The following is a 57057-nucleotide window of genomic DNA, read 5'->3' on the forward strand; positions in this document are numbered from 1 at the left end:
CCGGCTCATCGCCGAGCTGCTCGACATCTCCCGCATCGACTCCGGCCGGCTGGAGGTGCGCCGCCAGCCCGTCGACATAGGCGCCGCCGTCGGACGGCACATCCAGGCGTACGTCGCCGCCGGCCAGCCCGCCGACCGGTTCCTGCTCCGTATCGAGCAGCCCCTGCCCGCCCTCTGGGCCGACCCCGACAAGATCGACCAGGTGCTCAGCAACCTGCTCGAAAACGCCGTGCGCCACGGCGAGGGAACTGTCACCATCGACATCACGCCCTCGGCGTCCCCGCGCGAGGGGGACGACGAGCACAGCGTCACGTCGGTCACCGTGAGCGACGAGGGCCCAGGCATCCCGGAGGAGTCCATGAACCGCGTCTTCACCCGCTTCTGGCGGGGCAGCAAGCGCGGCGGCACGGGCCTCGGGCTGTACATCGTCAAGGGCATCGTCGAGGCCCACGGCGGCACCATCACGGTCGGCCGCGCCCCGGCCGGCGGCGCCGAGTTCCGATTTACCCTGCCCGTGGGCACCCCGGCGTACCTGCAGTGATGCCGGCGGGGGCCACGGGCTCCGCCGTACTCCAGCGGCAGCACCCGCGCACGCGCCGTCCGGCCCTCCGGGCGGGCGCCCGTTCGGGACAGCCGCTCCCACCCCGTTAGACTCGGCCTTTGGCACCTTCGCGTCCGCAGTCGACCACGGCCGTCAGCGTCAGCACACGCCCACGAGTCACGACGGGGACCCTCAGCCAGCCAAACCGGAAACACGGGAAGAGATGTCGGCACCCAATAAGTCGTACGACCCTGTCGAGGTCGAGGCGTTGAAACCGGAAGAGATCGAGCGTATGCGGGACGAGGCGCTCGCCGCCTTCGCCGCGGCGGACTCGCTCGACGCGCTCCAGGAGGCGAAGGTCGCCCACACCGGCGGCACCTCGCCGCTGGCGCTCGCCAACCGCGAGATCGGCGCGCTGCCCCCGCAGGCGAAGGCCGAGGCCGGCAAGCGGGTCGGCATGGCCCGCGGCGCGGTGAACAAGGCCCTCGCCGCCCGCCAGGCCGAGCTGGAGGCGGAGCGCGACGCGCGCGTGCTGGTCGAGGAGGCCGTGGACGTCACGCTGCCCCACGACCGTGTGCCCGCCGGCGCCCGGCATCCGCTGACCACCCTCTCGGAGCGCATCGAGGACATCTTCGTGGCCATGGGCTACGAGGTCGCCGAGGGCCCCGAGATCGAGGCCGAGTGGTTCAACTTCGACGCGCTGAACATCGGCCCGGACCACCCGGCGCGCGGCGAGCACGACACCTTCTTCGTGCAGGGTCCGAAGGGCGGCACCGAGTCCGGTGTCGTGCTGCGCACCCACACCTCGCCGGTGCAGGCCCGCTCCCTGCTCGACCGTGAGCTGCCGGTGTACGTGATCTGCCCCGGCCGCGTGTACCGCACCGACGAGCTGGACGCCACGCACACCCCCGTCTTCCACCAGGTCGAGCTGCTCGCCGTGGACGAGGGCCTGACCATGGCGGACCTCAAGGGCACCCTGGACCACATGGTCCAGTCGCTGTTCGGCGAGGGCATGAAGACCCGGCTGCGGCCGAACTTCTTCCCGTTCACCGAGCCGTCCGCCGAGATGGACATGCTCTGCTATGTCTGCAAGGGCGCGTCCGTCGGCAACCCCGACCGGCCCTGCCGCACCTGCTCCTCCGAGGGCTGGATCGAGCTCGGCGGCTGCGGCATGGTCAACCCGCGGGTGCTGACCGCCTGCGGCGTCGACCCCGGGAGGTACAGCGGCTTCGCCTTCGGGTTCGGCATCGAGCGGATGCTGATGTTCCGCCACAACGTCGAGGACATGCGAGACATGGTCGAGGGTGACGTCCGGTTCACCCGGCCGTTCGGGATGGAGATCTGATGCGGGTCCCGCTTTCTTGGCTGCGGGAGTACGTCGACCTGCCGGCGACGGAGACCGGGCGCGACGTCCAGGCCAAGCTCATCTCGGCAGGACTCGAGGTCGAGACCGTCGAACAGCTCGGCGCCGACCTCAAGGGCCCGCTGGTCGTCGGCCAGGTGCTGACCATCGAGGAGCTGGAGGGCTTCAAGAAGCCGATCCGCTTCTGCACCGTCGACGTCGGCACCGCCAACGGCACCGGCGAGCCCCAGGAGATCGTCTGCGGCGCCCGCAACTTCGCCGTCGGCGACAAGGTCGTCGTGGTGCTGCCCGGCGCCGTGCTGCCCGGTGACTTCGCGATCGCCGCGCGCAAGACGTACGGCAAGGTCTCGCACGGGATGATCTGCTCCGGCGACGAGCTGGGCATGGGCGACGACGGGAGCGGCGGCATCATCGTGCTGCCGCCCGAGACCGAGGTCGGCCGCGACGCCGTCGAGCTGCTGGAACTGGTCGACGAGGTCCTCGACATCGCCGTCACCCCGGACCGCGGCTACGCCCTGTCGATGCGCGGTGTCGCCCGCGAGACCGCCACCGCCTACGGCCTGCCGCTGCGCGACCCGGCGCTCATCGACGTCCCGGGCCCCAACGCGTACGGCTACCCGGTCAAGATCGCCGACCCGATGGGCTGCGACCGCTTCACCGCCCGTACGGTCAGCGGCCTCGAGCCCGAGGCGCGCTCCCCGATCTGGCTCCAGCGCCGGCTGCAGAAGGTCGGCATGCGCCCGATCTCGCTCGCCGTCGACGTCACCAACTACGTGATGATGGAGCTCGGCCAGCCGCTGCACGCCTACGACCGCAACCTGGTCCAGGGCTCCATCGGCGTGCGCCGCGCCGAGCCGGGCGAGAAGATCACCACGCTCGACGGCGTCACGCGCACGCTGGACGCCGAGGACCTGGTCATCACCGACGAACGCGGCCCCATCGGCCTCGCGGGCGTGATGGGCGGCGCGAACACCGAGATCGGTGACAGTGACGCCCCGACCACCGAGGTCGTCATCGAGGCCGCGCACTTCGACGCGGTCTCGATCGCCCGCACGGCCCGCCGCCACCGGCTGTCCTCGGAGGCGTCCCGCCGCTTCGAGCGCGGGGTCGACCCGCAGGCCGCGGCCGCCGCCGCCCAGCGCACCGTCGACCTGCTGGTGCTGCTCGCGGGCGGCACCGCCGACGCCGGTGTCACCGAGGTCATCGCGCCGTCCGCGCCGCACACGATCACCATCCCGGCGGACCACCCGGACAAGGTGGCGGGCGTGGCCTACGGCCGCGAGACCGTCGTACGGCGGCTCCAGGAGGTCGGCTGCGACGTGTACGGGCAGGACGAGCTGATTGTCACCGTCCCGTCCTGGCGGCCCGACCTCACCGACCCGAACGACCTGGCGGAGGAGGTCATCCGCCTGGAGGGCTACGAGAACCTGCCCGCCACGCTGCCCCGGCCCCCGGCCGGCCGCGGGCTGACCCGCCGGCAGCGGCTGCACCGCCGTGTCGGCCGCGCCCTCGCGGGCGAGGGTTACGTCGAGGCGCCGAACTACCCGTTCGTCGGCGAGCAGGTCTTCGACCAGCTCGGCCTGGCGGCCGACGACCCGGCCCGCCGCGTCGTGAAGCTGACGAACCCGCTCAACGACGAGGAGCCCGCGCTGCGCACGTCGCTGCTGCCGGGCCTGCTCGGTGCGCTGCGCCGCAACGACGGCCGCGGCAGCCACGACCTGGCGCTGTTCGAGACCGGTCTCGTCTTCCTGCCGGGCCAGGAGCAGCACGTCGCCGCCCAGCTCCCCGTCGACCGGCGTCCCACCGACGAGGAGATCGCGGCGCTGAACGCCGCGCTGCCCGAGCAGCCGCGTCACGTCGCCGTCGTCCTCGCGGGCTCCCGCGAGCAGGCCGGCTGGTGGGGCAGGGGCCGCCCGGCCGACTGGGCCGACGCGGTCGAGGCCGCCCGGACCGTCGCCCGCGAGGCCGGCGCCGAGCTGGTCGTGCGGAACGGGCAGTACGGGCCGTGGCACCCGGGCCGGTGCGCCGAGCTGGCGGTCGTCGTGGACGGTACGGAGCGGGTCGTGGGCCACGCGGGCGAGCTGCACCCGCGCGTTGTGAAGGCCCTCGGGCTGCCCGCGCGCACCAGCGCCATGGAGCTGAACCTGGACGTCCTGGAGCGGGCGGGCGACGACACCCCGCAGGCGCCGCGCATCTCCTCCTTCCCGGTCGCCACCCAGGACGTCGCCCTGGTGGTCGACGGGGCGGTGCCGCAGGCGGACGTCGAGGCCGCGCTGCGCGAGGGCGCCGGGGAGCTGCTGGAGTCGATCCGGCTGTTCGACGTGTACGAGAACGCGGAGCAGCTGGGTGAGGGGCGGAAGTCCCTCGCGTACGCGCTGCGCTTCCGCGCGTCCGACCGCACCCTGACGGTCGACGAGGCCTCCGCGGCCCGCGACGCGGCCGTCGCGCTGGCGGGGGAGCGGACGGGGGCGGTGCTGCGGGGGTAGTAGCTCCGCTGGTTCTCCGGGTCGGGTGCGGGGGACTGCGGGTCGGTGCGGACGGCTGAGGTCGTCCGTGGCTGGTCGCGCAGTTCCCCGCGCCCCTTTGGGGGCTGGTGTCGGGTTGGACGGCTGAGGCTGTCCGTGGCTGGTCGTGCGGTTCCCCGCGCCCCTTTGGGGGCTGGTGTCGGGTTGGACGGCTGAGGTCGTCCGTGGCTGGTCGTGCGGTTCCCCGCGCCCCTTTGGGGGCTGGTGTCGGGTTGGACGGCTGAGGCTGTCCGTGGCTGGTCGTGCGGTTCCCCGCGCCCCTTTGGGGGCTGCGGGTCGGTGCGGACGGCTGAGGTCGTCCGTGGCTGGTCGTGCGGTTCCCCGCGCCCCTTGTGTCTCAGGAGTCACTTCACTCGTTCGGGTGACAAGTTAGGGCGATTCAGGTCGATCGGGGCATCTGGTCGGCACAATCGGACCGGCCGCTCAAGGCCGTCCGTGCGCTGCAGTGCGCGCTGTCAGGGGCCTACATGGGGGGCCATCGGCATGAACCGTCTCACAGCTGGAACCAGGAAGGCCCACCGTGCCGGCCGGCGGCCGGTCCGGCTGGTGCTCGCCCTGGGGCTGCCCACGATGTGGGGCACCATGGCGCTCACGTACAAGCTCGTCTGCCCGTCGGCGGAGCAGGAGTCGCTCGGTGCGCGGCTCGTGACCGGTGCGGTCTTCTTCGCCGTCGGCACCGCTCTCATGCTGCACGTGCGGCGGGCGCTGCTCGGAGAGCTGCGGCAGGCCCGGCGGGCCGCCGGGGCCGTGCAGAACGCGCTGCTGCGGCCGCTGCCCGCGCGGATCGGCGGGCTGGCCACCGCCGCCGTGCAGTTGTCCGCTGACCGCGGCACCGCGGTCGGCGGGGACCTCTACGAGGTGATCGCCACCGACCGGGGTGTGCGGGTGGTGATGGGCGACGTGCGCGGCCACGGCCCGGCCGCCATCGGGACCGTCGCCGCCGTGCTCGGCTGCTTCCGCGAGGCCGTGCACGACGAGGCCGAGCTGGCGCGGGTGCTCAGGCGGCTCGACCGGGCCCTCGCCCGTCATCTGCGCGAGCGGTCCAGGGCCGAGTTCTCCGTCCGGGGTCCGCACCCGCTGGACGGGGCGGTCCTCGACGGCCCGGACCCGGACGACCCGGTGGCCGAGGAGTTCGTGACCGTCCTGCTGCTGGAGATCCGGCGCGACGGCGAGGTGCTCGCCCTCAACTGCGGCCACCCCTGGCCCCACCTGCTCACCGCCGACGGCGGTGTGCGCTCCCTCGACGGCGGTGAACCGCTGCCCCCGCTGGGGCCGTTCCCGCTGCCCGCCGAACTGCCGGCCACCGACTGCGGTCCCCTGCTGCCGGGCGAGGCGCTGTTCCTGCACACCGACGGCGTGGAGGACGCCCGGGACGCCCAGGGCCGGTTCTTCTCCCTGCCCGCCGTGCTCGCCGAGGCGGTGCGCACCCGGCCGCTCACCGCCCAGTCGGTGCTGCGAGCCGTCTTCACCCAGCTGCTGCGGCACACCCGGGGGCGTCCGGCCGACGACGTCACCCTGCTGGTGCTGGGGAACGACGGGTGCCGCGTCGGCCACCGGTCCGGTCCCGCCGTGGCCCGTCGCGTCACCTGACCCCGTCGCCCCGGCGCGGACGGCGTGGACGGGCCGCCGCACTGTGTACGAGGGGGAGCCGGCGACCCGTCCGGCCTCCTGCGAGGCATTTCAGTCAATCGGGCCGAAACGCGGCGCGGCAGTGCGCACACGACCCGGATGCGGGCACTCCGTTCACACCCCGTGTGAAGGAAAGAGGGTGAATGCACGGAGAGGTATTAATCTGGCTGCACCGAGTAACGGGAGGGCACCCATGCAGCCCAACACTCTGCTCGACGCCATCCTCGACGAAGCAGGGATCTCCCACGCGGGCCTCGCGGCCCATGTCAATCAGGCGGGACGGGCCCGCGGCCTGTCGCTCAGATACGAGCACACCGCCGTGGCGCGCTGGCTGAAGGGCCAGCGACCGCGCGGCCAGGTGCCCGACCTGATCTGCGAGGTGCTCGCGGCCCGGCTGCACCGTACCGTCACCCTCGACGACATCGGCCTCGGCGTGCCCGGCGAACCGGTCGCCGTGCACGGCTCCTCGCTGTCCGGCTTCGTCGAGCGCGCCACCGCCCTGTGGCGCTCCGACGAGCAGCAGCGCCCGCACATCCTCGGCGCCCCCGCCGTGACCGGGACCCCCGCGGTGATGCCCGTCTGGGAGTGGGAGAACCCGCCCGAGGACACGGACGTCTCGCGCGGCGGCCGGCACCGGGTCACGGGCGCCGACATCGAGATGCTGCGCGCCGCCCGCGCCCACTACGAGCAGCTCTACCGCAAGGCGGGCGGCATAGCGACCCGCACGCGCATCGTCGGCTTCCTCAACGCGGAGGCCGCACCCCTGCTGCGCGGCGGCTACACCGACGCCACCGGCCGCCAGCTGCACCGCGCCACCGGCGGGCTGGTCGCCGTCGCGGGCATCTGCGCGTACGACTCCGACGCCCACGGGCTCGCCCAGCGGTACTTCCACCAGGCCCTCAGGCTCGCCAAGGCCAGCGGGGACCGGGGGCTCGGGGGCTACGTGATCGCGCTGCTCGTCAACCAGTCGCTGTTCATGAAGGACTACCGGCAGGCCGTCGCCTTCGCCGAGGCCGCGCTGCGCGCCGCCGGCCGGCACATCACCCCGGCGCTCGCCTCCGACCTGTACGCGATGCAGGCGAAGGCGTACGCGCACCTGGGCGACGGCAGCAGCGCGCTGTCCTGCATCCGGCGTGCCGAGCGGGCCGCCGAACGCATCCGGCGCGGGCACGAGCCGGACGAGACCGGCTATGTCCAGCCCGGCCTGGTCAACGTACAGGTGGCGGAGGCTCTGCTGAGCCTCGGCGATCTGAAGGCCGCCGCCGCGCACGCCGCCGCCGCGGTGGACACGCCGGCGCACGACCGGGGCCGCGTGCACCGGCTCGCCATGCTCACCCAGATCGAGCTGCGCCAGGGCAACGCCGACAAGGCGGTGGTGACCGCCGTCCGGATGACCGAGCAGGCCCGCGGGATGGAGTCCCAGCGGCTGCGCGACAGACTGCGGGCGGTGCGCGAACACCTGGTCCGGAGCGGTTCCACGGGTACGGCCGAGGCCGCCGAGCTCATCGAGGGAGCACTGCGCGTACCGCTGTAGCGGGCCCCGTACCGGAACGCGTACCGGCGGTCGTCGGCACGCATCTCGCCACCCACACCGGCGCGCACCCCGGCGCTCGTAGCGGTGAGCACCGCGCCCGCCCGGCGCGGAACCTGCGCACGCCCGGTCCGCCTCCCACGCCCCGCGCGCTCCCGCCGTGCGATCACTGCGCGCCTCAAGATGGGGAACTCCTGCTGCGATATTGCCCCTTACCCGTCGGAAGGTGGCAGAACCGTGCAGTGGACGAAACTAAACGAACAAACTGTGTACGCGAATCGCTGGTTCAGCGTCAATCTCGCGGACGTCGAACTGCCGGACGGCCGGCATCTCGACCACTTCCTGATACGGCTGCGCCCCGTGGCCGTGGCGACCGTCGTCAACGAGGCCAACGAGGTGCTGCTGCTGTGGCGGCACCGTTTCATCACCGACAGCTGGGGGTGGGAGCTGGCCGCGGGCGTCGTCGAGGACGGCGAGGACATCGCCGGGGCGGCGGCCCGCGAACTGGAGGAGGAGACCGGCTGGCGGCCGGGACCCCTGCGTCACCTGATGAGCGTCGAGCCCTCCAACGGGCTCACCGACGCCCGGCACCACATCTACTGGGCCGACGAGGGAGAGTATGTCGGCCACCCCGTGGACGACTTCGAGTCCGACCGCCGGGAATGGGTTCCCCTCAAACTCGTTCCCGACATGGTCGCCCGCGGTGAGGTCCCGGCCGCCAACATGGCGGCCGCCCTGCTCCTCCTGCACCATCTCAGGCTCGGGCAGGACGCCAGGCCCTGATCAGCTGTCGGCGTCCGGTCGCATCAGCGGCCCAGAGCCTGCCAGATCGCCACGACGAGCGCGCCCACGGTCGCGAGCGCCGCCACGGTGGGCAACGGCCAGCGGGTGTGTTCCAGGGCGACGATCCGTGCGTTCAGCTCGTCGATCTCCTTGGCGTTCTGTTCGGCACGGTGACTGAGCAGCGCGAGCCCTCCCTCGACGTGGGCGTGTCCCACGTCGAGGCGTCGGCGTAAGTCCGCGAGTTCGCCCTTGACCACGGGCTGCTCAAGATCGGTGGCCACTTGCCAGCTCCTCTCTGTAGTCGGCCATCGGTTCGATGCGCACTCACAGTGAAACCGCCCGGTGGGCATGTGGGGAAGGTGTGTGGGGGATGTCTGCGTGCCCGGTGCGCACACGGTGTGTGAATGGAATGGGCCCGGCACTCGTCCGAGTGCCGGGCCCACGCGGCCGGAGCCTCACGCTCAGTGAGAACGATCAGGGGTACACGTAGAAGCCGGACCCCGTCTTGCGGCCGAGGCGGCCGGCGTCGACCATGCGCTGGAGCAGCGGCGGAGCGGCGTACAGCGGCTCCTTGTACTCGTCGAACATGCTCTGCGCGATCGAGGCCACGGTGTCCAGACCGATCAGGTCGGCCAGCTTCAGCGGTCCCATCGGGTGGGCGCAGCCCAGCTCCATGCCGTTGTCGATGTCCTCGCGGCCGGCGATGCCCGACTCGAACATCCGGATCGCGGAGAGCAGGTACGGGATCAGCAGGGCGTTGACCACGAAGCCGGACCGGTCCTGCGCGCGGATCGCGTGCTTGCCCAGGACCTTCTCGGCGAACAGCTGGGCCCGGCTGAGCGTGCCCTCGGAGGTGGTGAGCGCCGGGATCAGCTCGACCAGCCGCTGCACGGGCGCCGGGTTGAAGAAGTGGATGCCGATCACCTGGTCCGGGCGCGAGGTGGCGACGGCCAGCTTGACCAGGGGGATCGAGGAGGTGTTGGAGGCGAGGATGGCGTCCGGGCGGGTCACCACCTGGTCCAGCACCTGGAAGATCTCCGTCTTCACCTGCTCGTTCTCGACGACGGCCTCGATCACCAGGTCGCGGTCGCCGAACTCGCCGAGGTCGGTGGTGAAGCCCAGCCGGGCCTGGGCGGCGTCGCGCTCCTCCTCCGTGAGCTTGCCGCGTTCGGCCGCCCTGGACAGGGAGTTGTACAACCGGGTGCGGCCGATCTCCAGGGCCTCGCCGGTGGTCTCGGCGACCTTCACGTCCAGGCCGGACCGGGCGCACACCTCGGCGATGCCCGCTCCCATCTGGCCGCAGCCGACCACTCCGACGCGTTCGATGTCGGTCACATCGTCCCTTTCACTGGTCTACGGGCTGTCGGTCTGTCGCAGGATTCTTCCGTGGTCCGTGCCTGCGCCGAACCTGCACGTTACCCGCGGCGCGAGGTGAGTGGTTTTCGGGGTGGTGCGTGGCAGGCTGACCACCGACACGTCCCGCTACCGGGCGGGCACCAGGTGTTGCGGAGGTGTGGGGATGAGGCGGATGTCACGGCGGCTGTTCGCCGCCACGGTGCTCGGCGGGCTCGTCACGGCGGGGGACGCTTCCGCCTGGAGCGCGTCCGCGCGGAGCGGGGCGGCCGGGCCGGGGCGCAGGGCGGCCGAGGGAGAGATGCGCGGGGTGTGGGTCGCGACCGTCGCCAACCGTGACTGGCCCTCCCGTGCGGGCCTGTCCGCGGACGCACAGCGCGCGGAGCTCCTGGAGATCCTCGACCTGGCCGCGGAGCGCCGGCTCAACTCGGTGATGTTCCAGGTCCGCCCCGCGGCCGACGCGCTGTGGCCGTCGCCGTACGAGCCCTGGTCGCAGTACCTCACCGGCACCCAGGGCAAGGACCCGGGCTGGGACCCGCTGGGCACGGCGGTCACGGAGGCGCACCGGCGGGGGCTCCAGCTGCACGCCTGGTTCAACCCGTACCGGGTGGCCGGGCACACCGACCCGGAGCGGCTGGCGGCCACGCACCCCGTCCGGAGGAACCCGGACTGGGCCGTCGCGTACGGCGGGAAGCTGTACTACGACCCGGGCCTCCCCGAGGTGCGCGCCTTCGTGCAGAAGGCGATGCTCGACGCGGTGCGCCGCTACCCCGTCGACGCCGTGCACTTCGACGACTACTTCTACCCGTACCCCGTCTCCGGCCAGACCTTCGACGACGACGCGGCGTACCGGGCGCACGGCGGGGCCTTCGCGGACCGGGCTGCCTGGCGGCGCGACAACATCGACAGGCTGGTGCGCGAGATGGCGGACCAGATCAAGCGGGTCCGGCCGGGCACCCAGTTCGGGATCAGCCCCTTCGGGGTGTGGCGCAACGCAGCGACCGACCCGGAGGGCTCGGACACGCGCGCGGGCGTGCAGACCTACGACGACCTGTACGCGGACACCCGTAAGTGGGTCCGGGAGAACTGGATCGACTACGTCTGCCCGCAGCTCTACTGGAACATCGGTTTCGGGGCGGCCGACTACGCGAAGCTGCTGCCCTGGTGGTCGGAGGTGGCCGGGGGCAGCGGGACCCGGCTGTACGTGGGCGAGGCGCTGTACAAGGCGGGCGACCCGGCTCAGCCGGAGGCCTGGCAGGACCCGGCGGAGCTCTCCCGGCACCTCACCCTGGCCGACGGCCATCCGCAGGTGCGCGGACACGTGTTCTTCGCGGCCAAGGAGGTCGCGCAGGACCGGATCGGCGCGATGGCGCGGGTGGCCGCCGACCACTACCGGGAGCCGGCGAACCCGCCCGGGTGAGGTGCCGGGGACCCGGCCGGGTGTTACATGGTCGGCTCCTGGCGGGGCTGGACGACCGTGTCGGGACCCGGCGACATGAGGGTCTCGTGGCCGTCCTCGAAGCGGACCCGGTACGGCGGGGTGCCGTCCGGCCCCAGGACCTCGACGACCTCCGCGGTCCTGTCGTTCTGCCCGACGATCCTGCCGTGCACGAGCAGGATGTCACCTACGGTTGCGTGCATCGGGAAGGCCTCCTCGTAACGAACGGGGGTGGCGGTCCGTGGCTGCCAGTCTAGGGCGGACGGCTCCACCGGGAACCCTTGGTGGTCAGCTCCGCGCTCGTTGCGTGACCGCGATGCAGACCAGTACGGCGGCGGCTGTCAGCGGTGCCGCCAGGGTGAGCCGTTCGCCGAGGAGCAGCACCGACCACACCAGTGTGAGCAGGGGCTGCGCGAGCTGCAACTGGCTGGCCCGCGGAATGCCGATCACGGCCATGCCCCGGTACCAGACGACCAGCCCGAGGAACTGGGAGCCCAGGGCGACCCACAGCAGCCCGGTCACGCTGTGCGCGGTCAGCGCGACCGGCTCGTGCGCCAGCGCCAGCAGCGCGCCCGGCAGCGTGAGCGGCAGGCACAGCACCAGCGCCCAGCCGATCACCTGCCAGCCGGGCATGACCCGGGCCAGCCGGCCGCCCTCCGTGTAGCCCGCCGCGCACACCACCAGGGCCCCGAACAGGTACAGGTCCGCCGTCGAGAGGGCACCGCCGCTCTGCCCCACGGTGAACGCCAGCACGGCGCCCGCGCCCACCAGGGCCGCCGCCCAGAAGGTCCGCGAGGGGCGCGAGCCGATGCGCAGCGCCGAGAAGACCGCGGTGGTCAGCGGGAGCAGGCCCACGACGACGGCGGCGTGCGCGGTGGTCGACGTCTGCAGGGCGAGGGTGGTGAGCAGCGGGAACCCGAGGACCACGCCGACACCGACGACGGCGAGACCGGCCCAGTGGCGGCGGTCCGGGAGGGGCACCCTCAGGAACAGCAGGCAGCCGCCCGCGACGACGGCCGCGAGGACGCTGCGCGTCGCCGTCAGCGACCAGGGTCCGAAGCCTTCCAGGCCCCACGCGGTGGCGGGAAAGGTGAGGGAGAAGGCGAGGACGCCCAGGGCGGCCTGGAGGGTGCCGAGGCCCGGCCGCTCGCCGCCGGTGGCGACTGTTATCGAGGGTGAGGCGGTAGCGCTACTCTGTGCTGTCATGCATGAGCGTAGCAGTGTCGGGGAACTGGCCGATCGGCTGCGGAGCGAACTGGACCGCTACTCACCCGGTGAGAAGCTGCCGTCGAGCCGGGCCCTCGTCGAACGGTTCCGGGTGAGCCCGGTGACCGTGTCGCGCGCGCTGGCGCGGCTGGCCGCCGACGGGCTGGTGGTCACCCGTCCCGGCGCCGGCGCGTTCCGCGCACGGCCGCGCACCACCGTCGCGGCCGCCGGGGACACCTCCTGGCAGGAGGTGGCGCTCAGCGCGGACGGCGCCGCCGACCTCGTACCCCGCTCGGTGGACGCCTCCGGCGTGGTGGTCTCGCTGGCGGCTCCGCCGCCCGGTGTGATCGAGCTCAGCGGCGGCTATCTGCACTCCTCGCTCCAGCCCGAGCAGGCGATGGCGGCGGCGCTGTCGCGGGCCGGGCGCCGGCCCGGCGCCTGGGGGCGCCCGCCCATGGAGGGGCTGCCGGACCTGCGCGAGTGGTTCGCCCGGGAGATCGGCGGCGCCGTCACCGCCGCCGAGGTGCTCGTCACGGCCGGCGGCCAGTCCGCGCTCACCACCGCGCTGCGGGCCCTCGCCCCGCCCGGCGCCCCGGTGCTCGTCGAGTCGCCCACCTACCCGGGCATGCTCGCGATCGCCCGGGCCGCGGGGCTGCGGCCCGTTCCGGTGCCCGTCGACGCGGACGGGGTACGGCCCGCCCTGCTCGCCGACGCGTTCCGGGCGACCGGCGCGCGGGTCTTCGTCTGCCAGCCCCTCTTCCAGAACCCGACGGGCGCGGTGCTCGCGGCCGGGCGGCGGGGCGAGGTGCTGCGCATCGCGCGGGAGGCGGGGGCCTTCGTGGTCGAGGACGACTTCGTACGGCGGCTGGTGCACGAGGACGCCGGGCCGCTGCCGCGCCCGCTGGCGGCCGAGGACCCCGACGGGGTGGTCGTCCACGTGTGCTCGCTCACCAAGGCGACCTCGCCCAGCTTCCGGGTCGGGGCGCTCGCGGCCCGGGGGCCGGTGCTGGAGCGGCTGCGGGCCATCCAGGTCGTCGACACCTTCTTCGTGCCGCGCCCGCTCCAGGAGGCGGCGCTCGAACTCGTGGGATCGCCGGCGTGGGCGCGCCATCTCCGGACGGTCGCGCGGGAGTTGCGGCTGCGCAGGGACGCGATGGCGTCCGCGCTGCGGCGCGAGCTCCCCGCGTACGCCCTGCCGCACATCCCGTCCGGCGGGTACCACCTGTGGCTCCGGCTGCCCGACGGCACGGCCGAGCAGCCGGTCGTGGCGGGCGCCCTGCGCGCCGGAGTGGCGGTCATGGCCGGCCGCCCCTACTTCGCCGCCGAACCGCCGGCCGCCCACATCCGGCTGAGCTACGCGGCGGTCGCGGGAGCGGGGGAGATCGCGGAGGGGGTGCGGCGGCTGCGCACGGCGGCCCGCGAAGCGGTGTGACGCGGCCCCGCGGGCCGGGTGCTCAGGACCCGTCCAGCCGTGTGTAGTCCGTCGTCAGCAGCAGGTCCTTGGCCGGGCCGCCCACGCGCCAGACCGTGCGCCAGCGGTCCGCGTCGTACACCGTGAACTCGCCCCGGTAGAGGTCGGCCGAGCACGGGTGGTCCGTGATCCAGTGGCCGGACGTGAGGTCGAGGTCGTGGAAGGGGCGGCCGTCGGCGAACCGTACGTCGGCGGTGCCCGGGGCCTCGCCCGGCAGGAAGCGCAGCGTCCGCTCGGCGGGCCGCGCGACGCCCCGCCAGACGAAGGTGCCGGACTCCCGGTGCAGCAGCCCGCCACCGTCCAGCGCCTCGAACGCGGTCGTCCCCGAGAAATCGCCCTCGTCGCCCGACGACAGGTCCCGCACCGACCGCCGCACGCGCCAGCTCCCGGCGAGATGCGCCAGCACGTCCTCGACCGGCCAGAACTCACCCATCAGCTCTCTCCCCGTCCCTTCCGTCGTCGCACGACCCATTGACGCCCTTCGGCCCCCTCCCTATCTTGCCGTTCGAAGTGCTGACAGATGTTCGATATATCGAATAATTCACCGAACCGCGGAGTATCCATGTCACGCACCCGCACCCGGTCCCGCACCTCCCGGAGACTGGGGTCCCGCACCACCCGGAGACTGGGGGTCGCCGCGTCCGCCCTGCTGATGGCGTCGGCCGTCGTGCCGGGCCCGGCCCACGCCGAGGACGCCGCCGAGGACGTCACCGACTACGCGATCACCGTCGACCCGAAGGCCGGGGGAGCGAAGATCGACGACACGATGTACGGCGTCTTCTACGAGGACATCAACCGGGCCGCCGACGGCGGTCTGTACGCCGAACTCGTGCAGAACCGCTCCTTCGAGTACTCCACCGCCGACCACGCCTCCTACACCCCGCTCACCTCCTGGTCCGTCACCGGCTCCGCGCAGACCCTGGACGACGAGGGCCGCCTGCACGAGCGCAACCGCACCTACCTGGCCCTCGGCGCCGGCTCGTCCGTCACCAACTCCGGCTACAACACCGGAATCAGCGTCGAGCGCGGCGAGAAGTACGACTTCTCGGTCTGGGCCCGTACCGACGGACGGGCGAGCCTGACCGTCTCCCTCACCGACTCCGGGGGCGCGCTCGCCACCGCCCGCAAGGTCACGGCGCGCGGCGGCTGGGCGAAGTACGAGGCGACGTTCACCGCGAGCCGCACCAGCACCACCGGCCGCCTCACCGTCGCCACCGACCGCGCGGCCGCCCTCGACATGGTCTCCCTCTTCCCGCGCGACACCTTCAAGGGCCGCGAGAACGGGCTGCGCAAGGACCTCGCCGAGAAGATCGCCGCACTGAAGCCCGGCTTCCTCCGCTTCCCCGGCGGCTGCCTGGTCAACACCGGCTCCATGGAGGACTACAGCGAGGAGTCGAACTGGCAGCGCAAGCGCAGCTACCAGTGGAAGGACACCATCGGCCCGGTCGAGCAGCGCGCCACCAACGCCAACTTCTGGGGCTACAACCAGAGCTACGGCCTCGGCTACTACGAGTACTTCCAGTTCGCCGAGGACATCGGCGCCATGCCGCTGCCCGTCGTCCCCGCCCTCGTCACCGGCTGCGGCCAGAACCGGGCCACCGACGACGAGGAACTGCTGCGACGGCACATCCAGGACACCCTCGACCTGATCGAGTTCGCCAACGGCCCGGTGAGCAGCGAGTGGGGCCGCGAGCGCGCGCGGATGGGCCACCCGAAGCCCTTCCGCCTCACCCACCTCGCGGTCGGCAACGAGGAAAACCTCCCCGCCGAGTTCTTCGCCCGCTTCGAGAGGTTCCGCGCCGCGATCGAGACCGAGTACCCGGAGATCACCGTCATCTCCAACTCCGGGCCGGACGACGCCGGTACGACCTTCGACACGGCCTGGCGGCTCAACCGCGAGGCCGGTGTCGACATGGTCGACGAGCACTACTACAACAGCCCGCAGTGGTTCCTGCAGAACAACGACCGCTACGACTCCTACGACCGCGAAGGCCCCCAGGTCTTCCTCGGCGAGTACGCCTCCCAGGGCAACGCCTGGCGCAACGCCCTCGCCGAGGCCGCGTTCATGACCGGCCTGGAACGCAACGCGGACATCGTGAAGCTCGCCAGCTACGCCCCGCTGCTCGCCAACGAGGACTACGTGCAGTGGTCGCCCGACATGATCTGGTTCAACAACCACGCCTCCTGGGGTTCGGCCAACTACGAGACGCAGAAGCTCTTCATGACCAACGTCGGCGACCGCGTCGTCCCGTCGGCCGCCACCTCCACCCCCTCGGTCAGCGGTCCCGTCACGGGCGCCGTCGGCCTGTCCACGTGGGCGACCTCGGCCGCGTACGACGACGTGACCGTCACGGGCGAGAACGGCGAGACGCTGTTCAGCGAGGACTTCGGCGGTGGCGCCTCCCGGTGGACCCACACGGGCGGCGGCAGCTGGAGCGTACGGGACGGCCGTTACGTGCAGACCGACGAGGCCGCCGAGAACACCATGGTGACGGCCGGTGACACGTCCTGGCAGAACTACGACCTGAGCGTGCAGGCCACCAAGATGTCCGGCAAGGAGGGCTTCCTGATCGCCTTCGGCGTCCAGGACACCGGCAACTACTACTGGTGGAACCTCGGCGGCTGGAACAACACCTCGTCGGCGGTGGAACAGGCCGTGGACGGCGGGAAGTCGACGCTTCTCGCCAAGCCGCACTCGATCGAGACGGGCCGTGCCTACGACATCGACATCAAGGTGCGCGGCCGTCAGGTGACCCTGTACCTCGACGGCGAGGAGTGGGGCAGCTTCACCGACGACAAGCCCGCCGAGCCGTTCCGTCAGGTCGTCACCGAGGACGCGAGGACCGGGGACCTGATCGTCAAGGTCGTCAACGCCCAGCCGGCGGCGGCCCGTACGGCGATCGACCTGGGCGGTGCGAAGGTCGCGTCCAAGGCGCGGGTGACCACCCTGGCCGCCGCGCCCGACGCGGTGAACACGGAGACACAGACACCGGTGAAGCCCGAGAAGTCGGTGGTCGGCGGCGTGGCCGACCGTTTCACGTACACCTTCCCGGCGCACTCGGTCACGTTCCTGCGGATCGAGCGGAGGTAGCGCCGGTTGAGGGCGCGGCCCCGGCGGACCCCCGCCGGGTGCCGCGCCCGCGGCCGTCAGCCCAGCAACTGGGCGAGGCGCCGCCAGCCCCCGCGCGGGAGCTCCTCCCGCGGGTCGTCGGTGAGCACCTGGAGGGCCACGTGGTCGGCGCCCGCGGCGTGGAAGGCGTCGACGGAGGCGCGGATGCGGTCCTCGTCGCCCCAGGCGAACACCGCGTCGACCAGACGGTCGCTGCCGCCGTCCCGGAAGTCGTCCTCGGTGAAGCCGAGCCGCAGGAAGTTGCCGGTGTAGTTCGGCAGGTCCAGGTAGAAGGAGAGGTAGGCGCGGGCCCGGTCACGGGCGCGCTCCGGGTCGGACTCCAGGACCACCTTCAGGTCGGGCGCCAGCAACGGGCCCTCGCCCAGGATCTCGCGGGCCTGCGCGGTGTGCTCGGGCGTCACCGAGTACGGGTGCGCCCCCGCGGCCCGGTCGCGGGACAGCTCCAGCATCCTGGGGCCGAGCGCGGCCAGCACCCGGCGCTCGGCGGGCACCTTCGCGGCGTCCAGGGCGTCCAGGTAGCCGACCATGGCGGAGTACGGGCGGCGGTAGTGCTCCGTGAGCTTCGCATGGCTCACGCCGAGTCCCAGCAGGAAGCGGCCGGGGTGGGCGGCCTCCACCTCGGCGAAACGCCGCGCGGTGTCCTCGGCCCCGTAGTCCCAGATGCTCTGGATGCCGGTCGCGACGGTGAGCCGGGTCGTCGCGCCGAGAAGCGGCTCCGCGTGCTGCACGCCGGGGCTGCCGCCCACCCAGACGGCGCCGTAACCGAGCTCCTCGAGTTCCGCGGCGGCCTCCGCGATCTCGCCGCGCCGCGCCGGGTCCTCCGACCACAGGCCCAGGTTCCAGATCCCGTACCGTCCGACCGCCTCCTTCACCGGTGTGCCGTGGTGCGGGGTCGTCGTGACGTCGTCCATCGGTTCCGCCTCTCCGTCGTCGTAGGGGCCGCCGCGGCGGCCGGTCCCCCGGTACAACGAGCGGGACGGCCGGGTTCGTCCCGGCCGGACGGGTCAGGATCGCGCCAGCACGAGGGACGAGCCGCCGGCGCGGATGCCCTCGGCGGCCGCGTCGGTCAGGTCGGCGTCGGTGACGATGGTGCCGAACGCGGTGAGCGGGGCGACCCGGTAGCGGCCGAAGGTGCCGTACTTGGCGGAGCCCGCCACCAGTACGGAGTTGGCGGCCGAGGCCATGGCGGCCTGCTTGACCTCCACCTTGGACTCCGAGGGAGTGGTGGTGCTGGAACGGCTCCCGTTCCCCTTCCGCGCCGTCCTCCTGCAGAACCACGGCCCGGTGACCGCGGGCACCTCGCTGCGCGCGGCGGTCGAGGCGGCGGTCGAGGTCGAGGAGGTCTCCGCGCTGCCGCTGCTCCTCGGGGAGAACCCCGTACGGCTGCTGACGCCGGAGGAGGCCGCGGCCCCGTCGGAGAAGTACGGCTCGTACGGGACCGGGCCCACGGAGGGCGCGGATCGGCGGGGTGCCGACGGGTGACCCCTCAGCCCGGGAGCGCGGCACCGGTTCCTCCCCTCCCGGCGAACTCGGTGACGTTCCTGCGGATCGGGGAGCGGTGACCGCCCCGCCGTTCAGGAAGCGGTGACCGCCCCGCTGTTCAGGGAGCCGGTTCACCGTTCAGGGAGCCGGTTCGCCGCTCAGGAAGCCGGCTTGCTGCTCAGGAAGCCGGCTCGCTGCTCAGGTAGAGGTCCCGGCCGTCCTTCGTGATGGCGAAGGCGCCGTCGGCCCGCAGCCGGAGGACGGCGCCTCCGTCGGGGTAGCCCGTGTTGGTGGCCCACACCGGCTTGTCGTCGGCGGTGTAGACGACGAGGTTGCCGTCCTCCTGGAACACCGCCTTGTGGTTCTCGCCGAAGGTGCGGGACGCCCAGGTGGGCTGGTTGTCCTCGTCGTAGGCGACGAGGTTGCCGTCCTCCTGCATGATCAGTTTCATGTGCGCGGCCTGCACGAACTCGCCGGCCAGCAGGGTCCGCCGGGCCTGGACCGTCAGCGACTGGGGGAGTGCGGGGTCCGGGCTGGTCCGGAAGAGGTCCTTGCCGCCCCTGGCCACGGCGACGACGCCGTCGGCGCGCAGTTCGAGGACGGCTCCGCCCTGCCGGGACGAGGTGTGCGTGGCCCACACGGTCTTCCCGTCGGCGTCCCGGACGACCAGGTCGCCGTCCTCCTGGAACACCGCCTCGTGGTTCTCGCCGGACGTGCCGGCCGCCCACACCTGTCTGCCGTTCTCGTCGTGGGCGGCGAGATCGCCGCTTTCGAGCATGGTCAGTCTCACGTGCGCGGCCTCGAGGGACTGGCCCGCCTCCAGCGTGCGCGGAGCCTCGACCGTCAACGACTGCGGCAGGCGCCCGTCCGTCGCGGGTTTCTCGCCCGCGCCCGGGTCGGAGCCGCCGTGGCTCGTGGACGCCTTCGGGTCCTTGGCCTCGGCGTTCGAACCGGAACCCGCCAGAGCGATCACTGTGGCCGCCACGACGGCGACGGCGGCCACGGCGCCGACGGCGACGAGCGGCTTGCGACGGAGCCGGGCCGGTCCCGTGTCGCGCGCGGCCGCGGCGGGTGCTCCGGCCTGCGGCGAAGGCGCCGTGTACTGGGTCTGCACAGCGGTCGCCGGGGCCGGCCCCGGGGCGGCGGACGGGGCGGGCGTGGCGACGCCGATCCTCGTGGGCGCGTCCGGCGACATGGGCGCGGCCGGCTCGGAGGGGACCGGCGCGGGCGGTGCCGGTACCGGCGGAGCGGGCACGGTGGGCGGGGCGGCCACGGTGCCCGGGGCGGCCGCCATGGCGATGATCCGCTGGTAGGCCGGATGGCTCACGATGTCGGTCTCGCTCTCGCAGAGCTCCACGATGCGCTGCGGTCCGGGGCGCTGTGCCGGGTCCTTGTGCCCGCAGCGGGCGATCAGCTCGGCCATCTCGGTGTCGACCCCGGCGAGGTCCATCTCCTCGTGGACGGTGCGGTAGGAGACGGTCGCCAGGGAGCCGTGGCCGTACGGGGGACGGCCGGTGAGGCAGTAGGCCATGGTGACGCCGAGCGCGAACACGTCGGACGGCGGTCCGGCCTCGTTCCGGGTGAGGGTCTCCGGAGCCATGAACCCGGGGGTGCCGATGGCGGTGCCCACCTGCGTGATGTTCGTCATCTCGTCGCTGCGGGCGATCCCGAAGTCGATGAGCTGGGGCCCGGTGGCCGACAGGATGACGTTCTGCGGCTTGATGTCGCGGTGCAGCACCCCGTGCACGTGGACGTCGGCGAGTCCTTCGGCCAGCGCGGCCAGCACGGCACGGCCCAGGTCGACGGGGAAGGGGCCCGACGCCTCGACCGCGTCGGCCAGGGTCGGGCCGGGCACGTACTCGGTCGCCATCCAGAACGGCGGAGTGTCCACCTCGGCGTCGATGAGCGCCGCCGTGAACGCGTTGCGGACGGTGCCCAGCGTCTCCACCTCGCGGCGGAAGCGCTGCAGCGCAGCGGAGTCGTCCTGGAGGTGGGCGTTGACGACCTTGACCGCGGCGGGCCGCCCCCCGGGGGTCCGGCCGAGGTAGACGCTCCCCATGCCGCCGGATCCGAGCCGGCCGATCAGGCGGTAGCGACCCATGTTCGTCGGGTCGGAATGCTGCAGCGGGTACACCTAACACGCCCTCCAGGCAGTCGAGGCTCAGGCGTCCGTGGTGAGGGGGCTCGTGTCCAGGACTCTCTGCTCGGGATGACGGTTCCGGTGTGCCGACGTGGGTTCCTTCGGTCCGTCCCGAGAACGAACCATACCGCGCTAGCGCTCCAACGCCCGTGAGCCGTCTCCCAGTTGGGCGCGAGTGCGGACGACCGCACCGGGTGTCGTCCCGCGTGCACCGAGAGTGCGCATGGTTCCTGCGATCGTGGGGTCGTGTGCCGGTCCCGGGAGGGCGCTCGAACGGCAAGGATTGCATAAACGTGCAGCGATACGTATAGTCATGCCCTCCAGGAGGAGGATTTCATGGCGGTACGTGCAGCGGTGGCGGGAGCGAGCGGATACGCGGGCGGCGAACTGCTGCGTCTGCTGCTCACCCACCCCGAGATCGAGATCGGCGCCCTGACCGGCAACTCCAACGCGGGACAGCGCCTCGGCGCGCTCCAGCCGCACCTGCTGCCGCTGGCCGACCGGGTGCTGGAGGAGACCACGGCCGAGGTGCTCGCCGGGCACGACGTCGTCTTCCTCGCCCTCCCGCACGGGCAGTCCGCCGCCGTCGCCGAGCAGCTCGGACCGGACGTGCTCGTGGTCGACATGGGCGCCGACTTCCGGCTGAAGGACGCCGCCGACTGGGAGCGGTTCTACGGTTCCGCGCACGCCGGGACCTGGCCCTACGGCCTCCCCGAACTGCCGGGTGCCCGCGCCGCGCTGGAGGGGTCCAAGCGCATCGCGGTACCCGGTTGCTACCCCACGGCCGTCTCGCTGGCCCTCTTCCCCGCGTACGCGGCGGGCCTGGCGGAGAACGAGGCCGTGATCGTCGCCGCGTCCGGGACGTCCGGCGCGGGCAAGGCCCCCAAGCCGCACCTGCTCGGCAGCGAGGTCATGGGCTCCATGTCGCCGTACGGCGTCGGCGGCGGCCACCGGCACACGCCCGAGATCACGCAGAACCTGAGCGCCGCCGGCGGCGAGCCCGTCACCGTCTCCTTCACCCCGACCCTCGCGCCGATGCCCCGCGGCATCCTCGCCACGTGCAGCGCGAAGGCGAAGCCCGGAGTGAGCGCCGAGTCCGTGCGCGCCGCGTACGAGAAGGCCTTCGCCGACGAGCCCTTCGTGCACCTCCTCCCCGAGGGGCAGTGGCCCGCCACGGCGTCCGTCCAGGGTTCCAACGCCGTTCAGGTGCAGGTCGCCCTCGACGAGGCCGCGCACCGCATCATCGCGATCGGCGCCATCGACAACCTGACCAAGGGCACCGCGGGCGGTGCCGTCCAGAGCATGAACCTGGCCCTCGGTCTCGACGAGACCACCGGGCTTTCCACGATCGGAGTCGCACCGTGAGCGTCACGGCAGCCAAGGGATTCACGGCGGCGGGCATCGCCGCCGGGATCAAGGAGAACGGCAACCCCGACCTGGCCCTCGTGGTCAACAACGGGCCGCGCCGCGCGGCCGCGGGCGTCTTCACCTCCAACCGCGTCAAGGCCGCGCCCGTCCTCTGGTCCGAGCAGGTCCTGAAGAGCGGCCAGGTGTCCGCCGTCGTCCTCAACTCCGGCGGCGCCAACGCCTGTACGGGTCCGAAGGGCTTCCAGGACACGCACGCCACCGCCGAGAAGGTGGCGGAGGTGCTGGGGCGGGGCGCCGTCGAGGTCGCCGTGTGCTCCACCGGCCTCATCGGCGTGCTGCTGCCGATGGACAAGCTGCTGCCCGGCGTCGAGACGGCCGCCGACCAGCTCTCCGAGCACGGCGGCGAGAAGGCCGCCATCGCGATCAAGACCACCGACACCGTGCACAAGACGGCCGTCGTCAGCGGGAAGGACGGGTGGACCGTCGGGGGCATGGCCAAGGGCGCGGGCATGCTCGCCCCCGGCCTCGCCACCATGCTCGTCGTCCTCACCACGGACGCCGACCTCGACGGCGACGTACTGGACAAGGCGCTGCGCGCCGCGACGAACGTCACCTTCGACCGCGTCGACTCCGACGGCTGCATGTCCACCAACGACACCGTGCTGCTGCTCGCCTCGGGGTCTTCCGGCATCACCCCGGAGTACGACGAGTTCGCCGAGGCCGTCCGCGCCGTCTGCGACGACCTCGGGCAGCAGCTCATCCGGGACGCCGAGGGCGCCAGCAAGGACATCAAGGTCGAGGTGGTGAACGCCGCGAGCGAGGCCGACGCCGTCGAGGTCGGCCGCTCCATCGCCCGCAACAACCTCCTCAAGTGCGCCATCCACGGCGAGGACCCCAACTGGGGCCGCGTGCTCTCCGCGATCGGCACCACGTCCGCCGCCTTCGAGCCGGACCGGCTGAACGTCGCCATCAACGGAGTCTGGGTCTGCAAGAACGGCTCGGTGGGGGAGGACCGGGAGCTGGTGGACATGCGCTACCGCGAGGTCCACATCGTGGCGGACCTCGCGGCAGGCAATGAGTCAGCGACGATCTGGACCAACGACCTGACGGCCGACTACGTCCACGAGAACAGCGCGTACTCCTCTTGACGTGCCCGCTTGGTTGTCGCGGGTCCTCGTCGTCGCCGACGAGGGTTCCTGTTTCGCGGGCGACCGCTTGCCCCGGACAAGTCCGGGATGAGTCCTACGTCGCCTCCGCAGGCCAACACCGCCCGCCCGGCGGCTGATCCGAATTCTTCCCCGAAAGTCGGCTATGACGGTCAATCACTCAGAAGAGCGAACGCCCTCCACCCGCAAACACACCGCCCTCCCCAAGGCCCGCATCCTCATCGAAGCCCTGCCCTGGCTCACCCGCCACCACGGCAGGACCGTCGTCATCAAGTTCGGCGGCAACGCCATGGTGAACGAGGAGCTGAAGGCCGCGTTCGCGCAGGACGTCGTCTTCCTGCGGCACGCGGGCCTCAAGCCCGTCGTCGTGCACGGCGGCGGCCCCCAGATCAGCGCCGCCCTCGACAGACACGGCATCGTCAGCGAGTTCAAGGCGGGCCTCAGAGTCACCTCCGAGGACGCCATGGACGTCGTACGGATGGTCCTCGCCGGGCAGGTGCAGCGCGAGCTGGTCGGGCTGCTCAACCAGCACGGCCCGCTCGCCGTCGGCCTGACCGGCGAGGACGCGCACACCATCACCGCCACCAAGCACACGCCCGAGATCGACGGCGAGCCCGTCGACATCGGGCGGGTCGGCGAGATCACCGCGATCGACACGGGCGCGATCGAGGCCCTGCTCGCCGACGGCCGCATCCCGGTCGTCTCCTCCATCGCCCGCAGTCAGGACGACGGTGATTCGGGGCATGTCTACAACGTCAATGCTGATACGGCGGCTGCGGCACTCGCTGCGGCACTGGGTGCCGAAACGCTGATGGTCCTCACGGACGTCGAGGGCCTCTACGAGGACTGGCCCGACTCGGACGAGGTGATCAGCCGCCTCACCGCCTCCGAGCTGGAGAAGCTGCTGCCGGACCTGTCCGCCGGCATGGTGCCGAAGATGGAGGGCTGCCTGCACGCCGTGCGCAACGGCGTCACCACCGCCCGGGTCATCGACGGCCGGGTCCAGCACTCGATCCTGCTGGAGATCTTCACCGACGAGGGCATCGGCACGATGGTCGTACCCGACGAGCCGGGCGACGAGCAGGAGGGGGAAGCCGCATGACCAACCAGGAGCTGACGGCCCGCTGGCAGGGCGCGCTCATGAACAACTACGGCACCCCGCGGCTGCCCCTCGTCCGCGGCGAGGGCACCAAGGTGTGGGACGCCGACGGCACCGAGTACCTCGACTTCGTCGGCGGCATCGCGGTCAACGCGCTCGGCCACGCCCACCCGGCGGTCGTCGAGGCCGTGAGCCGGCAGATCGCGTCCCTCGGCCACGTCTCCAACCTGTTCGTCGCCGAACCGCCCGTCGCGCTCGCCGAACGGCTCCTGGAGCTCTTCGGCCGCGACGGCAAGGTCTACTTCTGCAACTCCGGCGCCGAGGCCAACGAGGGCGCCTTCAAGATCGGCCGGCTGACCGGGCGCCCCCACATGGTCGCGACCCAGGGCGGCTTCCACGGCCGCACCATGGGCGCGCTCGCGCTCACCGGCCAGCCCGGCAAGCAGGAGCCGTTCCTGCCGCTGCCCGGCGACGTCACCCACGTCCCGTACGGCGACGCGCAGGCGCTGGCCGCCGCGGTCACCGAGGAGACCGCCCTCGTGATCATCGAGCCGGTCCAGGGCGAGAACGGCGTCGTCGTCCCGCCCCCCGGCTACCTGAAGGCGGCCCGCGCCATCACCGCGGCCACCGGCTCGCTGCTCGTCCTGGACGAGGTGCAGACCGGCGTCGGCCGCACCGGCCACTGGTTCGAGTACCAGGCCCACGAGGGCGTCCTGCCGGACGTCGTCACCCTCGCCAAGGGCCTCGGCGGCGGACTGCCGCTCGGCGCGACCGTCGCCTTCGGGCGGGCCGCGGAGCTGATGGGACCCGGCCACCACGGGACCACCTTCGGCGGGAACCCCGTCGCGTGCGCCGCCGGTCTCGCCGTCCTGGACACCATCCAGGGCGACGGACTGCTGGAGAACGTCAAGCGGCAGGGCGAGCGGCTCCGCGACGGAATCGAGTCACTGGACCACCCGTTGGTCGACCATGTCCGTGGCGCGGGCCTCCTGCTGGGTATCGTGCTCACCGAGCCGCTCGCGCCCCGTGCGCAGCAGGCGGCTCAGGACGCCGGAATCCTGGTGAACGCGCCCGCCCCCGATGTCGTACGGCTCATGCCGCCGCTGACCGTCGGCGACACGGAGGTGGACGCCCTCCTGCGGGCACTCCCCGGCATCCTCGACACCAGTGGTGAGGACGGACGATCCGGAGAATGAGACGACGATGAGCCAGGCGCAGGACCACGGGCAGACGGGAGCGGCGGCCGTGCCGCAGACCCGCACCGCACGCCACCGCCGGATCGTGGACATCCTCAACCGGCAGCCGGTGCGCTCCCAGAGCCAGCTGGCGAAGCTGCTCGCCGACGACGGGCTGAGCGTCACCCAGGCGACGCTCTCCCGCGACCTGGACGAGCTGAACGCGGTGAAGATCCGCAACACCGACGGCGACCTCATCTACGCGGTGCCGAGCGAGGGCGGATTCCGGACCCCGCGCGCACCGCTGGGCGGGTCGGCGAAGGAGGAGCGGATGCGCAGGCTCTCCCAGGAGCTGCTGATCTCCGCGGAGGCCTCCGCCAACCTCGTGGTCCTGCGCACCCCGCCGGGTGCCGCCCAGTTCCTCGCCTCCGCCATCGACCAGGCCGAGCTGCACGACATCCTCGGCACCATCGCGGGCGACGACACGCTGCTGCTGATCAGCCGCGCGCCGGACGGGGGACAGGCGCTCGCCGACCATCTGCTGCGGCTGGCGCAGAACGGCACCTGACGGTCGTACGGGCCCGGGCGGGGCTCAGCCGAGACGGCCGGCGAGCCCCCCGGTGCAGCGCACCTCGTTGCCCGCCGTGATCAGCAGGGCCTCCGTGTCCGGCAGCGACTCCAGCCAGCGCAGCCCCTGCCGCGAGCCCATCGCGAACGCGGCCGTCGCCCAGGCGTCCGCCCAGGTCAGCCGGGGGCCCACGACGGTCACGGCGACCAGGTCGGTGACCGCGGACCTCCCCGTGCGCGGGTCGACGATGTGCGTACCGCGCTCGGCGGTGCCCGAGGTCGCCACCGACAGCCGTTCGGCGCCCGCGGCGGAGACCACGGCGGCCAGGGCGCCCGGGCGCAGGGGATCGGACACCCCCACCCGCCACGGCCGCTCGGGCCCCGGCACCCCGTAGAGCTGCACGTCACCGCCGCCGTTCACGCTGACCCCGCTGGCGCCCGCCGCGACCAGCCGCAGCGCGGCGCGCTCGGTGGCCCACCCCTTCACGATGCCGGTCGGATCGAACCGGCCCTCGTAACGGGCGCTGAACCACCCCTCGCTCACCCGCTCCGCCTCGCCGCACAGCTCGAGGATCTCGGCGACCAGCGGATCGCACTCCTCGACGGTCAGCTCCCCGCGGGCGATCCGCGAGACCTGACTGTCGTCGCGGTAGGTGCTGAACATCGCGTCGACGGCGTGCAGCTGGGCCACGGCCTCGTCGAGCGCGGCCCCGACCGCCTCCGCCCGGCCGCCCCGGACGTCGAAGGAGAAGACGGTGCCCATGACCTCCTCGGCCCGGGACACCCGGGACGGCGCCGGGGCCCCGGCCGGCTCAGCCACCGGCGTTGTCCAAGGCGGACTGGAGGGACTTCCTGTATCCCTCGCTGGTGTAGGTGGCGCCGGAGACGGCATCGATGTCGGCGCTGCCCGCGGTGAGGGCGTTCCGGTTGAGCCGGGGTACGGCGGTGTCGCTGACCTGGGTGCTGCGGCCGCCGGTGGGTGCCTGGACGGCCTCGGCCCGGGTGATCTCTCCGCCGCTGAGGGTGACGCGGACCTGGACCGGCCCGTACTCGGTCCGGACCACGTCGCCCGTCAGGGTCCGCGCACCGGGCGCGGCACCGAGCCCGCCCTGCGCCGATGGCGCGCCCGCCGTCTGCTGCGGTTCCGCCGCCTGCGCCGAACCCGCGGGATCGGACGCCGGCTTCAGCGACAGCAGCAGCACGATGCCGGACACCGTGGCGGCGCCGGCCAGCACGACGCGCCGGACGGGATGGTTCTTCTTCATCGCTTCATCGCTCCTGGGCTCCTGGTCGGAAGGGATCCGTGGCTCACATCTCGAACGACTCGTGATGGATGCGTCGGGCCGGCACGCCCGCGCCGCGCAGCGCGTCGTACACCTGCCGGGCGAACCCGGGCGGCCCGCACAGGAACACGTCGTGGACCTCGATGTCCGGGATCTTGCGGCGCAGCGTCTCCGGTGAGATGTCCGGGCGCTCTCCGTCGGGGCTGTTCACCGCGTACATCAGCCGGGCCCCGCGCTCGTCGGCGATGGCCGCCAGCTCGTCCCACAGGGCGAGGTCCCGAGTGCTGTTGGCCCGGTACAGCAGCGTGAGGTCGCCGGCGGCGCCGGGCAGCGTCTCGAACAGCGCGCGCATCGGCGTGATGCCCACTCCGCCCGCCACCAGCAGCACCTTGCCCCGGCTGCGCCGGTCCGCCGTCAGCGCCCCGTACGGCCCCTCGGCCCACACCCGGGTGCCGGGCTCCAGGTCCCGCAGCGCCGAGCTGTGGTCGCCGATCGCCTTCACCGTGATGCGCAGCATGCTGGGGCGCGGCGCCGCCGACAGGGAGTACGGGTGCGAGCTGAACCGCATGCCCGGCGCGAGGAAGCGCCAGCGGAAGAACTGCCCGGCCTCCGCGCCCATCCGGTGCAGCTTCCGGCCGCCCATCAGCACCGACACGATGCCCGGCGCCTCCTCGACGACCGCCTCCACCCGCAGCCGGTGCCGCAGGTTCAGCCGGACCGGGGTGATGACCCGGTACCAGACCACCAGCGCGGTCACCGACCCGTACAGCGCGTACCAGACCGTCCTCGCGACCGGCTCCACGGCGAACTCGTTGCCCGCCGAGAGCTGGTGCCAGAACGTCAGGAAGGTCGCGGCGTACGTCAGCAGGTGCACGTGGTACCAGAGGTCGTACGGGATCCGCCGCCGCACCGGACCGATCGAGACCAGCCCGATGAACACCAGCACGGCCGTGCCGATCGCGGCCTTGCCCATGTCCGGGAGCTGGCCGACCGAGTCCACGGTCTGCCGCACGATGCCGCCGGCCCCGAGCCCCGCCTGCAGCGCGTACCCGTACATCGTCAGCACGACATGGGCGACGACCAGGCAGAGCGTGTACCGGCCGCTCATCGCGTGCCAGCGTGCCACCCGGTCCGAGCCGACCCGCCGCTCCAGCGCGGGCACCCGCGCCATCTGCAGCACCACCAGCGCCATCAGATAGCCCGCGAGCAGCCCGGTGATCCGGCCCGCGGCGAGCACCCGGCCCGCGGTGTCCGCGATGGCCGGCGTGTTGCTCCACCACAGCCAGAGCACCCCGGCCGCTCCCGCCGAGACGACGAGCAGCAGCGGCTTGGCGGGGGAGCGGCGGGGGCGGATACGGCGCATCGTCTGGCGCCGTGCGGCACGGCCGCCTGCGATCGTGGTGGTCACGGTTCCTCCGTGGTGAGGCGCGAGGGGCGGGCGGTGTCCCTCGGCCCTCACATACGTGCCACGGCCGCGGAGCGTTCAGCGTGGCGTCCGGGTCACCGGCCCTTCCCGTAGCGCAGCGTCCGACGGGCGTTGAGCTGTTCGACGAGCGTGAAGACGGCGACGGCCAGCCGCTTCAGCCGTGCCGTCGGTACGTCCTGCTTCATGCGCCGCAGTTCGACGACGACCGCCTGGTACTCGTTCTGCGGCCCGACGAGGTTCTCCTGCGTGCCGAGGGCGCCCAGTGACTTGTGCACGGCCCGCGCCCCGGTCTCGTCGACCATCTGCTGCTCGTCCGTGGTCAAGTGCTCCCAGTTCTTGAGCAGATCGGTGCCGGACGGCAGCGCACGCAGCCACGTGGAGCGGGTCAGGGGGACGGTGGTCCGGGTGCGGTCGTTGGCCAGACCTCGCTCCACCTCGTTGCCGAAGACCCGCTCGCCGCCGCGGCCGGCCATGCCGGCCGCCTCCAGGACGAGCGTGGCGAACGCGTCGGGATCCGCCTGGAAGTGACCCTTCAACTCCTGCGGCAGCAGGCTGAAGGAGTGGGCGAAGTCCGTCCGGGCCATCACGGATCCGGCGATGGACTTGGCGTTGGCACCCGGCTCGATCCTCTGCCCCTGCATCAGGTACGCGGCGAGGTGCATGACGAGGCCGGTGAGCGCCTTGGTGCCGGACCTCGGCACCCGGAGGCCGAGCCGGGGCAGCAGCGCCGTGACCGCGGTGTCCGCGCCGATCCGCGCCGCGGGGAGGTCACCGAGCCCGCCGAGGTCGGTGACCGCCTGCCTGCGGCCCTCGACCCGCCCCGACCCCAGCACGGGCAGGCGCTCCACCATGCTCATCGGCCTGCGGTTCTCCAGGTAGTCGACGAGTTTCGGCAGCTGCTCCAGGCGGGCCCCGAGCGTCGCCTGCGGGGCGAAGCTCAGGGGCTTTCCGTCCGGGTAGATCCGCAGGCGGGGCCGGGGCCTCCCGCCGCCCGCGGTCACCTCCTCGGAGGGGACGTACGGATCGTCCCGGCGACTGTCGAGGTAGCCGGCCATGGCGGTCACGTCGTCCATGACCGTCCCGACCTCCGCGAGCGAGGTGAGCGGGTCGGTGATCCATTCCAGGTTGGAGCCGCCGCTGGGGCTGGCGTCCGCTGTCAGGTCGAACTTGCTGCCGGCCACGACGAGTCCGTCGACTCGTCCCTTGCCGAGGTTCTCGCCCGCCAGGGGCTCCTCGGGCACCTCCGCGTGCCACAACAGGGTCTGCACCAACATGGCGCGTTCGCCGGGGGTCACGTCGAGCTGTGCCAGCCGCTGCCGGCCGGCGTCGGTCAGGAGGCCGTCGGTCCCGAACCACGTGTCCCGCAGCGCCTGGGCGCGAGCCGGGCCTTCGGCCACCTGCGCCCTCTCCTCCTCCGTCAGGCGCTGGTGGTACGCGGAGGTGGGGCGGAGGAAGGACGCCAGGATCTTGGCGTCGATCAGCCGTTCACGCTCCCGGGAGCGCTGTGCGTGTTTCTCCTCGGAGTCGTCCTCGATCCTGCGCACGTTCCACTGTGCCTCGAACTCGAACCCGACGGCGCGCTGCACGGCGGGCGTCCCGGTCCCGTCCGTGTCCCGCGGGGAACGGGAGAGGGAACCGGCCGCGTCCGTGTGCCCGTCGTTCCCCGTCCGGGCCACGGACGGCGGCGGCGCCGCCATGACCCGCTTCGCGTTCGTCTCGGCCGCCCGCTCGAAGCGGTCGGACGGGTCGCTCACGCGCAGTCCGCCACCGCTGTCGGTGCCGGATACGGGGCCCTGCCGCTGCTGGATGACGTGCGTCAGCTCGTGGGCCAGAGTGTGCTTGTCGGCGCCCTGCGAACCGAGGACGACGTGCTCCCCGGACGTGTACGCGCGGGCGCCCAGCTCCTGTGCCGAGCGCTCGGCGGAGATGCCCGTGTGCAGACGTACGCGGGAGAAGTCCGCACCGAGGCGGGCCTCCATCTCGGTGCGCAGCGGTGCCTCCAGCGGCCGGCCCGCCGACCGGAGCACGGCGTGCGCGGCAGGCCGGACGGGCTCCTCGTCGGTGTGGTCGCCGGCGGCGGCACGCTGGGCCGGCTCCGGTTCCCCGTGGGCGCGGTCCCCGGGGTGCGTGTGACCGTCGTCCCGGCCGTGCCGCTCCGCGAGCATCGCGGTCACGGCCCGGTTCCCGACGGCGCGCTGCAGTGCGAGAAGGCGCTGCGGACGGAACGTCCCCGGTATCCGTACGGGGCCGGTACCGTCCGGCGAGGTCCTGGTGAGGCGGCCCGGGGCGGCGGGCTCGGAGTGCCGTGCCGACCGCTCCGGTTCACCGCGGTCCCGGCTGGGCTCTCGAACGCGCATGGCAACTCCGGTGGGGTGGACGGCTCCGACGGCGGGCGGCGTGCTCCAGCATCACGGCCCGCGCGGCATCGCGGAAGATACGTGCAGGTAACGGCAGGGCAGACCTCCTGCCCTGCCGGCCCTCGGACGGGCGCCGGTGCCGTCCCCGGCACCGCCTCCCGGCCACTGCTAGTACCGCGTGATCGCCGTCGGTCCGCCCTTCGTGCCGATCGCGATGTGCGGCGCCCGCTCCGGGTCGGCCCAGGCGAGGATGTGCCGCATGGCGTCCCGGGGCACGGACACGCAGCCGGCCGTCGCGCCGCGTCCGTCGACGTGCAGGAAGATCCCGGCGCCGCGCCCGCGCACGGGCGCGGCGTAGTTGAAGCCGATGACGTAGGCGTACGCGTACTGCGTGCCGTAGGTGATCAGGTGCTCGGCCTCCGTGGCACGGCAGTCGGCGGGGCGGGGTTCCGTCCAGCGGTTGTAGGAACGGGAGCCGTTGTCCTGGCACCACCAGGAGTCCTGGCGGACGGGGCGGTACCGGACGTCCGTGCCCGGCGGCGCCTTCTCGATGCCGAACGCGTAGGGCAGGTCGTACAGGCCGGTCGGGGTGGTGTCGGTGCCCTGCTCGCGGGAGCGCCCCTCGGCGAGCCCGCCGGCGCCGAAGCGCGCGGGCGCCGACCCCGCCTCCACCCAGCGTCCGCCGCGCCGGTCCCACCAGGTGACCCGGCCGGTCGTCGAGGAGGTACGCGCGGCCTCCGCGGTGATCAGCTGGGTACCGCCGCCCGTGTCGGCCATGCGCTCGGGGAGCGGCGGCCCGTCACCGGGAACGGCACCGAGCACGAGGGAGGCGGCGGCGAGGAGGGCGACGACACCGGCACGCGGGCTGAGACGGTCACCGAGGCGCATGCCTCAGACGGTAGAGGGCGGCAGCGGCAACGGCAGCCCGGGCAGTCCGTCCAGGCTGGTTCCGATGTGTGGTTTCGACCGGAAGTAGGAGTCGAGCGAGGCGTCGTCCTCGCGCGCGAAGCGCCGGGCGTGCAGGTCCCGCTCCTCGTCGTAGGTCATGTAGGGCACCGCGTAGCCACAGGTGTCGCGGATCAGTTCGGCGTGGACGACGATGACCGCGCGCAGGCCGTGCGGGGCCGGATCGATGTCGGGGAAGTGGGTGAGGAGGTCCTTGAAGCGCGGGTCGTCGCGGAAGACCGGCTCGCCCCTGCCGTGGACGCGGACGATGTTGGGCGGGCCCTGGAAGGCGCACCACATGAGCGTGATCCGGCCGTTCTCCCGCAGGTGGGCGATGGTCTCGGCGTTGCTGCCGGCGAAGTCCAGGTAGGCGACGGTCAGTTCGTCGACGACGGCGAAGGAGCCCTTGAGACCCTTGGGAGAGAGGTTGACCGTGCCGTCCTCGGAGAGAGGAGCGGTCGCGGTGAAGAAGAGAGGCTGGGCTTCGATGAACGTGCGCAGCCGGCCGTCTATGCGTTCATAGGTCTTTCCCATGTCGAACGATTATCGTCCCTAACCATTCGCCTGTCTAAGCATTTGTGTCGCCTTGCCGTCGCACCGTTGCCGCCCCGGGACCCGGGACGGCAACGGCGGCCCGTCACCCGTCGAGCGCGCAGGTGGCCAGGACGCCCAGGCCCTGCGGCTTCTCCGCGGTGCGGCCGATGGAGATGGCGATGCGCATGGCGGCGTTCCGCTTGCCGGCCAGCGGGCCGAGGATCGCGTTCCGCACGAAGTCCGGTGCGCCCTGACCGACGGGGTTCGCGAGCCGTTCGCTGGCCTCCTGGAGCTGGGTGTCGAGCCGGGCGAGGTTGCGGTCCACCTCGGCCTGCGCGGAGGCGGGGACGGCGGGGAGCTGCGACGCGACGTCGGGGCGGGAGATGGCGCCGGCGGTTGCGGTCCCGGTTCCCGCTTCGTCTCCGGTTCCGGTCCCGGTGTCCGCCTCGGCTCCGTCTACGGTGCCGGTGCCCGCCCCGGCCTCGTCCCCGGCGCCCGCCCCGGCCTCGTCCGCGTCGCCCGTGTCCTCGGCGCCGCCCGCATCGTCCGCGCCTCCGGCCCCGCCCGCGCCCAGGGCGCACGGCGCGAGGGCCTCCAGGCCCTCCGGCCTCTCGGCGGCGCGGCCGATGGCGGTCTCGATGCGGTTCAGCGTCGCGACGCGCTTGTCCTCCAGGGGGCCGAGGACGGCGTTCCGTACGAGGTCGGGCCCGCCCTGGCCCACCGTGTCGACCAGCCGCTGGTTCGCCTCCTGGACCTGGGTGCCGAGCAGGGTGAGGTTGCGGTCGACCTCGGCCTGCGCGGACGCGGGGATCTCCGGCAGGCTCGACTCGACCTCCGGGCAGGTGATGGTGCCGGGCGAGGCGCCCGCCGGGGCGGAGCCGTCGCCCTCCCCGGCGCCGTCGCCCGCCCCGGCGCCGGGGCTCTCCCCGGCCAGGGCGGAGCCCGCGATCACCGCCCCGGACATCACCAGCGCGGCGGCGCCGCCGATCATCGCGATGCGTCGCTTGTGGTACTTCGGAAGTGCCCTGGACATGTGGGTGCCTCACTCGTCACTCGGTCGGGGTGGACACGCGGCGCCTGCGTGTTTTCGTAGATCAGTACGAGAAAGCGCGTTCCCCCGTTCAGTCGGCCGACCGGGTGCCGCCCCGAAGGGTCCGGATTGACGAACCATGCAGACTTCTGCATACTCATGCATGTCAGCGAATGCACTGTGAGGAGAAACCCGTGACCGAGCGCGTCGTACTCGCCTACTCGGGCGGCCTGGACACCTCCGTCGCCATCGGCTGGATCGCCGAGGAGACGGGCGCCGAGGTCATCGCCGTTGCCGTGGACGTCGGCCAGGGCGGTGAGGACCTGGACGTCATCCGCAAGCGGGCGCTCGCCTGCGGTGCCGTCGAGGCCGAGGTCGCGGACGCCAAGGACGAGTTCGCCGAGGAGTACTGCCTCCCCGCGATCAAGGCCAACGCCCTCTACATGGACCGCTACCCGCTGGTCTCCGCCCTCTCCCGGCCGACGATCGTCAAGCACCTCGTCGCCGCCGCCCAGAAGCACGGCGCCGCCACGGTCGCCCACGGCTGCACCGGCAAGGGCAACGACCAGGTGCGGTTCGAGGCCGGCATCGTCGCCCTCGCCCCCGACCTCAAGTGCATCGCCCCGGTCCGCGACTACGCGATGACCCGCGACAAGGCCATCGCGTTCTGCGAGGCCAAGGGCCTGCCGATCGCCACCACCAAGAAGTCCCCGTACTCCATCGACCAGAACGTCTTCGGGCGGGCCATCGAGACGGGCTTCCTGGAGGACATCTGGAACGCACCGATCGAGGACATCTACGAGTACACCTCCAACCCGGCCGAGCCCCGCGAGGCCGACGAGGTGGTCATCACCTTCAAGGAGGGCGTCCCGGTCGCGATCGACGGCAAGCCCGTCACCGTCCTCCAGGCCGTCCAGCAGCTCAACGAGCGCGCGGGTGCCCAGGGCATCGGCCGGATCGACATGGTCGAGGACCGTCTCGTCGGCATCAAGTCCCGTGAGGTGTACGAGGCTCCGGGCGCCATCGCCCTGATCACCGCCCACCAGGAGCTGGAGAACGTCACCGTCGAGCGCGAGCTGGCCCGCTACAAGCGCCAGGTCGAGCAGCGCTGGGGCGAGCTCGTCTACGACGGCCTGTGGTTCTCCCCGCTCAAGCGCGCCCTGGACGGCTTCATCAACGAGGCCAACCAGCAGGTCAACGGCGACATCCGGCTCACCCTGCACGGCGGCCGCGCCGTCGTCACCGGCCGCCGCTCCGAGACGTCGCTGTACGACTTCAACCTCGCCACCTACGACACCGGCGACTCCTTCGACCAGGCCGCGGCCAAGGGCTTCATCGACATCTACAGCCTGTCGGCGAAGATCGCCGCCAAGCGCGACCTGGCCTGACCGCGCGTCGCGCGACCGCACCGGTCCCCTCGCACATGCAATGGCCTGACACCCGCCTCCCCGCCCCCGTGGCGGGGAGGCGGTCGCACATCGACCTTCTCTTCCCGTCCACACCCACCGAGGAGCAACGCAAGTGAGCAGCAACAGCGGTGACGTACGGCTCTGGGGCGGCCGTTTCGCCGACGGCCCCGCCGAGGCCCTGGCGAAGCTGTCCGCGTCCGTCCACTTCGACTGGCGGCTCGCGCCCTACGACATCGCCGGATCGCGTGCCCACGCGCGCGTGCTGCACAAGGCGGGGCTGCTGACGGAGGACGAGCTGACCCGGATGATCGCCGGGCTGGACCAGCTCGAGGCGGACGTCGCCGACGGCTCCTTCACGGGCACCATCGCCGACGAGGACGTGCACACCGCCCTGGAGCGGGGCCTGCTGGAGCGCCTCGGCCCCGACCTCGGCGGCAAACTGCGCGCCGGCCGGTCCCGTAACGACCAGGTCGCCACCCTCTTCCGGATGTACCTGCGCGACCACGCCCGGATCATCGGCGGACTGATCGCCGACCTCCAGGACGCGCTGATCGGGCTCGCCGAGACCCACCCGGACGTCGCCATGCCCGGCCGCACCCACCTCCAGCACGCCCAGCCCGTCCTCTTCGCGCACCACGTCCTCGCCCACGCCCAGGCGCTGTCCCGGGACGCGGAGCGGCTGCGCCAGTGGGACGAGCGGACGGCCGTCTCCCCGTACGGCTCGGGCGCCCTGGCCGGTTCCTCTCTCGGCCTGGACCCGGAGGCGGTCGCGCGGGACCTCGGCTTCGAGCACGGCAGCTCCGCCAACTCCATCGACGGCACGGCCTCCCGGGACTTCGTCGCCGAGTTCGCGTTCATCACCGCGATGATCGGCGTCGACGTCTCCCGGATCGCCGAGGAGATCATCATCTGGAACACGAAGGAATTCTCCTTCGTCACCCTCCACGACGCCTTCTCCACCGGCTCCTCGATCATGCCGCAGAAGAAGAACCCGGACATCGCGGAGCTGGCGCGCGGCAAGTCCGGCCGTCTCATCGGCAACCTGACCGGTCTGATGGCGACCCTCAAGGCCCTCCCGCTCGCGTACAACCGCGACCTCCAGGAGGACAAGGAGCCGGTCTTCGACTCCATCGACCAGCTCGAGGTCCTGCTCCCCGCCTTCACCGGCATGATGGCCACCCTCACCGTCCACCGCGAGCGCATGGAGGAGCTGGCCCCGGCCGGGTTCTCCCTCGCCACCGACATCGCCGAGTGGCTGGTCCGGCAGGGCGTGCCGTTCCGGGTCGCGCACGAGGTCGCGGGCGAGTGCGTCAAGGTCGCCGAGGCGGAGGGCAAGGAGCTGGACGAGCTCACCGACGAGCAGTTCGCGAAGATCTCCCCCCACCTGACCCCCGAGGTGCGCTCGGTCCTCGACGTCCCCGGCGCCCTCGCCTCCCGCAACGGCCGCGGCGGTACGGCACCGGAGGCGGTCGCCGTCCAGCTCGCCGAGGTGAAGGCGGACGTGGCGGCACAGCACGCCTGGGCGACGGCCAGGAACGCGAAGTAGCGGGTACGAGAAGCGGCGGGCACGCGCGCGTGGGAGGCCCGGGAGGCCCCGGTGTCCCCCGCGCGCGCGTGTGCGGGAATCATCACGGTTACGTCGGGCGTGCGCACGCGCGCCCCAGGTACGGCCCGAACGGAGCCCGCGATGCCCTTCCACCTTCCCCAAGCTCTCGACCCCGATCGAGCAGGGGAGACCCCAACCGCCTCGGCGACCACTCCCACCTGCCACCTCGGCCTCGGGCTGGCCGCCGTCGGCCGCCCCGGGTACATCAACCTCGGCCGCGAGCGGGACCTCCCCGCCGACCGCACCGTCGAGGCCCTGCGCGCCCGCAGCCACGAACTCCTCGACGCCGCCTACGCCCAGGGCGTGCGCTACTTCGACACCGCCCGCTCCTACGGCCGCGCGGAGGAGTTCCTCGCGGGCTGGCTGAAGGCCCGCCCCTACGTCGACGACGTGGTGATCGGCAGCAAGTGGGGCTACACCTACACCGCAGGCTGGCGCACCGACGCCGAGCGGCACGAGGTCAAGGACCACACCCTGCCGACGTACGAGCGGCAGCGCGCCGAGACCGACGGACTGCTCGGCGACCGGCTCGACCTCTACCAGATCCACTCGGTGACCCCGGACAGCCCCGCCCTCACCGACAAGGAGCTCCACGCCCGGCTCGCCGAGGCCGCGGCCGAGGGCGTCACCATCGGCTTCTCGACCAGCGGCCCCGCGCAGGCGGACGCGATCCGCGCCGCGCTCGCGGTGACCGTCGACGGCGCGCCCCTCTTCCGCACCGTCCAGTCCACGTACAACGTCCTGGAGACCTCGGCCGGGCCCGCGCTCGCCGAGGCGCACGACGCCGGGCTCTCCGTGATCGTCAAGGAGGGCGTGGCCAACGGCCGGCTCACCGGACCGCACGCCCCGGAAGCCCTGCGGGACATCGCCGCGCGGACCGGCCTGGGCCCCGACGCGGTCGCCCTCGCGTACGTGCTCCGGCAGCCCTGGGCGGGGGTCGTCCTGTCCGGCGCGGCGACCGTCGGGCAGCTCACCTCCAACCTGCACGCCGCCGCCGTCGACCTCGACGAGGAGCGGTTCGCGCGACTCGCCGCGCTCGCGCAGGAGCCGGGCGCGTACTGGGAGCGGCGCGGACAGCTGCCCTGGCACTGAGCGGAACCTTCGCCCCTGACCCGAACCGAAGATCCGAGGCATGAGACTCCCGCGCCCTGTATGAGACATGAATGTCTCACATGGGCTATGGTTGTCTCATGCCTTTCGATCGTGACCGCGTGCTGCGCGCCGCCGCGGCCCTGCTGACCCGCAAGTCCACCGCCACCATGGACGAGGTGGCCAAAGCGGCGGGCATCAGCAGGGCCACGCTGCACCGCCACTTCGCCGGACGGGACGCCCTGGTCAGAGCGCTGGAGTCGCTGGGCATCGCCGAGTGCGAGGCCGCCCTCGAAGCGGCCCGCCCGGACGAGGGCCCCGCGCGCGACGCGGTGCGGCGGCTCGTGCGCGAGATCGAGCCCGCCGCGGGGCTGCTCGCCTTCCTCTACACCGAGAACCAGCTGTTCGAGGGCGAGGAGCAGAACGAGGGCTGGGACCGGCTGGACGAGCGGATCACCGCCCTGTTCCGGCGCGGTCAGGAGAGCGGCGAGTTCCGGATCGACCTCACCCCGGTCTGGCTCACGGAGGCCCTGTACGGGCTCGTCGCCTCCCACGCGTGGGGCGTGATCGACGGCCGGCTGGCCGGCAAGGACTTCCAGTACATGATCGTCGAGCTCCTGCTCGGCGGCGCGGCACGGAGAGAGGAATCATGACCGCCGTCAAGCAGCCGACGACCGAGACGGAGGTGACGCAGGCACGCCCCGGGCGCTGGCTCGCCCTCGGCGTGCTCGTGTTCGCCGTGCTGCTGGTGGCCGTCGACGCCACCGTTCTCGGTCTCGCCACCCCGTACATCAGCGAGGACCTGAACCCCTCGGGCACCCAGCTCCTGTGGATCGGCGACGTCTACTCGTTCGTCATCGCGGGCCTGCTGGTCTCCATGGGCAGCCTCGGCGACCGTGTCGGCCGCAAGAAACTCCTGCTGATCGGCGCCACGGCGTTCGGCGCGATGTCCGTGCTGAACGCCTACGCCACCACACCGGAGCTGATGATCCTCGCGCGGGCGCTGCTCGGTGTCGCGGGTGCCACCCTGATGCCCTCCACCCTCGCCCTGATCCGCAACATCTTCCCCGACCCGCGCGAGCGCAGCCTCGCCGTCGGTATCTGGGGCGCGACCGCCTCCGCCGGCGCGGCGGTCGGCCCGGTCGTGGGCGGTGTCCTGCTCGAGCACTTCTGGTGGGGCTCGGTCTTCCTGATCAACCTGCCGGTCATGGTGGTGCTGGTCGCCGTCGGCGCCAGGCTGCTGCCCGAGTCGCGCAACCCGCGGCCCGGCCCGTGGGACCTCGCGAGCGTCCTGCTCTCGCTGGTCGGCATGGTCGGTGTGGTGTACGCGATCAAGGAGGCCGCGTCGCACGGTGCCTCCGCGGACGCCCTGGCCGCCGGTGCGCTGGGCGCGGCCGCGCTGTTCGGCTTCGTACGGCGCCAGCTCACGCTGCCCGCGCCGCTGCTGGACATGCGGCTGTTCCGGCACCGCGGCTTCTCCGGTGCCGTCGCCGCGGACCTGCTGACCGTCCTCGGCCTGTCCGGACTGGTGTTCTTCCTGTCGCAGTACCTGCAACTCGTGCAGGGCAGGCGGCCGCTGGAGGCCGGACTCGCCGAACTGCCCGCCGCCGTCGGCGCGGTGGTGGCCGGACTGGTCGCGGGCCGGGCCGCCCGGCGCTTCTCCGTACGGTCCGTGGTGGCGGGCGGGCTCGCCGCCGTGGGCGTGGCGCTCGCCTCCCTCACGGTCCTGACCCAGTCGACCGGTTACCCGCTGCTCGGCACGGCACTGCTGGTGGTCGGCCTCGGCGCGGGCTTCTCGTTCACCGTGACCGCCGACGTCATCCTGTCCAGCGTGCCCAAGGAACGGGCGGGTTCCGCATCCGCGGTGTCCGAGACCGCGTACGAACTGGGCGCGGCCCTCGGCATCGCGCTGCTCGGCTCGGTGGTGACCGGTGTGTACCGGGGCTTCACGGCCCCGGCGGGCACCCCGGCAGTGGCGCACGAATCACTCGGCGGCGCGGTCGAGGCGGCGTCGGAACTGCCCGCGGACAGCGCGGCGGCGCTGATGGCGGCGGCCCGCGAGGCGTTCGTCGACGGACTGGCCGTCGCGGCGGGCGCCGGCGCCGCGATACTGCTGGCCGCCTCGGTGGCGGCCTGGTTCCTGCTGCGCGGACAGCGCCTGGAGGAGCGGGCGGAGCATCCGTGAGGCACCGCGTCCGCCGACGGGCGGGCGGCACCCGCCGGCGTCGCGGTCGGTAGGCCCGCACGCAGCACACGCACGGCACGGCACGTGCGGAACGGCGGGTCCGTCGCGAACCGCGACGAACCCGCCGTGTGCTCCGTGCCCCGCGCGGAGCGCTACGCCGCGTCCTTGGCCTTCGTGGCGTACATGTCCACGTACTCCTGCCCGGACAGCCGCATGACCTCGGCCATCACGGAGTCGGTGACGGCGCGCAGCACGTAGCGGTCGCGGTCCATGCCGTCGTAGCGGGAGAACTCCATCGCCTCGCCGAAGCGGACCGTGACCCGCCGCCCCCGGCCGATGCGCGGCAGCCCGGCCCCGCCCGGCTGGATCTTGTCGGTGCCGATCATGGCGAACGGGACGACGGGGGCGCCGGTCATCAGGGTGAGGCGGGCGATGCCGGTACGGCCGCGGTAGAGGCGGCCGTCGGGGGAGCGGGTGCCCTCCGGGTAGATGCCGAACATGTTGCCCCGCTCCAGCACGCGGCGCCCGGTCATCAGCGCCGCGACGCCGCCCCGGCCGCCGTCGCGGTCGACGGGGATCATGCCGACGCCGGTGAAGAACCAGGCCATCAGCCGGCCCTTGAGCCCCTTGCCGGTGACGTACTCGTCCTTGCCGATGAAGAACACCTGACGGTCGCAGACCAGCGGCAGGATCATCGAGTCGATGAACGTCAGGTGGTTGCCGGCGAGGATCACCGGGCCGTCGCCCGGGATGTGCTCCGCGCCCTCCACCCGGGGGCGGAACATCAGGCGCATGATCGGTCCGAGCACTGCCTTGATGAGCGCGAAGCGGGACAACGGGCCCTCCGATGTAAGGCGGTTCGATATGAGTCTGTGCAGGTGAGGACCATACTCGCGGTCCCCGGGGTCGCGCACATCGGGTTCACGCGACGGATACGCACTGTTGACGTACGTTTACCTGCGCTTTGTGCCCGATGGGCGCTTCCGTGCCCGAGCGGCACTGTGACGGACATCGCGTGCGGCGGCGTCCGACGCCCGCGTACCCGGAACGGTCCCGCCCAAGCCGACGGCCCGTCACATCTCCTTGTGCTCGCGGCACGTGCCGTTCCCTCACGACCGACATCCGGCGTGACCCGTGTGTTCCGCCGCGCGTCTCCCGTACGTCACCCGGCGGCACCTACGATCGTCCCGCTTTGACAGGTGCAGGGCAGTGCAATTCGGGAGGAGTACCGCATGGTGACGCACGCGTCCGCGAGTGCGCGGGAGCCGGACGGGCGGCAGGGCCGGGGAACGGGGCGGCGGGCGCTGCTCGGTGCCGCGGTGCTCGGCGCGGGCGGAGCGGTAGTGGGACTGCCCGGCACGGCGGCGGCCGGTGGACGGCGCGGCGGCGGCTACAAGAGCCTGCCCGAACTGACGATCGTCGCGCACCGCGGCGCCAGCGGTTACCGGCCCGAGCACACCCTCGGCTCCTACCGGTTCGGCCTCGACATGGGCGCGCACGTCATCGAGCAGGACCTCGTGCCCACCAAGGACGGCCACCTGGTGTGCCGGCACGAGAACGACATCACGGGCACGACCGATGTCGCCGACCACCCCGAGTTCGCCGGCCGGAGGACCACGAAGGTCGTCGACGGCACCACCCTCACCGGCTGGTTCACCGAGGACTTCACGCTCGCCGAGCTGAAGACGCTGCGCGCCACGGAACGCATCCCCGGCATCCGCCCGCAGAACACGCTCTACGACGGCCGCTGGGAGATCCCCACCTTCGAGGAGGTGCTGCGCTGGGCGGAGAAGGAGTCGCGGCGGCGCGGCCAGGAGGTCTGGCTGTACGTCGAGACCAAGCACCCCACGTACTTCCGCAAGCTGGGCCTCGGCCTGGAGGAGCCGCTCGCCAAGCTGCTGCGTACGTACGGGCGCCACAGGAAGAACTCCCCGGTCATCCTCCAGTCGTTCGAGCCGGGCAGCATGCAGCGGCTGAACCGCCTGGTGGACAACCCCCTCGTCGTCCTGCTGGACGGGCCGGACACCCGCCCGTGGGACTTCGTGGAGTCGGGTGATCCGCGCACGGTCGCCGACCTGGTCACGCCGAAGGGCCTGCGCTGGATCGCCTCGTACGCACAGGGCCTCGGCCCCTGGCTCGACCTGGTGATCCCCCGGGACGCCAACGGCAGGCTGACCCGCCCGACCACGCTCGTCGACGACGCGCACGACGCCGGTCTGGTCGTGCACCCGTACACGATGCGCAACGAGAACAGCTTCCTCCCCGCCGACCACCGCGAGGGCACCGACCCGGCCGCCCACGGCGACGTCTTCGGCGCGTTCCGCACCTACTTCGAGACGGGCATCGACGGCATCTTCACCGACAACCCGGACACGGGCCTCCTCGCCCGCGAGGACTTCCTCGGCACCTGACGCCGTCCGGCGGCGGCCACGGTGGCCGCCGGCCGCCCGCGGCGTCGAGCGGCGACCGGCGTCGTCACCGGTAGGCCTCGGCGACCGGCCGCCCACTGACCGCGGGCGGCCGGTCCGCGGCTGCGCGGGCCGGCCGTGGGCGCCGGGCTGCGGTCGGCGTCGGCGGGCCGTGCGTACCGGTCGGCGACCGGCCGCCCACCGGTCCGTGGGCGTTGGGCGGCGGCTGACGCCGGCCGGCCAGGGGCACGGGCGGGCGCCCGAGGCCGGCCGGCTGACGAGGCGTCGTCAACCGGACGGCCCGGCACCCCGGACGGAGTGACTCCCGTCCGCCCCGGCAACCCCTGCCGGGGCGGACGCGTCCCGTCGCACATGAGCCATGAGATCGTCACCGCCCTGCGCCCGCTGCTCCGCGCCGAGGCCGCCGCCGAGGCGGCCGCGGCCATGGCGGAACCCGGTGACCTGGAACAGGCCGTCTGGCTGCGGCTGCTGGAGCACCTGCGTGCCGACGGTCCGCCCGACGACCCGGCGGACTGGCTGCGCGGTGCCGTCCGTCTGGAGGCGCGCCGCACCCGCCGCACCGCCCGCCGCGAGCGCCCCTACGTCACCGAACCCGCCGACGACCGGGAGACCGGGCCCGAGCAGCAGGTGCTCGCCGCGGCCCGGCGCCGTGCCGTCCACGCCGCCGTCCGCCGGCTGCCCGGCCGGTGCCCCCGCCTCCTCGCGGCGTTCCTGTCCCCCCGGGACCTCACGTACCGGGAGATCGCGGGTGAGTTGGCTATCTCACAGGGCAGTCTGGGGCCGGAACGCTCCAAATGCCTGGGATGTCTGCGTCGAATGCTCGCCGTGGAGGTTGCGGCCCACTGGCCACGGGGATAGGAGTGGGGGACAACATCAGGTGAGCGGGAGGCGTGCACACATGGGCATGAGCGTGACCATCTCCGTGGCGGCCGAGCAGGACGCCGAGCAGATCTTCAGGCTGCAGTACCTGTGCTTCCAGAGCGAGGCCGCGCTCTACGGCAACTACCGCATCGACCCGCTCGTCCAGTCCCTCGACTCCGTCCGCGAGGAAGTCACCACCGACTGCGTGTTCGTGGCCCGGCTGGGTGACGAGGTGGTCGGCTCCGTGCGCGGCCGGATCGCCGAGGACGGAGCCGCCTCCATCGGCAAGCTCTGCGTCCACCCCCGGCTGCAGGGCCACGGGATCGGCGCCCGCCTCCTGCGCGCGGCCGAGGCCACCCTCGCCGAGGAGCACGGCGCCACCCGCTTCCGCCTGCACACGGGCCGGCGCAACGAGGGCAACCTGCGGCTGTACCGCCGCGTCGGCTACGAGACCGTCGGCACCGTCGAGGGCGCGGACGGCATCCCCATGACCGTTCTGGAGAAGGCGGCCCCGGCGGGCTCGTACGCGGCGACGGCCTGACCCCGCTCCGGCTCCCTCAGGAGCGGCTGCCCCTGCGCAGCCAGTACATGGCCGTCAGCGGCAGCAGCACGGGGATGAAGAGGTAGCCCATCCCGTAGTCGGACCAGACCGTGGCGTCCGGGAACGCGGACGGCTCCGCCAGCGTCCACGTTCCCACGACCAGCACGCCCAGCAGCTCGGCGGCACAGCACACCAGTGCCGCCCTGCGGGCCCGCTCGCCGCCGCGGACGAGCGAGTACGTGATGAAGCCGTAGACCAGGCCGGCCAGCGCGGACAGCGAGTAGGCGAGCGGGGCGTGCTCGAACTCGGTGGAGATCTGCACGGCGGACCGCGACACGGCGCCGACCACCATCACTCCGTACAGCCAGACGAGCAGCATCCCCGGTCCGCGGATGAGCCGCGTCCGCCCGGCCGCGCCCTCCGTGGGCCCGCCCTTCCCGGCGGTTCCCCCGGGGGGCGTGCCGGGAGTGCCGTCGGCGGTCTTCTCGGTGGGTGCCATCTCAGCCTCCCCAGATGTCGTAGAGCCGCACCTGCAGCACGGCCAGCACCACGCCGCCGGCCGCGACGGTCACGCTGCCCCAGCGGGTGCGTTCGGCCAGCGACATGAACCCGGCCACCGGGACGCACGCGAACGCCCCGAGCAGATAGCTGACGAAGATCACCGTCCCCTGCTCCGGGTCCTCGCCCCGTGCCAGCTGCACGACGCCGACCACCAGCTGCACCAGGGCCAGCAGTGAGACCACGCCCATGCCGATGAAGTGCCAGTCCTTGGTCGGCTGGTCCCGGTAGGCGGCCCAGCCGCACCAGGCGGCGAGCAGCAGCGCGGCGACGGCGGTCGCGACCGTCAGGGCAACAAGCATGCCGTGACCCTATTACGGGCCATATGGCCCGATGGCCCCGCCCCCGGGCCGGACCCGTAGGGTCGGGGCCATGAGAATTCGTGCAGAGGCCATGTTGTTCGACAACGACGGGACGCTCGTCTCGTCCGTCGAGTCGGTGCAGCGGTGCTGGACCAGGTGGGCGCAGGAGTACGGGGTCACCGACGCGTTCGCCCGCGTCGAGCTGCACGGACGGACCGCCGCCGCGATAGCCGCCGACCTGCTGCCCGCCGAGGCCGTCCCCGCGGCCGTCGCCCGGATCGAGGAGCTGGAGGTCGAGGACGTGCCGAACGGCGGCGTCCACCTGCTGCCCGGCACCCGTGAGCTCCTCGACGCCCTGCCGGCGGACTCCTGGGCCGTCGTCACCTCCGCCACCCGGCGCCTGGCCGAGGCCCGCCTCGGCGCCGTCGGGATCCGGCCGAAGGCGATGGTCTGCGCGGACGACGTCACGCGCGGCAAGCCCGACCCCGAGCCCTACCTCCTCGGCGCCCGTGACCTGGGCGTCGACCCGGCCCGCTGCGTCGTCTTCGAGGACGCCCCGGCCGGGCTGCGGGCGGGCCGCGCCGCGGGCATGACCACCGTGGCGTTGGCCACAACCCACCACGCGTCCGAGCTGGAGGCCGACCTGGTGGTCGAGGACCTCTCGGCCCTGTCCGTGCTGGTCACGCCGGAGGGTGTGGAGATCTCCGTACGGGACTGACGGGCCGCCGTACGCGTCCGGCGGCCGTACGCCGTTTCCACCGCTGTCCAGCATGCGGACAGCGGTGGCCGGTCGAAAGTGTCCGTCTGGTTTACTGATCGCATGACCATGACGAGCATCCGCACCCGTGCGACCGAGGCGACCGTGACGCCCGGTGCTCGTTGTATGTGTCGAATGTGTGCTTCCTAGAGGGCCCCCGCACCGCCACAGAGCCTCGCGCCCCGAAGCGAGCGCCGCTCGGGTCCGCCGTACGCCCGGCGTACGCGTCCGAGCCAGGCCCCCGCGCACATGTTTCTCCCAGGTCTTCCGGCCACCGGTCAGCACCGCCACCGCGAGAACCGTGCAGCGTTCCGGCCGTTCCCGACCATGAATGCCCCGTGCCCGGCGCCCACGAAGCGCCGCGCACTCGACAGTGACGGAAACCCCAGTGATCACCACATCGGGCCTGAGCAAGGTCTACCGCTCACGCGGCCGTGAGGTCACCGCCCTGGACGGCGTCGACCTCCATGTCCGCGAAGGCGAGGTGTACGGCGTCATCGGCCAGTCCGGCGCCGGCAAGTCCTCGCTGATCCGCTGCGTCAACCTCCTGGAACGCCCCACCTCCGGCACGGTCACCGTCGCCGGACAGGACCTCACCGCCCTCGCCGGCCGCGGCCACCGCGCCGGCCGGGAACTGCGCCGGGCACGCAGCCGCATCGGCATGGTCTTCCAGCACTTCAACCTGCTGTCCTCGCGGACCGTGCAGGACAACGTCGAACTGCCCCTCGAGATCCTCGGCGTCTCGGGGAAGGAACGTTCCCGCAAGGCACTGGAGCTGCTCGACCTGGTCGGCCTCGCCGACAAGGCCGGCTCCTACCCGGCGCAGCTCTCCGGCGGCCAGAAGCAGCGCGTCGGCATCGCCCGCGCCCTGGCCGGCGACCCCAAGGTGCTCCTGTCCGACGAGGCCACCAGCGCCCTCGACCCGGAGACCACCCGCTCCATCCTCCAGCTGCTGCGCGACCTGAACCGGCAGCTCGGCCTGACCGTCCTGCTCATCACCCACGAGATGGACGTCGTCAAGAGCATCTGCGACTCGGCCGCCCTGATGGAGAAGGGCCGCATCGTCGAGTCGGGCACGGTCGGCGAGCTCCTCGCGACCCCCGGCTCCGAGCTGGCCGCGGCGCTCTTCCCGGTCAGCGGCGACGCCTCCGGCGACGACCGCACCGTCGTCGACATCACCTTCCACGGCGACGCGGCCGGCCGGCCCGTCATCTCCCAGCTGTCGCGCACCTACAACATCGACATATCGATCCTCGGCGCCGCGATGGACACCGTCGGCGGCAAGCAGGTCGGCCGGATGCGCATCGAGCTGCCCGGCCGCTACGAGGACAACGTCGTGCCGATCGGCTTCCTGCGCGAGCAGGGCCTGCAGATCGACGTCCAGGGCCTCGCTCAGGAGCCCGCACTCGCCGAGGAAGGTGCCGCGAAGTGACCTGGTCCGAGATGCAGCCGCTGCTGGAGCAGGCGTGCTGGGACACCCTGTACATGGTCGGCTGGTCCACGCTCATCGCCGTCGTCGGCGGGCTCCCGCTCGGCGTCCTGCTGGTGCTCACCGACCGCGGCGGGCTCCTCCAGAACGTCGTGGCCAACAAGGTCATCGGGCAGATCGTGAACATCGCCCGCTCGCTGCCCTTCATCATCCTGATGGTCGCGCTGATGGGCTTCACCCGCTGGATCACCGGGACGACGATCGGCCGCGAGGCCGCCATCGTGCCGCTCGCCGTCGGCGCCATCCCGTTCTTCGCGCGGCTGGTCGAGACGGCCGTCCGCGAGGTGGACCACGGGCTCGTCGAGGCCGTGCAGTCCATGGGCGGCAACACCTGGACCGTCGTCCGCAAGGTCCTCGTCCCGGAGTCCCTGCCCTCGCTGATCTCGTCGGCCACCACGACGATCGTCGCCCTCATCGGCTACTCCGCGATGGCCGGCACCGTCGGCGCGGGCGGCCTCGGCGACATCGCCATCCGGTACGGCTACCAGCGCTTCGAGACCGGACTGATGTGGATCACCGTGGCGATCCTCGCGGTCGTCATCTCGGTCATCCAGTTCGCCGGCGACTACGCGGCCCGCGGACTGCACCGGCGCGGCGGCCGCTCGGGCCCCGGCCCGAAGCTGCGGCTGCTGAAGGCCAGAGAGCCCGACAGCCCGGCGGCGGCCTCCACCGGGTCCGGGTCCGGGACCGCGGAGGTCGGCAAGGTCGCCTGAGCGGCCGCCGGGCCGGTCGTGGGCCGACCGGCCCGGCACCGTCCGGACGGCCCCGCGTGCGGTCCGCCCGAACCGTGCCGCGGCTTTCGGTGGCACCTCCCGCGGCGCCGGGACGCCCGCGCGGGGGGCGTCCGAACGGCTGAACCGCCCCAGCGGGGCGCGTCCGCCCGAGCGGCCGCCGTCGCCCTGCCCCCTGAGCCTGGACACAGCACACGCGCCCCAGTACCCCCGTTCACCCAAGACGGGTCGCATCACCCACAGGAAAGGCACTTTTCGTGCGTAACACTGCCAGAATCACCACCGCCGTCCTCGCCGCCGGAGCCCTCGCCCTCGGGCTCACCGCCTGCGGCTCCGGAGACTCCGACTCCGGCTCCGGCGACGCGAGCGGTCCGCTCGTCGTCGCCGCGAGCCCCGTCCCGCACGCCGAGATCCTCACCTTCGTCAAGGACAACCTGGCGAAGGACGCGGGCCTGGACCTGGAGGTCAAGGAGTTCACCGACTACGTCACGCCGAACACGGCGACGGAGGACGGCTCCGTGGGCGCCAACTACTTCCAGAACCAGCCGTACCTCGACGACTTCAACAAGAAGAACGGCACCCACATCGTGCCCGTCGTCACGGTGCACCTGGAGCCGCTCGGCCTGTACTCCAACAAGGTGGACAAGGCCGACGACCTGAAGAGCGGTGCGACCGTCGCCGTCCCGAACGACACCGTCAACGAGGCGCGCGCCCTCAAGCTCCTCGCCGACAACGGGCTCATCACCCTCAAGGACGGCGTGGGCAACGAGGCCACCCCCGCGGACATCGCCGAGAACCCCAAGAACCTGAAGTTCAAGGAGCTGGAGGCGGCCCAGACCCCGCGCTCCCTGGACGACGTGGACGCCGCCGTCGTCAACGGCAACTACGCCATCGAGTCCGACCTGAAGCCCGCCGAGGACTCCCTCGTCCTGGAGTCCGCCGAGAACAACCCGTACGGCAACTTCCTCGCCGTGAAGGAGGGCAACGAGGACGACCCGCGGGTGAAGAAGCTCGCCGAGCTCCTCACCTCCGACGAGGTGAAGAAGTTCATCGAGGACGAGTACGCCGGCTCCGTCATCGCCTCCTTCTGAGCCACTCCCCCGAGCCATCCGCACGCACTCGGAGGAGAGCGAACATGCGCAAGCCCGTCCTGCCCGCGGCGGCCGGCGTCCTGGCCCTCGGCCTCGCCCTGACCGCCTGCGGCTCGGGCGGGGACTCCGCCGGCTCCGGCGGCGCCGACGACACCCTGGTCGTCGGCGCCACCCCGGTCCCGGCCGGCGAGGTCCTCACGTACATCAAGGACGAACTCGCCGACGAGGCGGGCCTGAAGCTGGAGATCAAGGAGTTCACGGACTACGTCCTGCCGAACACCGCGCTCCAGGAGGGCTCGCTCGACGCGAACCTGTACCAGCACGAGCCCTTCCTGAAGGACTTCAACGAATCCAAGGGCACCGACCTGGTCGCCGTCACACCGGTCTATCTGCCGCCCATGGGCGTCTACTCCAAGAAGGTCACCGATGTCTCGGAGCTCGCCGACGGGGCCACCGTCGCCGTGCCCAACGACACGACCAACGAGGGCCGCGCCCTGGACCTGCTCGCCGCCGAGGGTGTCATCACGCTCAAGGACGACGCCGGTGCCGACGCGTCCCCGGAGGACATCGCGGAGAACCCCAGGAAGCTCACGTTCAAGGAACTGGAGCCGGCCCAGCTGCCGCGCTCGCTCGACGACGTGGACGCCGCGGTCATCAACAACAACTACGCCCAGGACGCGGGCCTCAGCCCCGCCGAGGACGCGATCCTGCTCGAGTCCGCCGAGGACAACCCGTACACCAACGTCCTCGCCGTCCAGCGCGGCGACGAGGACGACCCCCGGGTCGGGAAGCTCGTGGAACTGCTCCACTCCGCCGAGGTGAAGAAGTTCGTCGAGGACAAGTACAAGGGGTCGGTCCTGCCGGCCGCCGCCGGCTGACGCACCGCGCACCGCACCACGGGGTCCCCGCACCGGCGCCCCGTGGTGCGTCGCGGTGCTTCCATGCTGCATGCTGGGCAGTTCAGCACGACCGGGCACGACCCAGCAGGACCCGACGGTTTCCGAAGGTTACGGAGCGGCGCATGACTACCACCTTCCCCGACATCTCCCTCAGCACGGAGCGGTTGGTGCTGCGCCCCTTCCACGAGGACGACGTGCCCGCGCTCGCGGAGATGATGAACGACGAGCTGGTGGCCGCCTGGAGGGACGGGCCCGAACCCTTCACCGAGGACACCGCCCGCACCTGGATCACCGAGATCGCGCCCGGCGAACGCACCGCGGGACACGGACTGCACCTCGCCGTCGCCGAGTTCCTGACCCAGCGGCTGGTCGGCCTGGTCCGGCTGACCCGGACCGACTGGCAGGTGCGCGCCACGGAACTGTCGTACGTCGTCGCCCCCTGGGCGCGCGGCGAGGGCTACGCGGCCGAGGCGGCGCTCGCCCTCGCCCAGTGGCTCTTCCACGAGCAGAAGTTCGAACGCATCGAGCTGCGCACCGCCGCCGACAACACCGCCGCCCAGCAGGTCGCCCAGAAGATCGGCTGCATCAGCGAGGGCGTCCTGCGCAACGCCTGCATAGCGCGTACCCGGACCGACGAGGGCTGGGTCGACATCCGTACCGACTACATCGTCTGGAGCCTGCTCCCCGAGGACCTCGAGGGCGTCAGCGAGGAACTGGCCGACACCGGCGGTTTCACGTCGTATCCGCACTGGAACTGAGCCGTTCCGGCGACGCCCGACGCCCGCCCGCCGACGGCGTACCCCGAAGAAGCGGGTCCGGCTCACGACGTACGACCGGTGCGGCACCCTCCCGGTCTGACCAGGTACCCTCACGGAGCCCGGGTCCGGGCACCCCCGACCCCGCCCGACCATCCGCACGCACCACTGGAGACTGACGACGATGGCCGACCGGGTCACGGTGATCGGCTGGGACGGCTCGCCGCTGACCGCCGCGGCACGCTCCGCTCTGGGCGCCGCCACACTGGTGGCCGGGGCGGCCCACCACCTGGCGCTCACCGAGATACCGCCGACCGCCGAACGCATCCGGCTCGGCAGCGTCGCCCTCGCCGCCCGCCGCATCGCCGGCCACCGCGGCACCGCCGTCGTCCTCGCCGACGGGGACCCCGGCTTCTTCGGCGTCGTCCGCACCCTGCGCGCCCCCGAGTTCGGCCTGGAGGTCGAGGTCGTGCCCGGTGTCTCCGCCGTGGCCCAGGCCTTCGCGCGCGCGGGCATGCCCTGGGACGACGCCCAGGTGGTCGTCGCCCACCCCCGCACCCTGCGCCGCGCGGTGAACGTGTGCCGCGCCCACCACAAGGTCGCCGTGCTCACCGCGCCCGGCGCCGGACCCGCCGAACTGGGCCTGCTCCTCGACGGCGTCCACCGCACCTTCGTCATCTGCGAGGAACTCGGCACCGACCGCGAACGGGTCACCGTCGTCACCTCCGACAAGGCCGCCGACCACACCTGGCGCGACCCCAACGTGGTCATCGTCATCGGCGGTCCCGTCGCCCCGTCCGACGACGGCGGCTGGATCGCCGGCCGCGACCCCGCCGCGGAGCCGCGCGGCTGGGCGCTGCCCGCCGGGACGTACGGCGGCGGCCTGGGCGAGGGGGAGGCCGAACTGCTGCGCGCGGCCCAACTCGCGCGCCTGGGACCGCGCACCGGCGACCTCGTGTGGGACATCGGCTGCGGCAGCGGCGCCTTCGCCGCGGAGGCCGCGCGCTGCGGTGCCGCCGTCATCGCCGTCGACCACGACGCCGAGGCCTGCGCCCGTACGTCGGTCGCCGCCCGCTCCCTCGGCGTCCAGCTCCAGGTCGTGCACGGCACCGCGCCGCACATCCTGGAGAACCTGCCCGAACCCGACGTGGTCCGGGTCGGGGGCGGGGGAGCGGCGGTCGTCTCCGCCGTCGCCGACCGCCGCCCGGAGCGCATCGTCACCCACGCCGCGACCCGCGACGCCGCCGAACTCATCGGCAGGGACCTGTCGGAGCACGGGTACGACGTCGGCTGTGCCCTCGTGCAGTCCGTCGAACTCGACACCCGGGCCTGGACGGAGAAGGAGCGGAGCGTCGCGTTCCTGCTGACCGGGCATCTGGAGCGGCGGGACGGGAGCGCCACCCGTGATCCGGCGGCCGTACCAGCGCGGTAGGCTGGCCGATCGTCGTACCGCATTTCGGCACCATCGTGCTTCCTGGGTCAATGTCCGGCCAATGTCCGGAAAGGTGTGCCCGTCGGTGCCGTGTGCGGTAGGGCGGTAACGGAGGACGCGCAACGTGGCGCAGTCCACAGCGGGCCGTCGCGGATCAAGCTGACGCGGCGGCGGAGCGACCGGGACAATGCCGTTCATTGGCTTTGTCGTCTGTGCGGACGGGTCGTTTCGTGCCGCTCGGCACGCACGCTCGTTCTTCATCACGGGGCGGTCGGTGCGCCGTTCCGGGCCAGCTGGACCGTAAGCACTAACCGATCGGCGAGGGGTTACGCATGACCGACACCGGCCAGGTCCCGGGCGAGGGACTGCCGGAGAGCGCAGGCATGGTGGAGCAGCCGGGCGTTCAAGCGCCGGGTGCGTACACCTACCTCTCCGAAGCCTCCGCCGAGGACGAAGAGCTGCTGCTGCCGGGCGCCCAGGGCGCCTGGGGCAACGAGGTGCCGCCGCCCGCTCCCGAGCCGGTCGTCCAGGTCGTGCACGAGCCGGGACCCCACGAGACGGACGGCCGGGACAGCGGGGCGGTCGACCTGAGCGCCGTCCGTACCTCGGAGGCGCGCCCCCTCGCCCCCGAGACCGGCCCCTTCCGCGCGCCGGTCGCGACGCCCGTGCCGCAGCCGCCGGCCACCCGCCGCCCGCCCTACCTGGCCCCGCCGACCCCGGGCAGCGCCCCCAGCCCCGTCCGCTCCCTCGCCGACCGCGGCCCCGCCGGCGCCCCGACGCACCCCGCGGCCGTACGGCAGCCCGCGCAGCCCGTGAGCGGGCCCGAGTACCTCGACGTGCCCCGGCACGCGGAGAACGGACCGGGGGCGGCGCCCTGGGTCACGGTCCCGGCGGCTCAGGCTCCGGCCCCGGCCCCGGCACAGGTGGCGGCTCCGCCGGAGGCCGAGGTTCCGGCGAGTGCCGACGCGGTGCCGTCCGCCGGGGAGATGCCCGCCGAAGAGGTGCCCGTCGGGGAGATGTCCGCCGAAGAGGTGCCCGCCGAAGAGGTGCCCGCGGCGGAGCCGGTCGCTGAGGCCGCGGTTGCGGAAACGGTCGTTCCGCAGGACGCCGGACCGACCGGGCCCACCGAGCTCCAGGGGGAACCCACCGCACCCGCGGAGGACGCCGCGATCCCGGACGCGGACGCGCAGGCGCCGCAGCCCGCGCAAGAGCCTCCGGCCGCCCGGGACATGGCGGACGAGCCGGCCGTCGGTCCGGACGCCGCCGGGGAACAGGCGGCACCGGACACCCGGATCACGCAGGACGGTCACATCACCCAGGACATCCAGGAAGCCGTCACCGCACCGCAGCCGGCGCCCGCGGAGGGCGGCGCCCCCGCCGCACCCCTGCCGGACGCCGTGCCCCCGGCCCAGCCGCTGCCCGACGAGCAGCCGTTCCAGGCGGAACAACCGCTTCCCGAGCAGCCGCTCCCGGAACAGCCGCTTCCCGAACAGCCCGGTCCGGCACAGCCCTTGGACGCACAGGTTCCGGACGTACAGGCTGCCGACGCGCAGGCCACGGGCGCGCCCACCGCGACCGAAGCCGAGCAGCCGCCCACGGAGATCCCGGCCGGGCTCCAGCAGACGGAGACTCAGGAGCCGGAGGTCCAGGAGCCCGAGGTCCAGGAACCCGGGGTTCAGGACCCCGAGGCGCAGGGGCCGGAGGTCCAGGGCCCCGAGCCCGTGGCGTCCGCAGCCCCGGAGCCCGAGGCCGAAGAGCCCGAGGCGGCGCAGGAGCCCGAGTCCGTGGAGCCAATGGTTCAGGAGCCCGTAACTCAGGAGCCAGAGGCTCAGGAGCCGCAGTTCCAGGAGCCGCAGTTCCAGGAGTCAGAGGTGCAAGAGCCGGAGCCGCAGGGGCCGGAGATGCGAGCGGAGGTGCCCGCCCCCACGGTTGCCCACCCCACGGCACCCGTCCCGGCGGCCCCCACCGCCACGGTCCCCGCTCCCCGTCTCCCCGAGGCACCGGCGGACCCGAACCCGGTTCGGGCCGCGGACACGGCCGCGGACGTGGCCCCGGACCCCGGCGTCGCGCAGAGCGCGGAGGACCTGGACACCAGGGCCGCCGACCAGGAGGACGAGCACAACCGGTACGACCAGCACCACGAGCAGGACCAGCAGGACCAGGAAGAGAGCACGGCCGCTGTGACAGAAGCCCCGGAGCTCCAGCTCGCCGGCCCCGCCGCCCCCGGCTACGACGACGCCGAGCGCGAGGCCGTGCTGCGGGTGATGCGCGAGCGCCGGGACATCCGCAACGGCTTCCGCAACGACCCCATCCCGCACGAGGTGCTGCTCCGCGTCCTGGAGGCGGCCCACACGGCGCCGTCCGTGGGGCACTCGCAGCCCTGGGACTTCGTCGTCATCCGCTCGGCCGAGACACGGCAGGCCGTGCACGAACTCGCCCGGCGCCAGCGCGAGGCGTACGCGAAGTCGCTGCCCAAGGGCCGTGCCAAGCAGTTCAGGGAACTGAAGATCGAGGCCATCCTCGACACCCCGGTCAACATCGTCGTCACCGCAGACCCCACCCGGGGCGGCCGCCACACCCTGGGCCGCCACACGCAGCCGCAGATGGCGCCGTACTCCTCCGCGCTCGCCGTGGAGAACCTCTGGCTCGCCGCCCGCGCCGAGGGCCTCGGCGTCGGCTGGGTCAGCTTCTTCGACGAGCGGGAGATGGTCCGCGTGCTCGGCCTGCCCGAGCACCTGGAGGTCGTCGCGTACCTGTGCGTCGGGTACGTCGACGAGTTCCCGGACGAGCCGGAGCTGATGCAGGCGGGCTGGTCCAAGCGCCGCCCGCTGTCCTGGGTCGTGCACGAGGAGACGTACGGCCGCCGCGCGCTGCCCGGCGAGGCGCCGCACGACCTGCTCGCCGAGACCGTCGCCGGGATCCGGCCGCTGGACGCCAAGGCGCTCGGCGAGGCCTGGGAGCGGCAGAAGCGCATGACGAAGCCCGCGGGCGCGCTCGGCATGCTGGAGATCATCTCCGCGCAGCTGTCCGGTCTGTCCCGCCAGTGCCCGCCGCCGATCCCGGAGCCCGCGGCCGTCGCGGTCTTCGCGGGCGACCACGGCGTGCACGCCCAGGGCGTCACCCCCTGGCCGCAGGAGGTCACCGCCCAGATGGTGGCCAACTTCCTCGGCGGGGGAGCGGTCTGCAACGCCTTCGCCACCCAGGTGGGCGCCGAGGTGTGCGTGGTCGACGTGGGTGTGGCCGCCGAGCTGCCCGCGACGCCGGGGCTGCTGCCCCGCAAGGTCCGCGCGGGCACGGCCGACATGACGACCGGCCCGGCGCTGACCCGCGAGGAGGTCAAGCAGGCCATCGAGGTCGGCATCGAGACCGCCCGCGACCTGGTGGCGGCGGGCAACAAGGCGCTGCTCACCGGTGAGATGGGCATCGCCAACACGACCGCGTCCGCCGCCCTGATCTCCGTCTTCACGGAGACGGACCCCGCCGAGGTCACCGGCCGCGGCACGGGCATCAACGACGAGACGCTCGCCCGCAAGACCGAGGTGGTGCGCCGCGCCCTCGAACTCCACCAGCCCGACCCGGCCGACCCCATCGGCGTCCTCGCCGCGGTCGGCGGACTGGAGCACGCGGCGATGGTGGGCCTGCTGCTGGGCGGCGCGTCGCTGCGTACGCCGGTGATCCTGGACGGTGTCAGCGCGGGCGCCGCCGCCCTGGTGGCCCGCGCCATCGCCCCCGAGGTCCTGGCGGCCTGCATCGCGGGCCACCGCAGCGCGGAGCCGGGCCATGTGGCGGCCCTGAAGAAGCTGGGCCTGCGCCCCCTGGTCGACCTGGACCTGCGCCTCGGCGAGGGTACGGGTGCCCTCCTCGCCCTCCCGATGATCCAGAGCACGGCGCGGGCGATGCACGAGGTGGCGACGTTCGACTCGGCGGGCGTGACGGAGAAGTAGGCCCGGCAGGGCCGTCCCCACGGGGACCGGGGGACCGGGGAAGCCGCCCCCCGGTCCCCGCCTCTAAAATGCGCACGTCAGGGGCGCTCCGACGCTGCAGCACCCGAAGCCGCGGCGCCCCGTGCCGCAGCACCCGTCCCGAAGAAGCCCCGCAGGAAGCCGTACGCCGATGCCCATGGCCGAACACCCCGCCTACCCCGTAGGCCTCCGCCTCACCGGCCGCCGAGTGGTCGTCCTCGGCGGCGGCCAGGTCGCCCAGCGCCGCCTCCCGGCCCTGCTCGCGGCGGGCGCCGACATCCTCCTCGTGTCCCCCTCGGCCACCCCCTCGGTCGAGGCGATGGCGGACGCGGGCGAGATCATCTGGGAGCGGCGCCCCTACGCCGACGGCGACCTCGCCGAGGCCTGGTACGCCCTGATCGCCACCAGCGACCCCGACGCCAACGCCGCCGCCTCCGCCGAGGCCGACCGGCACCGTGTCTGGTGCGTGCGCTCCGACGACGCGGACGCCGCCACGGCCTGGACCCCGGCGACGGGCCACAGCGAGGGCGTCACGGTCGCCGTGCTCACCACCAGCGCGAGCGGCCGCGACCCGCGCCGTACCGCAGCCATCCGCGACGCCGTGGTGGAGGGCCTGCGCGACGGCACCCTCGTCGCCCCGCAGCACCGCACCCGCACGCCCGGTGTCGCCCTCGTCGGCGGCGGCCCCGGCGACCCGGACCTGATCACCGTGCGCGGCCGCCGGCTCCTGGCCGAGGCCGACGTCGTCATCGCCGACCGGCTCGGTCCGCGCGACCTGCTCGCCGAACTGCCGCCGCACGTCGAGGTGATCGACGCGGCGAAGATCCCCTACGGCCGTTTCATGGCCCAGGAGGCCATCAACAACGCGCTGATCGAGCACGCGAAGCAGGGCAAGTCGGTGGTACGGCTGAAGGGCGGCGACCCGTTCGTCTTCGGCCGTGGCATGGAGGAGGCCCAGGCGCTCGCCGAGGCCGGCATCCCCTGCACGGTCGTCCCCGGCATCTCCAGCTCGATCTCGGTGCCGGGTGCGGCCGGCATCCCGGTCACCCACCGGGGCGTCGCCCACGAGTTCACCGTGGTCAGCGGGCATGTGGCGCCGGACGACGCGCGCTCCCTGGTCGACTGGCCGGCGCTGGCGAAGGCGCGCGGCACGCTGGTCGTCCTCATGGGCGTCGACAAGATCGGGCGCATCGCGGAGACACTGATCGCGCACGGCAGGCCCGCCGACACCCCGGTCGCGCTGGTCCAGGAGGGCACCACGGCCGCCCAGCGCCGCGTGGACGCCACCCTCGCCACGGTCGCCGAGACCGTGGTGGCCCAGGACGTGCGGCCGCCGGCGGTCATCGTCATCGGCGAGGTCGTGCGCGTGGGCCCGCAGTCCACCCCGGACCAGCCGTAGGAACCGGACACCGGACACAT

General features: G+C 72.8%; 49 protein-coding genes and 1 pseudogene (1 of these 50 cut by a window edge). 32 read left to right on the top strand and 18 right to left on the bottom strand.

All coding sequences use genetic code 11. The features are described 5' to 3' along the window. The 6 genes from IEZ04_RS14950 to IEZ04_RS14975 all read left to right on the top strand — a co-directional run. Positions 1-541: the end of a sensor histidine kinase gene (locus IEZ04_RS14950; RefSeq protein ID WP_189217334.1), read on the top strand. Its footprint begins 602 nt before the window's first position; 541 of the gene's 1143 nt are visible here — the last part of the coding sequence; the start codon falls outside the window, past its left edge; the stop codon is at positions 539-541. A gap of 223 nt (positions 542-764) precedes the next feature. Beyond that, a complete protein-coding gene (gene pheS / locus IEZ04_RS14955; protein WP_189217335.1) occupies positions 765-1886 on the top strand; it encodes a phenylalanine--tRNA ligase subunit alpha in 1122 nt (373 codons plus the stop codon). Next, positions 1886-4390: a phenylalanine--tRNA ligase subunit beta gene (gene pheT / locus IEZ04_RS14960; RefSeq protein WP_189217336.1), complete on the top strand. Its 2505-nt coding sequence runs from the start codon at positions 1886-1888 to the stop codon at positions 4388-4390. The genes pheS and pheT overlap by 1 nt, the downstream gene beginning before the upstream one ends. Positions 4391-4912: 522 nt before the next feature. Next, positions 4913-6019 carry a PP2C family protein-serine/threonine phosphatase gene (locus tag IEZ04_RS14965; protein WP_189217337.1) on the top strand — a complete coding sequence of 369 codons (1107 nt, stop codon included), beginning with the start codon at positions 4913-4915 and terminating at the stop codon, positions 6017-6019. 232 nt (positions 6020-6251) lie between these two features. Next, positions 6252-7592: an NsdA family TPR-like regulatory protein gene (locus tag IEZ04_RS14970; protein WP_189217338.1), complete on the top strand. Its 1341-nt coding sequence runs from the start codon at positions 6252-6254 to the stop codon at positions 7590-7592. A 234-nt stretch (positions 7593-7826) separates the two neighbouring features. After that, positions 7827-8372 carry an NUDIX hydrolase gene (locus tag IEZ04_RS14975; RefSeq protein ID WP_189217339.1) on the top strand — a complete coding sequence of 182 codons (546 nt, stop codon included), beginning with the start codon at positions 7827-7829 and terminating at the stop codon, positions 8370-8372. A gap of 23 nt (positions 8373-8395) precedes the next feature. On the opposite strand, the gene IEZ04_RS14980 is transcribed toward IEZ04_RS14975, so the two are convergent. Together IEZ04_RS14980 and IEZ04_RS14985 are read right to left on the bottom strand one after the other, a co-directional pair. Continuing rightward, on the bottom strand, positions 8396-8653 hold the full coding sequence (locus tag IEZ04_RS14980; protein WP_189217340.1) for a hypothetical protein: 258 nt from the start codon (positions 8651-8653) through the stop codon (positions 8396-8398). 193 nt (positions 8654-8846) lie between these two features. Beyond that, positions 8847-9707 (bottom strand): 3-hydroxybutyryl-CoA dehydrogenase, encoded by an 861-nt coding sequence (locus tag IEZ04_RS14985; protein WP_189217341.1) that lies wholly within the window; start codon positions 9705-9707, stop codon positions 8847-8849. A 193-nt stretch (positions 9708-9900) separates the two neighbouring features. Between IEZ04_RS14985 and IEZ04_RS14990 the strand changes: the two genes are divergently transcribed. Then, positions 9901-11145: a glycoside hydrolase family 10-like protein gene (locus tag IEZ04_RS14990; protein WP_189217444.1), complete on the top strand. Its 1245-nt coding sequence runs from the start codon at positions 9901-9903 to the stop codon at positions 11143-11145. A 23-nt stretch (positions 11146-11168) separates the two neighbouring features. On the opposite strand, the gene IEZ04_RS14995 is transcribed toward IEZ04_RS14990, so the two are convergent. Both IEZ04_RS14995 and IEZ04_RS15000 read right to left on the bottom strand, forming a co-directional pair. Further along, on the bottom strand, positions 11169-11366 hold the full coding sequence (locus IEZ04_RS14995; protein WP_189217342.1) for a DUF1918 domain-containing protein: 198 nt from the start codon (positions 11364-11366) through the stop codon (positions 11169-11171). A gap of 85 nt (positions 11367-11451) precedes the next feature. Then, on the bottom strand, positions 11452-12369 hold the full coding sequence (locus IEZ04_RS15000; protein ID WP_189217343.1) for a DMT family transporter: 918 nt from the start codon (positions 12367-12369) through the stop codon (positions 11452-11454). Here IEZ04_RS15000 and IEZ04_RS15005 point away from each other — a divergent pair. Further along, positions 12368-13801 carry an aminotransferase-like domain-containing protein gene (locus IEZ04_RS15005; protein WP_189217344.1) on the top strand — a complete coding sequence of 478 codons (1434 nt, stop codon included), beginning with the start codon at positions 12368-12370 and terminating at the stop codon, positions 13799-13801. The genes IEZ04_RS15000 and IEZ04_RS15005 overlap by 2 nt on opposite strands. 22 nt (positions 13802-13823) lie before the next feature. Here the strand turns inward: IEZ04_RS15005 and IEZ04_RS15010 are convergent, their stop codons facing one another. Beyond that, positions 13824-14273, bottom strand: a complete 450-nt coding sequence (locus tag IEZ04_RS15010) for a DUF6314 family protein (protein WP_189217345.1) — start codon at positions 14271-14273, stop codon at positions 13824-13826. Positions 14274-14402: 129 nt separating this feature from the next. Between IEZ04_RS15010 and IEZ04_RS15015 the strand changes: the two genes are divergently transcribed. Beyond that, on the top strand, positions 14403-16931 hold the full coding sequence (locus IEZ04_RS15015; protein ID WP_189217346.1) for an alpha-L-arabinofuranosidase family protein: 2529 nt from the start codon (positions 14403-14405) through the stop codon (positions 16929-16931). A 56-nt stretch (positions 16932-16987) separates the two neighbouring features. Here the strand turns inward: IEZ04_RS15015 and IEZ04_RS15020 are convergent, their stop codons facing one another. Continuing rightward, positions 16988-17881: an LLM class F420-dependent oxidoreductase gene (locus tag IEZ04_RS15020; protein WP_189217347.1), complete on the bottom strand. Its 894-nt coding sequence runs from the start codon at positions 17879-17881 to the stop codon at positions 16988-16990. Between the two features lie 93 nt (positions 17882-17974). Further along, a pseudogene (locus IEZ04_RS34815) lies at positions 17975-18196 on the bottom strand (DeoR/GlpR family DNA-binding transcription regulator); the annotation flags it as partial. On the opposite strand from IEZ04_RS34815, the gene IEZ04_RS34820 reads away from it, so the two are divergent. Next, entirely contained in the window at positions 18153-18452 is a 300-nt protein-coding gene (locus IEZ04_RS34820) for a class II aldolase/adducin family protein (RefSeq protein ID WP_229821046.1), read from the top strand. The pseudogene IEZ04_RS34815 and the gene IEZ04_RS34820 overlap by 44 nt on opposite strands. Positions 18453-18630: 178 nt before the next feature. On the opposite strand, the gene IEZ04_RS34825 is transcribed toward IEZ04_RS34820, so the two are convergent. After that, the gene (locus tag IEZ04_RS34825; RefSeq protein WP_229821047.1) at positions 18631-20553 is read right to left on the bottom strand and encodes a protein kinase domain-containing protein; all 1923 of its coding nucleotides are present in this window, start codon (positions 20551-20553) and stop codon (positions 18631-18633) included. 375 nt (positions 20554-20928) lie between these two features. Here IEZ04_RS34825 and argC point away from each other — a divergent pair, with 375 nt between their 5' ends. From argC to IEZ04_RS15055, 5 genes are all read left to right on the top strand, one after another. Then, positions 20929-21957: an N-acetyl-gamma-glutamyl-phosphate reductase gene (argC, locus tag IEZ04_RS15035; RefSeq protein ID WP_189217348.1), complete on the top strand. Its 1029-nt coding sequence runs from the start codon at positions 20929-20931 to the stop codon at positions 21955-21957. Further along, entirely contained in the window at positions 21954-23108 is a 1155-nt protein-coding gene (gene argJ, locus IEZ04_RS15040; RefSeq protein ID WP_189217349.1) for a bifunctional glutamate N-acetyltransferase/amino-acid acetyltransferase ArgJ, read from the top strand. Before argC ends, argJ begins: the two co-directional genes overlap by 4 nt. Positions 23109-23271: 163 nt before the next feature. Further along, positions 23272-24228, top strand: a complete 957-nt coding sequence (argB, locus tag IEZ04_RS15045) for an acetylglutamate kinase (RefSeq protein WP_189217350.1) — start codon at positions 23272-23274, stop codon at positions 24226-24228. Next, the gene (locus tag IEZ04_RS15050) at positions 24225-25421 is read left to right on the top strand and encodes an acetylornithine transaminase (protein ID WP_189217351.1); all 1197 of its coding nucleotides are present in this window, start codon (positions 24225-24227) and stop codon (positions 25419-25421) included. Before argB ends, IEZ04_RS15050 begins: the two co-directional genes overlap by 4 nt. Positions 25422-25428: 7 nt before the next feature. Beyond that, positions 25429-25968 carry an arginine repressor gene (locus tag IEZ04_RS15055; RefSeq protein ID WP_189217352.1) on the top strand — a complete coding sequence of 180 codons (540 nt, stop codon included), beginning with the start codon at positions 25429-25431 and terminating at the stop codon, positions 25966-25968. A 24-nt stretch (positions 25969-25992) separates the two neighbouring features. Here IEZ04_RS15055 and IEZ04_RS15060 read toward each other — a convergent pair whose 3' ends face one another. From IEZ04_RS15060 to IEZ04_RS15090, 7 genes are all read right to left on the bottom strand, one after another. Beyond that, positions 25993-26730, bottom strand: a complete 738-nt coding sequence (locus IEZ04_RS15060) for an FAD:protein FMN transferase (RefSeq protein ID WP_189217446.1) — start codon at positions 26728-26730, stop codon at positions 25993-25995. A 49-nt stretch (positions 26731-26779) separates the two neighbouring features. Beyond that, positions 26780-27232, bottom strand: a complete 453-nt coding sequence (locus tag IEZ04_RS15065; protein WP_189217353.1) for an FMN-binding protein — start codon at positions 27230-27232, stop codon at positions 26780-26782. A gap of 43 nt (positions 27233-27275) precedes the next feature. Further along, positions 27276-28658 carry a ferredoxin reductase family protein gene (locus IEZ04_RS15070; RefSeq protein ID WP_189217354.1) on the bottom strand — a complete coding sequence of 461 codons (1383 nt, stop codon included), beginning with the start codon at positions 28656-28658 and terminating at the stop codon, positions 27276-27278. 92 nt (positions 28659-28750) lie between these two features. Beyond that, positions 28751-31033, bottom strand: a complete 2283-nt coding sequence (locus IEZ04_RS34830) for an eCIS core domain-containing protein (protein WP_229821048.1) — start codon at positions 31031-31033, stop codon at positions 28751-28753. Between the two features lie 168 nt (positions 31034-31201). After that, positions 31202-31921: a L,D-transpeptidase family protein gene (locus IEZ04_RS15080; RefSeq protein ID WP_189217355.1), complete on the bottom strand. Its 720-nt coding sequence runs from the start codon at positions 31919-31921 to the stop codon at positions 31202-31204. Between the two features lie 3 nt (positions 31922-31924). Further along, positions 31925-32512 (bottom strand): pyridoxamine 5'-phosphate oxidase family protein, encoded by a 588-nt coding sequence (locus IEZ04_RS15085; RefSeq protein WP_189217356.1) that lies wholly within the window; start codon positions 32510-32512, stop codon positions 31925-31927. Between the two features lie 103 nt (positions 32513-32615). Further along, positions 32616-33545 (bottom strand): hypothetical protein, encoded by a 930-nt coding sequence (locus IEZ04_RS15090; protein WP_189217357.1) that lies wholly within the window; start codon positions 33543-33545, stop codon positions 32616-32618. Positions 33546-33736: 191 nt separating this feature from the next. Between IEZ04_RS15090 and IEZ04_RS15095 the strand changes: the two genes are divergently transcribed. The 5 genes from IEZ04_RS15095 (at position 33737) to IEZ04_RS15115 (ending at position 39831) form a co-directional block, all read left to right on the top strand. Beyond that, positions 33737-34930, top strand: a complete 1194-nt coding sequence (locus IEZ04_RS15095) for an argininosuccinate synthase (protein WP_189217358.1) — start codon at positions 33737-33739, stop codon at positions 34928-34930. A gap of 133 nt (positions 34931-35063) precedes the next feature. After that, positions 35064-36497, top strand: coding sequence for an argininosuccinate lyase (gene argH, locus IEZ04_RS15100; protein ID WP_189217359.1), 1434 nt, complete (start codon positions 35064-35066; stop codon positions 36495-36497). A gap of 141 nt (positions 36498-36638) precedes the next feature. Further along, positions 36639-37649, top strand: coding sequence for an aldo/keto reductase (locus tag IEZ04_RS15105; RefSeq protein ID WP_189217360.1), 1011 nt, complete (start codon positions 36639-36641; stop codon positions 37647-37649). A gap of 98 nt (positions 37650-37747) precedes the next feature. Beyond that, positions 37748-38299 carry a TetR/AcrR family transcriptional regulator gene (locus tag IEZ04_RS15110; protein WP_229821049.1) on the top strand — a complete coding sequence of 184 codons (552 nt, stop codon included), beginning with the start codon at positions 37748-37750 and terminating at the stop codon, positions 38297-38299. After that, positions 38296-39831: an MFS transporter gene (locus IEZ04_RS15115; protein ID WP_189217362.1), complete on the top strand. Its 1536-nt coding sequence runs from the start codon at positions 38296-38298 to the stop codon at positions 39829-39831. The genes IEZ04_RS15110 and IEZ04_RS15115 overlap by 4 nt, the downstream gene beginning before the upstream one ends. A gap of 152 nt (positions 39832-39983) precedes the next feature. On the opposite strand, the gene IEZ04_RS15120 is transcribed toward IEZ04_RS15115, so the two are convergent. After that, the gene (locus IEZ04_RS15120) at positions 39984-40667 is read right to left on the bottom strand and encodes a lysophospholipid acyltransferase family protein (RefSeq protein ID WP_189217363.1); all 684 of its coding nucleotides are present in this window, start codon (positions 40665-40667) and stop codon (positions 39984-39986) included. A gap of 396 nt (positions 40668-41063) precedes the next feature. On the opposite strand from IEZ04_RS15120, the gene IEZ04_RS15125 reads away from it, so the two are divergent. The 3 genes from IEZ04_RS15125 to IEZ04_RS15135 all read left to right on the top strand — a co-directional run bounded on the left by IEZ04_RS15125 (position 41064) and on the right by IEZ04_RS15135 (position 43662). Next, complete coding sequence (locus IEZ04_RS15125) at positions 41064-42242, top strand: glycerophosphodiester phosphodiesterase (RefSeq protein ID WP_189217364.1); 1179 nt, start codon at positions 41064-41066, stop codon at positions 42240-42242. 369 nt (positions 42243-42611) lie between these two features. Next, positions 42612-43118: a sigma-70 family RNA polymerase sigma factor gene (locus tag IEZ04_RS15130; protein ID WP_189217365.1), complete on the top strand. Its 507-nt coding sequence runs from the start codon at positions 42612-42614 to the stop codon at positions 43116-43118. Between the two features lie 40 nt (positions 43119-43158). Next, on the top strand, positions 43159-43662 hold the full coding sequence (locus tag IEZ04_RS15135) for a GNAT family N-acetyltransferase (protein ID WP_189217366.1): 504 nt from the start codon (positions 43159-43161) through the stop codon (positions 43660-43662). Between the two features lie 16 nt (positions 43663-43678). Here the strand turns inward: IEZ04_RS15135 and IEZ04_RS15140 are convergent, their stop codons facing one another. Both IEZ04_RS15140 and IEZ04_RS15145 read right to left on the bottom strand, forming a co-directional pair. Then, positions 43679-44041 carry a hypothetical protein gene (locus IEZ04_RS15140; RefSeq protein ID WP_229821054.1) on the bottom strand — a complete coding sequence of 121 codons (363 nt, stop codon included), beginning with the start codon at positions 44039-44041 and terminating at the stop codon, positions 43679-43681. 121 nt (positions 44042-44162) lie between these two features. Further along, a complete protein-coding gene (locus IEZ04_RS15145; protein WP_189217367.1) occupies positions 44163-44522 on the bottom strand; it encodes a hypothetical protein in 360 nt (119 codons plus the stop codon). Between the two features lie 70 nt (positions 44523-44592). On the opposite strand from IEZ04_RS15145, the gene IEZ04_RS15150 reads away from it, so the two are divergent. The 9 genes from IEZ04_RS15150 to cobA all read left to right on the top strand — a co-directional run bounded on the left by IEZ04_RS15150 (position 44593) and on the right by cobA (position 57037). Next, positions 44593-45240 carry an HAD family hydrolase gene (locus tag IEZ04_RS15150; RefSeq protein WP_189217368.1) on the top strand — a complete coding sequence of 216 codons (648 nt, stop codon included), beginning with the start codon at positions 44593-44595 and terminating at the stop codon, positions 45238-45240. Positions 45241-45667: 427 nt separating this feature from the next. Beyond that, positions 45668-46711, top strand: a complete 1044-nt coding sequence (locus IEZ04_RS15155; RefSeq protein WP_189217369.1) for a methionine ABC transporter ATP-binding protein — start codon at positions 45668-45670, stop codon at positions 46709-46711. Beyond that, entirely contained in the window at positions 46708-47481 is a 774-nt protein-coding gene (locus tag IEZ04_RS15160; protein ID WP_189217370.1) for a methionine ABC transporter permease, read from the top strand. The genes IEZ04_RS15155 and IEZ04_RS15160 overlap by 4 nt, the downstream gene beginning before the upstream one ends. 275 nt (positions 47482-47756) lie before the next feature. Next, positions 47757-48590: a MetQ/NlpA family ABC transporter substrate-binding protein gene (locus IEZ04_RS15165; RefSeq protein WP_189217371.1), complete on the top strand. Its 834-nt coding sequence runs from the start codon at positions 47757-47759 to the stop codon at positions 48588-48590. A gap of 44 nt (positions 48591-48634) precedes the next feature. Continuing rightward, complete coding sequence (locus IEZ04_RS15170) at positions 48635-49468, top strand: MetQ/NlpA family ABC transporter substrate-binding protein (RefSeq protein WP_189217372.1); 834 nt, start codon at positions 48635-48637, stop codon at positions 49466-49468. Between the two features lie 143 nt (positions 49469-49611). Further along, the gene (locus IEZ04_RS15175; protein WP_189217373.1) at positions 49612-50247 is read left to right on the top strand and encodes a GNAT family N-acetyltransferase; all 636 of its coding nucleotides are present in this window, start codon (positions 49612-49614) and stop codon (positions 50245-50247) included. A gap of 181 nt (positions 50248-50428) precedes the next feature. Next, complete coding sequence (gene cbiE, locus IEZ04_RS15180) at positions 50429-51676, top strand: precorrin-6y C5,15-methyltransferase (decarboxylating) subunit CbiE (protein WP_189217374.1); 1248 nt, start codon at positions 50429-50431, stop codon at positions 51674-51676. A 332-nt stretch (positions 51677-52008) separates the two neighbouring features. Continuing rightward, positions 52009-55620, top strand: a complete 3612-nt coding sequence (gene cobT, locus IEZ04_RS15185) for a nicotinate-nucleotide--dimethylbenzimidazole phosphoribosyltransferase (protein WP_189217375.1) — start codon at positions 52009-52011, stop codon at positions 55618-55620. Positions 55621-55795: 175 nt separating this feature from the next. Then, positions 55796-57037, top strand: a complete 1242-nt coding sequence (gene cobA, locus IEZ04_RS15190) for a uroporphyrinogen-III C-methyltransferase (RefSeq protein ID WP_189217376.1) — start codon at positions 55796-55798, stop codon at positions 57035-57037. Positions 57038-57057: the final 20 nt, after the last annotated feature.

The organism is Streptomyces ruber (assembly GCF_014648075.1).
GTDB classification, from domain to species: domain Bacteria; phylum Actinomycetota; class Actinomycetes; order Streptomycetales; family Streptomycetaceae; genus Streptomyces; species Streptomyces ruber.

Bases quoted from the DNA above. Each gene is read 5' to 3' on its own strand.
- IEZ04_RS15060 (WP_189217446.1), bottom strand. From the start codon at position 26,730: ATGGGCACCGTCTTCTCCTTCGACGTCCGGGGCGGCCGGGCGGAGGCG.
- IEZ04_RS15175 (WP_189217373.1), top strand. From the start codon at position 49,612: ATGACTACCACCTTCCCCGACATCTCCCTCAGCACGGAGCGGTTGGTG.
- IEZ04_RS15110 (WP_229821049.1), top strand. From the start codon at position 37,748: ATGCCTTTCGATCGTGACCGCGTGCTGCGCGCCGCCGCGGCCCTGCTG.
- IEZ04_RS34830 (WP_229821048.1), bottom strand. From the start codon at position 31,033: ATGCGCGTTCGAGAGCCCAGCCGGGACCGCGGTGAACCGGAGCGGTCG.
- argC (WP_189217348.1), top strand. From the start codon at position 20,929: ATGGCGGTACGTGCAGCGGTGGCGGGAGCGAGCGGATACGCGGGCGGC.
- cobT (WP_189217375.1), top strand. From the start codon at position 52,009: ATGACCGACACCGGCCAGGTCCCGGGCGAGGGACTGCCGGAGAGCGCA.
- IEZ04_RS15090 (WP_189217357.1), bottom strand. From the start codon at position 33,545: ATGTCCAGGGCACTTCCGAAGTACCACAAGCGACGCATCGCGATGATC.
- IEZ04_RS15005 (WP_189217344.1), top strand. From the start codon at position 12,368: ATGCATGAGCGTAGCAGTGTCGGGGAACTGGCCGATCGGCTGCGGAGC.
- IEZ04_RS15020 (WP_189217347.1), bottom strand. From the start codon at position 17,881: ATGGACGACGTCACGACGACCCCGCACCACGGCACACCGGTGAAGGAG.
- IEZ04_RS34825 (WP_229821047.1), bottom strand. From the start codon at position 20,553: ATGGGTCGCTACCGCCTGATCGGCCGGCTCGGATCCGGCGGCATGGGG.
- IEZ04_RS34820 (WP_229821046.1), top strand. From the start codon at position 18,153: ATGGCGGCCTGCTTGACCTCCACCTTGGACTCCGAGGGAGTGGTGGTG.
- IEZ04_RS15085 (WP_189217356.1), bottom strand. From the start codon at position 32,512: ATGGGAAAGACCTATGAACGCATAGACGGCCGGCTGCGCACGTTCATC.
- IEZ04_RS15150 (WP_189217368.1), top strand. From the start codon at position 44,593: ATGAGAATTCGTGCAGAGGCCATGTTGTTCGACAACGACGGGACGCTC.
- IEZ04_RS14995 (WP_189217342.1), bottom strand. From the start codon at position 11,366: ATGCACGCAACCGTAGGTGACATCCTGCTCGTGCACGGCAGGATCGTC.
- IEZ04_RS15000 (WP_189217343.1), bottom strand. From the start codon at position 12,369: ATGACAGCACAGAGTAGCGCTACCGCCTCACCCTCGATAACAGTCGCC.
- IEZ04_RS15125 (WP_189217364.1), top strand. From the start codon at position 41,064: ATGGTGACGCACGCGTCCGCGAGTGCGCGGGAGCCGGACGGGCGGCAG.
- IEZ04_RS15065 (WP_189217353.1), bottom strand. From the start codon at position 27,232: ATGAAGAAGAACCATCCCGTCCGGCGCGTCGTGCTGGCCGGCGCCGCC.
- argB (WP_189217350.1), top strand. From the start codon at position 23,272: ATGACGGTCAATCACTCAGAAGAGCGAACGCCCTCCACCCGCAAACAC.
- IEZ04_RS15140 (WP_229821054.1), bottom strand. From the start codon at position 44,041: ATGCTGCTCGTCTGGCTGTACGGAGTGATGGTGGTCGGCGCCGTGTCG.
- IEZ04_RS15130 (WP_189217365.1), top strand. From the start codon at position 42,612: ATGAGCCATGAGATCGTCACCGCCCTGCGCCCGCTGCTCCGCGCCGAG.
- IEZ04_RS15050 (WP_189217351.1), top strand. From the start codon at position 24,225: ATGACCAACCAGGAGCTGACGGCCCGCTGGCAGGGCGCGCTCATGAAC.
- cbiE (WP_189217374.1), top strand. From the start codon at position 50,429: ATGGCCGACCGGGTCACGGTGATCGGCTGGGACGGCTCGCCGCTGACC.
- IEZ04_RS14990 (WP_189217444.1), top strand. From the start codon at position 9,901: ATGTCACGGCGGCTGTTCGCCGCCACGGTGCTCGGCGGGCTCGTCACG.
- IEZ04_RS15115 (WP_189217362.1), top strand. From the start codon at position 38,296: ATGACCGCCGTCAAGCAGCCGACGACCGAGACGGAGGTGACGCAGGCA.
- IEZ04_RS15135 (WP_189217366.1), top strand. From the start codon at position 43,159: ATGGGCATGAGCGTGACCATCTCCGTGGCGGCCGAGCAGGACGCCGAG.
- cobA (WP_189217376.1), top strand. From the start codon at position 55,796: ATGGCCGAACACCCCGCCTACCCCGTAGGCCTCCGCCTCACCGGCCGC.
- IEZ04_RS15145 (WP_189217367.1), bottom strand. From the start codon at position 44,522: ATGCTTGTTGCCCTGACGGTCGCGACCGCCGTCGCCGCGCTGCTGCTC.
- IEZ04_RS15010 (WP_189217345.1), bottom strand. From the start codon at position 14,273: ATGGGTGAGTTCTGGCCGGTCGAGGACGTGCTGGCGCATCTCGCCGGG.
- IEZ04_RS15015 (WP_189217346.1), top strand. From the start codon at position 14,403: ATGTCACGCACCCGCACCCGGTCCCGCACCTCCCGGAGACTGGGGTCC.
- IEZ04_RS15055 (WP_189217352.1), top strand. From the start codon at position 25,429: ATGAGCCAGGCGCAGGACCACGGGCAGACGGGAGCGGCGGCCGTGCCG.
- IEZ04_RS15105 (WP_189217360.1), top strand. From the start codon at position 36,639: ATGCCCTTCCACCTTCCCCAAGCTCTCGACCCCGATCGAGCAGGGGAG.
- IEZ04_RS15170 (WP_189217372.1), top strand. From the start codon at position 48,635: ATGCGCAAGCCCGTCCTGCCCGCGGCGGCCGGCGTCCTGGCCCTCGGC.
- pheS (WP_189217335.1), top strand. From the start codon at position 765: ATGTCGGCACCCAATAAGTCGTACGACCCTGTCGAGGTCGAGGCGTTG.
- pheT (WP_189217336.1), top strand. From the start codon at position 1,886: ATGCGGGTCCCGCTTTCTTGGCTGCGGGAGTACGTCGACCTGCCGGCG.
- IEZ04_RS14965 (WP_189217337.1), top strand. From the start codon at position 4,913: ATGAACCGTCTCACAGCTGGAACCAGGAAGGCCCACCGTGCCGGCCGG.
- IEZ04_RS15080 (WP_189217355.1), bottom strand. From the start codon at position 31,921: ATGCGCCTCGGTGACCGTCTCAGCCCGCGTGCCGGTGTCGTCGCCCTC.
- IEZ04_RS14970 (WP_189217338.1), top strand. From the start codon at position 6,252: ATGCAGCCCAACACTCTGCTCGACGCCATCCTCGACGAAGCAGGGATC.